This is a genomic window from Brevundimonas sp. P7753 (genome assembly GCF_013386595.1).
Classification (GTDB): Bacteria; Pseudomonadota; Alphaproteobacteria; order Caulobacterales; family Caulobacteraceae; genus Brevundimonas; species Brevundimonas bullata.
On record NZ_JACARP010000024.1, the window covers coordinates 1 to 56379 of the forward strand.

General features: G+C 66.9%; 54 protein-coding genes, 1 tRNA gene and 1 pseudogene (1 of these 56 only partly in view). 24 read left to right on the forward strand and 32 right to left on the reverse strand.

Annotated features, from left to right (window positions below):
- On the forward strand, positions 1–460 hold a 460-nt coding region (locus HX774_RS05585; RefSeq protein ID WP_178824996.1), incomplete at its 5' end, for a DUF3883 domain-containing protein.
- Between the two features lie 22 nt (positions 461–482).
- Here the strand turns inward: HX774_RS05585 and dinD are convergent.
- On the reverse strand, positions 483–1328 hold the full coding sequence (dinD, locus tag HX774_RS05590; RefSeq protein ID WP_178824998.1) for a DNA damage-inducible protein D: 846 nt from the start codon (positions 1326–1328) through the stop codon (positions 483–485).
- Between the two features lie 373 nt (positions 1329–1701).
- On the opposite strand from dinD, the gene HX774_RS05595 reads away from it, so the two are divergent.
- Positions 1702–2736 carry a hypothetical protein gene (locus HX774_RS05595; protein WP_178825000.1) on the forward strand — a complete coding sequence of 345 codons (1035 nt, stop codon included), beginning with the start codon at positions 1702–1704 and terminating at the stop codon, positions 2734–2736.
- 94 nt (positions 2737–2830) lie between these two features.
- Here HX774_RS05595 and lepA read toward each other — a convergent pair whose 3' ends face one another.
- Positions 2831–4639 carry a translation elongation factor 4 gene (gene lepA, locus HX774_RS05600; protein ID WP_178825002.1) on the reverse strand — a complete coding sequence of 603 codons (1809 nt, stop codon included), beginning with the start codon at positions 4637–4639 and terminating at the stop codon, positions 2831–2833.
- Between the two features lie 453 nt (positions 4640–5092).
- Between lepA and HX774_RS05605 the strand changes: the two genes are divergently transcribed.
- Both HX774_RS05605 and HX774_RS05610 read left to right on the forward strand, forming a co-directional pair.
- Positions 5093–6205: an NAD(P)-dependent oxidoreductase gene (locus HX774_RS05605; protein WP_178825004.1), complete on the forward strand. Its 1113-nt coding sequence runs from the start codon at positions 5093–5095 to the stop codon at positions 6203–6205.
- 77 nt (positions 6206–6282) lie between these two features.
- Entirely contained in the window at positions 6283–7284 is a 1002-nt protein-coding gene (locus HX774_RS05610; RefSeq protein ID WP_370523352.1) for a UDP-glucuronic acid decarboxylase family protein, read from the forward strand.
- Between the two features lie 84 nt (positions 7285–7368).
- Here the strand turns inward: HX774_RS05610 and bcsS are convergent, their stop codons facing one another.
- Entirely contained in the window at positions 7369–8043 is a 675-nt protein-coding gene (gene bcsS / locus HX774_RS05615) for a cellulose biosynthesis protein BcsS (protein ID WP_178825008.1), read from the reverse strand.
- A gap of 298 nt (positions 8044–8341) precedes the next feature.
- On the opposite strand from bcsS, the gene HX774_RS05620 reads away from it, so the two are divergent.
- The gene (locus HX774_RS05620; RefSeq protein WP_178825010.1) at positions 8342–9391 is read left to right on the forward strand and encodes an endo-1,4-beta-xylanase; all 1050 of its coding nucleotides are present in this window, start codon (positions 8342–8344) and stop codon (positions 9389–9391) included.
- On the opposite strand, the gene HX774_RS05625 is transcribed toward HX774_RS05620, so the two are convergent.
- Positions 9378–10808: a glycosyltransferase family 2 protein gene (locus tag HX774_RS05625; RefSeq protein ID WP_370523347.1), complete on the reverse strand. Its 1431-nt coding sequence runs from the start codon at positions 10806–10808 to the stop codon at positions 9378–9380. The genes HX774_RS05620 and HX774_RS05625 overlap by 14 nt on opposite strands.
- A gap of 452 nt (positions 10809–11260) precedes the next feature.
- On the opposite strand from HX774_RS05625, the gene HX774_RS05630 reads away from it, so the two are divergent.
- The 6 genes from HX774_RS05630 to HX774_RS05655 all read left to right on the forward strand — a co-directional run bounded on the left by HX774_RS05630 (position 11261) and on the right by HX774_RS05655 (position 16134).
- Positions 11261–11944 (forward strand): hypothetical protein, encoded by a 684-nt coding sequence (locus HX774_RS05630; protein WP_178825014.1) that lies wholly within the window; start codon positions 11261–11263, stop codon positions 11942–11944.
- A 73-nt stretch (positions 11945–12017) separates the two neighbouring features.
- On the forward strand, positions 12018–12434 hold the full coding sequence (locus HX774_RS05635) for a hypothetical protein (RefSeq protein WP_178825016.1): 417 nt from the start codon (positions 12018–12020) through the stop codon (positions 12432–12434).
- 2 nt (positions 12435–12436) lie between these two features.
- Positions 12437–13150 carry a C39 family peptidase gene (locus HX774_RS05640; protein ID WP_178825017.1) on the forward strand — a complete coding sequence of 238 codons (714 nt, stop codon included), beginning with the start codon at positions 12437–12439 and terminating at the stop codon, positions 13148–13150.
- A gap of 5 nt (positions 13151–13155) precedes the next feature.
- Positions 13156–13755 (forward strand): hypothetical protein, encoded by a 600-nt coding sequence (locus HX774_RS05645; RefSeq protein ID WP_178825019.1) that lies wholly within the window; start codon positions 13156–13158, stop codon positions 13753–13755.
- Positions 13756–13888: 133 nt separating this feature from the next.
- Entirely contained in the window at positions 13889–14713 is an 825-nt protein-coding gene (locus HX774_RS05650) for a Crp/Fnr family transcriptional regulator (protein ID WP_178825021.1), read from the forward strand.
- A gap of 131 nt (positions 14714–14844) precedes the next feature.
- Complete coding sequence (locus HX774_RS05655) at positions 14845–16134, forward strand: transporter (RefSeq protein WP_370523349.1); 1290 nt, start codon at positions 14845–14847, stop codon at positions 16132–16134.
- Positions 16135–16258: 124 nt separating this feature from the next.
- On the opposite strand, the gene HX774_RS05660 is transcribed toward HX774_RS05655, so the two are convergent.
- Positions 16259–16333 (reverse strand) — tRNA-Val (locus tag HX774_RS05660).
- 113 nt (positions 16334–16446) lie between these two features.
- Positions 16447–16803, reverse strand: a complete 357-nt coding sequence (gene cpdR / locus HX774_RS05665) for a cell cycle two-component system response regulator CpdR (RefSeq protein ID WP_105562479.1) — start codon at positions 16801–16803, stop codon at positions 16447–16449.
- Between the two features lie 144 nt (positions 16804–16947).
- On the opposite strand from cpdR, the gene HX774_RS05670 reads away from it, so the two are divergent.
- Positions 16948–17787, forward strand: coding sequence for an N-formylglutamate amidohydrolase (locus HX774_RS05670; protein ID WP_178825140.1), 840 nt, complete (start codon positions 16948–16950; stop codon positions 17785–17787).
- A gap of 250 nt (positions 17788–18037) precedes the next feature.
- Here the strand turns inward: HX774_RS05670 and HX774_RS05675 are convergent, their stop codons facing one another.
- Positions 18038–18724: a DUF599 domain-containing protein gene (locus HX774_RS05675; RefSeq protein ID WP_178825025.1), complete on the reverse strand. Its 687-nt coding sequence runs from the start codon at positions 18722–18724 to the stop codon at positions 18038–18040.
- Between the two features lie 139 nt (positions 18725–18863).
- Here HX774_RS05675 and ppa point away from each other — a divergent pair, with 139 nt between their 5' ends.
- Positions 18864–19421 (forward strand): inorganic diphosphatase, encoded by a 558-nt coding sequence (ppa, locus tag HX774_RS05680; protein ID WP_114817315.1) that lies wholly within the window; start codon positions 18864–18866, stop codon positions 19419–19421.
- A gap of 211 nt (positions 19422–19632) precedes the next feature.
- Here ppa and HX774_RS05685 read toward each other — a convergent pair whose 3' ends face one another.
- Together HX774_RS05685 and HX774_RS05690 are read right to left on the reverse strand one after the other, a co-directional pair.
- Positions 19633–20304, reverse strand: coding sequence for a bifunctional 4-hydroxy-2-oxoglutarate aldolase/2-dehydro-3-deoxy-phosphogluconate aldolase (locus HX774_RS05685; protein ID WP_178825027.1), 672 nt, complete (start codon positions 20302–20304; stop codon positions 19633–19635).
- An 88-nt stretch (positions 20305–20392) separates the two neighbouring features.
- Entirely contained in the window at positions 20393–21223 is an 831-nt protein-coding gene (locus HX774_RS05690) for an alpha/beta hydrolase (RefSeq protein WP_178825029.1), read from the reverse strand.
- A gap of 48 nt (positions 21224–21271) precedes the next feature.
- On the opposite strand from HX774_RS05690, the gene HX774_RS05695 reads away from it, so the two are divergent.
- Positions 21272–21529 (forward strand): Lrp/AsnC ligand binding domain-containing protein, encoded by a 258-nt coding sequence (locus HX774_RS05695; RefSeq protein ID WP_040347054.1) that lies wholly within the window; start codon positions 21272–21274, stop codon positions 21527–21529.
- 18 nt (positions 21530–21547) lie between these two features.
- On the opposite strand, the gene HX774_RS05700 is transcribed toward HX774_RS05695, so the two are convergent.
- Complete coding sequence (locus HX774_RS05700; RefSeq protein WP_178825031.1) at positions 21548–22078, reverse strand: GNAT family acetyltransferase; 531 nt, start codon at positions 22076–22078, stop codon at positions 21548–21550.
- A 131-nt stretch (positions 22079–22209) separates the two neighbouring features.
- Here HX774_RS05700 and HX774_RS05705 point away from each other — a divergent pair, with 131 nt between their 5' ends.
- From HX774_RS05705 to HX774_RS05730, 6 genes are all read left to right on the forward strand, one after another.
- A complete protein-coding gene (locus HX774_RS05705; RefSeq protein WP_178825033.1) occupies positions 22210–23394 on the forward strand; it encodes an acyl-CoA dehydrogenase family protein in 1185 nt (394 codons plus the stop codon).
- Positions 23395–23523: 129 nt separating this feature from the next.
- The gene (locus HX774_RS05710) at positions 23524–24642 is read left to right on the forward strand and encodes an acyl-CoA dehydrogenase family protein (protein ID WP_178825035.1); all 1119 of its coding nucleotides are present in this window, start codon (positions 23524–23526) and stop codon (positions 24640–24642) included.
- 74 nt (positions 24643–24716) lie between these two features.
- Positions 24717–25127, forward strand: a complete 411-nt coding sequence (locus HX774_RS05715) for an endonuclease domain-containing protein (RefSeq protein ID WP_178825037.1) — start codon at positions 24717–24719, stop codon at positions 25125–25127.
- A 45-nt stretch (positions 25128–25172) separates the two neighbouring features.
- Positions 25173–26468, forward strand: coding sequence for a homogentisate 1,2-dioxygenase (hmgA, locus tag HX774_RS05720; RefSeq protein ID WP_178825039.1), 1296 nt, complete (start codon positions 25173–25175; stop codon positions 26466–26468).
- Complete coding sequence (locus HX774_RS05725; protein ID WP_178825040.1) at positions 26465–26854, forward strand: hypothetical protein; 390 nt, start codon at positions 26465–26467, stop codon at positions 26852–26854. The genes hmgA and HX774_RS05725 overlap by 4 nt, the downstream gene beginning before the upstream one ends.
- Positions 26855–26894: 40 nt before the next feature.
- On the forward strand, positions 26895–27698 hold the full coding sequence (locus HX774_RS05730; RefSeq protein ID WP_178825042.1) for a DUF1295 domain-containing protein: 804 nt from the start codon (positions 26895–26897) through the stop codon (positions 27696–27698).
- Positions 27699–27763: 65 nt separating this feature from the next.
- Here HX774_RS05730 and HX774_RS05735 read toward each other — a convergent pair whose 3' ends face one another.
- From HX774_RS05735 to HX774_RS05795, 14 genes and pseudogenes are all read right to left on the reverse strand, one after another.
- The gene (locus HX774_RS05735; RefSeq protein ID WP_114817306.1) at positions 27764–28021 is read right to left on the reverse strand and encodes a hypothetical protein; all 258 of its coding nucleotides are present in this window, start codon (positions 28019–28021) and stop codon (positions 27764–27766) included.
- A gap of 74 nt (positions 28022–28095) precedes the next feature.
- Entirely contained in the window at positions 28096–29064 is a 969-nt protein-coding gene (gene glk, locus HX774_RS05740) for a glucokinase (protein WP_178825044.1), read from the reverse strand.
- Positions 29064–30959: a phosphogluconate dehydratase gene (edd, locus tag HX774_RS05745; RefSeq protein WP_178825046.1), complete on the reverse strand. Its 1896-nt coding sequence runs from the start codon at positions 30957–30959 to the stop codon at positions 29064–29066. Before edd ends, glk begins: the two co-directional genes overlap by 1 nt.
- Complete coding sequence (pgl, locus tag HX774_RS05750; protein WP_178825049.1) at positions 30959–31666, reverse strand: 6-phosphogluconolactonase; 708 nt, start codon at positions 31664–31666, stop codon at positions 30959–30961. The genes edd and pgl overlap by 1 nt, the downstream gene beginning before the upstream one ends.
- Positions 31667–31810: 144 nt before the next feature.
- Entirely contained in the window at positions 31811–33271 is a 1461-nt protein-coding gene (gene zwf / locus HX774_RS05755) for a glucose-6-phosphate dehydrogenase (protein ID WP_178825051.1), read from the reverse strand.
- Positions 33272–33318: 47 nt separating this feature from the next.
- Positions 33319–33960, reverse strand: coding sequence for a bifunctional phosphoribosyl-AMP cyclohydrolase/phosphoribosyl-ATP diphosphatase HisIE (gene hisIE / locus HX774_RS05760; RefSeq protein ID WP_178825053.1), 642 nt, complete (start codon positions 33958–33960; stop codon positions 33319–33321).
- A gap of 166 nt (positions 33961–34126) precedes the next feature.
- Positions 34127–34894 carry an imidazole glycerol phosphate synthase subunit HisF gene (gene hisF, locus HX774_RS05765; protein ID WP_178825055.1) on the reverse strand — a complete coding sequence of 256 codons (768 nt, stop codon included), beginning with the start codon at positions 34892–34894 and terminating at the stop codon, positions 34127–34129.
- Positions 34884–35642 (reverse strand): 1-(5-phosphoribosyl)-5-[(5-phosphoribosylamino)methylideneamino]imidazole-4-carboxamide isomerase, encoded by a 759-nt coding sequence (gene hisA, locus HX774_RS05770; RefSeq protein WP_178825057.1) that lies wholly within the window; start codon positions 35640–35642, stop codon positions 34884–34886. The genes hisF and hisA overlap by 11 nt, the downstream gene beginning before the upstream one ends.
- Complete coding sequence (hisH, locus tag HX774_RS05775; protein ID WP_178825059.1) at positions 35639–36238, reverse strand: imidazole glycerol phosphate synthase subunit HisH; 600 nt, start codon at positions 36236–36238, stop codon at positions 35639–35641. Before hisH ends, hisA begins: the two co-directional genes overlap by 4 nt.
- 169 nt (positions 36239–36407) lie before the next feature.
- A complete protein-coding gene (hisB, locus tag HX774_RS20005; RefSeq protein WP_370523353.1) occupies positions 36408–36989 on the reverse strand; it encodes an imidazoleglycerol-phosphate dehydratase HisB in 582 nt (193 codons plus the stop codon).
- A gap of 201 nt (positions 36990–37190) precedes the next feature.
- A pseudogene (locus HX774_RS20010) lies at positions 37191–37841 on the reverse strand (aminotransferase class I/II-fold pyridoxal phosphate-dependent enzyme); the annotation flags it as partial.
- Positions 37838–39145 carry a histidinol dehydrogenase gene (gene hisD / locus HX774_RS05785; protein ID WP_178825063.1) on the reverse strand — a complete coding sequence of 436 codons (1308 nt, stop codon included), beginning with the start codon at positions 39143–39145 and terminating at the stop codon, positions 37838–37840. The pseudogene HX774_RS20010 and the gene hisD, both read right to left, overlap by 4 nt.
- On the reverse strand, positions 39145–40026 hold the full coding sequence (hisG, locus tag HX774_RS05790; RefSeq protein ID WP_178825065.1) for an ATP phosphoribosyltransferase: 882 nt from the start codon (positions 40024–40026) through the stop codon (positions 39145–39147). Before hisG ends, hisD begins: the two co-directional genes overlap by 1 nt.
- A 9-nt stretch (positions 40027–40035) precedes the next feature.
- A complete protein-coding gene (locus HX774_RS05795) occupies positions 40036–40326 on the reverse strand; it encodes a YerC/YecD family TrpR-related protein (protein WP_255500129.1) in 291 nt (96 codons plus the stop codon).
- Between the two features lie 184 nt (positions 40327–40510).
- Between HX774_RS05795 and HX774_RS05800 the strand changes: the two genes are divergently transcribed.
- The 4 genes from HX774_RS05800 (at position 40511) to HX774_RS05815 (ending at position 48826) form a co-directional block, all read left to right on the forward strand.
- Positions 40511–44329, forward strand: a complete 3819-nt coding sequence (locus HX774_RS05800) for an autotransporter domain-containing protein (RefSeq protein WP_178825069.1) — start codon at positions 40511–40513, stop codon at positions 44327–44329.
- A 100-nt stretch (positions 44330–44429) separates the two neighbouring features.
- On the forward strand, positions 44430–45641 hold the full coding sequence (locus HX774_RS05805; protein ID WP_178825142.1) for an NAD(P)/FAD-dependent oxidoreductase: 1212 nt from the start codon (positions 44430–44432) through the stop codon (positions 45639–45641).
- Positions 45642–45770: 129 nt separating this feature from the next.
- The gene (locus HX774_RS05810) at positions 45771–48068 is read left to right on the forward strand and encodes a TonB-dependent siderophore receptor (protein WP_178825071.1); all 2298 of its coding nucleotides are present in this window, start codon (positions 45771–45773) and stop codon (positions 48066–48068) included.
- An 80-nt stretch (positions 48069–48148) separates the two neighbouring features.
- A complete protein-coding gene (locus HX774_RS05815) occupies positions 48149–48826 on the forward strand; it encodes a Fe2+-dependent dioxygenase (protein WP_178825073.1) in 678 nt (225 codons plus the stop codon).
- A 211-nt stretch (positions 48827–49037) separates the two neighbouring features.
- Here HX774_RS05815 and HX774_RS05820 read toward each other — a convergent pair whose 3' ends face one another.
- The 8 genes from HX774_RS05820 to HX774_RS05855 all read right to left on the reverse strand — a co-directional run.
- Positions 49038–50405, reverse strand: coding sequence for a sulfite reductase subunit alpha (locus HX774_RS05820; protein ID WP_178825144.1), 1368 nt, complete (start codon positions 50403–50405; stop codon positions 49038–49040).
- 8 nt (positions 50406–50413) lie between these two features.
- Positions 50414–51532 (reverse strand): FAD:protein FMN transferase, encoded by a 1119-nt coding sequence (locus tag HX774_RS05825; RefSeq protein WP_370523350.1) that lies wholly within the window; start codon positions 51530–51532, stop codon positions 50414–50416.
- A complete protein-coding gene (locus HX774_RS05830; RefSeq protein WP_178825075.1) occupies positions 51502–52296 on the reverse strand; it encodes a DUF4198 domain-containing protein in 795 nt (264 codons plus the stop codon). The genes HX774_RS05825 and HX774_RS05830 overlap by 31 nt, the downstream gene beginning before the upstream one ends.
- A 12-nt stretch (positions 52297–52308) precedes the next feature.
- The gene (locus HX774_RS05835) at positions 52309–52824 is read right to left on the reverse strand and encodes a DUF2271 domain-containing protein (protein WP_178825077.1); all 516 of its coding nucleotides are present in this window, start codon (positions 52822–52824) and stop codon (positions 52309–52311) included.
- A gap of 12 nt (positions 52825–52836) precedes the next feature.
- Positions 52837–53502: a PepSY-associated TM helix domain-containing protein gene (locus HX774_RS05840; protein ID WP_178825079.1), complete on the reverse strand. Its 666-nt coding sequence runs from the start codon at positions 53500–53502 to the stop codon at positions 52837–52839.
- Between the two features lie 69 nt (positions 53503–53571).
- Positions 53572–54549, reverse strand: a complete 978-nt coding sequence (locus HX774_RS05845; RefSeq protein ID WP_178825081.1) for a hypothetical protein — start codon at positions 54547–54549, stop codon at positions 53572–53574.
- Complete coding sequence (locus HX774_RS05850; protein WP_255500131.1) at positions 54546–55973, reverse strand: glycosyltransferase; 1428 nt, start codon at positions 55971–55973, stop codon at positions 54546–54548. The genes HX774_RS05845 and HX774_RS05850 overlap by 4 nt, the downstream gene beginning before the upstream one ends.
- Positions 55974–56185: 212 nt before the next feature.
- Positions 56186–56379 carry the 3' end of an ATP-binding protein gene (locus tag HX774_RS05855; RefSeq protein ID WP_178825083.1) on the reverse strand. Its footprint extends 1408 nt past the window's final position, so the window shows 194 of its 1602 coding nt (coding positions 1409–1602); its start codon lies off the right edge, out of view; it ends in the stop codon at positions 56186–56188.

Genomic DNA, 56379 nt, shown 5'->3' on the forward strand with positions numbered 1-56379 from the left:
CCTCGGCCCGGCCCGCAAGCCCCGGCCACAGGGCCTCGCCTGCATCGTCCGCAAATACGACCCCGCCGCCCGCGACCACCGCAACCGCGCCCTCGGCCAGTGGGGCGAGGAACACGTCCTCCGCCACGAACACGCCTACCTGCGCGCCCACGACCGCCCTGATCTGGCGCGCAAGATCGAATGGACGTCGCAAGAACGCGGCGACGGCGCCGGCTACGACATCCGCAGCTTCGACCCAGCGGGCCGCGAACGCCTGATCGAGGTCAAGGCCACGCGCGGCGGCCCCGCCACCGACTTCTTCCTGACCCGCACCGAGCGCGAGGTCTCCGCCGAACGCCCCGACGCCTGGCGCCTCTACCGCCTCCACGACCTCGCCGCCACCCCCGCCCTGTTCCAGCTCAAGCCCCCGCTCGAAGCGGCGGTGACGCTAACGGCGGAGATGTGGCGAGCGGGGTTTTAGGATGGGCCCTCGCTCCCAGGGCTTAGTCGCCGGACTGGTCTTTCAGCGCCTTCGCCTTAGCTCTTTCCAACTGCCCAATGCTCGTTTCCGGCGTAGGCAGATGCTCAGGCATGGCGCCGCCGAGTTCCGCGATCGTGCTGCGAACCTTCTTGCCCACGGCGTGGTGGATGTCGTTCGCCTGCGTCTTGGTGCGTGCGCCATCGCGTTTCAGCTTGTCTTCGGCCTGGGTGGCGCGAAACAGGTTGGCCGCCAACTCGGTCGAACCCATGTGGTCCAGAATCTTCTGGCTCTTCTTCAACCCCTTGATTGCGTGAATGTCCCGCATGGTCCGGCCGCCATAGAGGCCGCGATAGCCGTGATCCTGAAAGATCGCATAGTCCAGACCGCTTTCGACCCCCGCCTGCCGTGCCGCTGAAGCTAGGGCGGTATTGTGCTGGGCCATCTCGCGACGGAGCATCAGCCGCCGCTCGTCTTCCGACAGGGCGCCGAACGTGGGGTCGTCCTGGATTTCCTGACGCCGGGTTTGGACGGCGAAATAGGTCTGGCCTGCAGCGATCACCGGCTTGGACGGATCGCCGTTTTGGACGATCAGGTAGCAGGCGTAGCGCGACAGGCGAACGTCGGCGACCTCTCGCTGAGCGCCTTTTCCTAGATCGATCATTCTGGTGACGTCACCGAAATGATCCGCGGGATCGAGTCCCACCCCCGACGCCGAGACCCGAGCCTTCTCAATTACGGCCAGGAAATTTCGGTAATCCTGATAGCCGAGCGCCGGGGCCAGCTGGCGCGCCAGCCAGTACTCGACACCCTCGTCTTTGTGACGGATAGACTCGAACAACTGGCGATGGGGCGGAGTGATGTCGGTCATAGATGGATCATCGCTCGCGCGGAACGAATTGGCAACACGTCGTTATGGGCTGGGTGTCGGCGTGAGGTTAGGGCCGCCCGTGGCGGCCCCGCCGCCATCTTCTTCCTAACCCGCACCGAGCGCGAGGTCTCCACTGAACGCGCCGATGCCTGGCGCCTCTACCGCCTCCACGACCTCGCCGCCGCCCCCGCCCTGTTCCAGCTCAAGCCCCCGCTCGAGGCGGCGGTGACGCTAACGGCGGAGACATGGCGGGCGGGGTTTGGATGAGGCCGCGCACCAGAAGCTGCTTAGGAGCGTTGCTGGAAAGAAGTCCTGCCGCTGCCAGCGCCTCTTCGACGTCGATTACGTAGTGCAGGCCTGATAGCGTTTCGAAATGTCTGCCATCGGCTCCATCCCCCGTAACCGCCTCGCTTGGATTCCAAGGGAGTGTCAGCTCGCGCATAACTACTGCTACTTCCTGCATGATCAAGCCGTTCATCTGCTGAAGCAGTACGAAGAAGCGCAGGCCCACCACGTCACGGTGAAGTTCCGGAGCAAGGTAGAATCGGCCCGCTTCGCTGAGATCGCAAAGGACAGCGGGCTGGAGGCGCTGCGCGCCACTGGCTATCCTGCCGAAGCCCGCCGTGTCGTCCTCAATGCCATCACTATGGCAATGGTCTCGGACACTCTGCATCACGTGTTCGAGGCGCTGAAGTGCCTAGAGAAGCGCAAATCGGTAGTTGCGCTGAACCTCCTTCGCAAGCCGCTGTTGGATAGCCTGATTTACCTCGCATGGATGCTCGGCGACGAGGACGGGTTCTACGCCGCATTCACCTCCGGCGATCCGACCAAGCTGTCACCCAAGGTACTCGGTAACAATCGGGCGGACATCATTGCTCAGGCATTGGCTCAAACGGAGGTGGCTGACGTCCTGACTACGGATTTTATCGTCGCGAACCTGTTCAGCTCCAAGAACCCGTCAGGGCTTTACGGCCTGTTTCAGAAGGCAGTGCACCTAGTCACGGTCGATCGGGTGGAGCTCAAAACGGAGGCGGAAAACTTCAACTTCATTTTTAAGAACTACGCCGACGACGACATCTATCACGGCATCTATTACATCCTGCCGCACGCGCTGCTGTTCCTCACCCACGTCATACTGGAGCTGTTCGACCGGATCGCGCCGATGGACATGGGAGCCAAGAAAGCCTTCGAGGTACGTTCGATCCTGGGCCTCTATCTGGTGGAGGGCGAGGATAATGAGGCCGTGGCGATAAAACGCCTGTCGGCGCTGGGTGAACATTTCTCGTGCGACTGTGGCACGCCCTTAAAAGTCACTCCACACAACGCGGCCCGCATTACTCTGTCGGAATCCTATCGCTGCACGGGCTGTCGGCGAGTCAGTGGTTTCCCACTCGCTTGGATGTTCTGATCCGCGCTGAGTTCGGCGCGGGCCAACCTCCGCACAGCGCCACAAAAAAGGTCTTGCTAAGGTCTGCTTGGGTTCATGAGCAGATACTCCAACCTCAATCCTCATCCATCTTGAGCGCCGCGATAAACGCTTCCTGCGGGATCTCGACCTTGCCGAACTGGCGCATGCGCTTCTTGCCGGCCTTCTGCTTCTCCAGCAGCTTCTTCTTACGGGTGGCGTCGCCGCCGTAGCACTTGCTGGTCACGTCCTTGCGCAGGGCGCGGACGGTTTCGCGGGCGATGATCTTGCCGCCGATGGCCGCCTGGATGGGGATGACGAACATGTGGGGCGGGATCAGCTCCTTCATCTTCTCGACCATGCCGCGGCCGCGCGTCTCGGCGCGGGCGCGGTGGACCAGCATGGAAAGGGCGTCGACCGGCTCGGCGTTGACCAGGATGCTCATCTTGACCAGATCGCCGACCTTGTAGTCGGTGATCTCGTAGTCGAACGAGGCATAGCCCTTCGAGATCGACTTCAGGCGGTCGTAGAAGTCGAAGACCACTTCGTTCAGCGGCAGCTCATAGACCACCAGGGCGCGGCTGCCGACGTAGGACAGCTCGACCTGGGTGCCGCGGCGGTCCTGACACAGCTTGATGACGCCGCCCAGGTATTCGTCGGGGGTCAGGATGGTGGCCTTGATCCACGGCTCGCTGATGGTCTCGATCTGCATCACGTCGGGCAGGTCGGCCGGGTTGTGCAGGTCGATCTCGCGCCCGTCGCGCAGGCCGATCTTGTAGACGACCGAGGGGGCCGTCGCGATCAGGTCCAGGTTGAACTCGCGGCTCAGGCGCTCCTGGATGATCTCCAGGTGCAGCAGGCCCAGGAAGCCGCAGCGGAAGCCGAAGCCGAGCGCCGCGCTGGATTCCATCTCGAAGGTGAAGGAGGCGTCGTTCAGGCGCAGCTTGCCGATGGCGGCGCGCAGGTCCTCGAAGTCGGCGGCGTCGACCGGGAACAGACCGCAGAAGACCACCGACTGGACCTCCTTGAAGCCCTTCAGCGGTTCGGCGGTCGGCTTCTTCTCGTCGGTGATGGTGTCGCCGACGGCGGCGTGGGCGACTTCCTTGATCTGGGCGGTGATGAAGCCGACCTCGCCGGGGCCCAGCTGGTCCACAGGCGTGTTCTTGGGCAGGAAGACGCCGACGCGGTCGACCAGGTGGGTCGTGCCGTGCTGCATCATCTTGACCCGCATCCCGGTCTTCAGCACGCCGTCGAAGACCCGCACCAGCAGGACCACGCCCAGGTAGGGGTCGTACCAGGCGTCGACCAGCATGGCCTTCAGCGGGGCGTCGACGTCGCCCTTGGGCGCCGGCAGGCGGGCGACGATGGCTTCCAGCACGTCCTCGATGCCGATGCCCGACTTGGCCGAGCACAGGACCGCGTCCGAGGCGTCGATGCCGATGACGTCCTCGATCTGGGTGCGCACGCGCTCGGGCTCGGCGGCGGGCAGGTCGATCTTGTTCAGGACCGGCACGATCTCGTGGTTGTTGTCGATCGCCTGATAGACATTGGCCAGGGTCTGCGCCTCGACCCCCTGCGACGCATCGACCACCAGGATCGAGCCCTCGCATGCGGCCAGCGAACGCGACACCTCATAGGCGAAGTCGACGTGCCCCGGCGTGTCCATCAGGTTCAGAACATACTCCAGCCCGTCCTTGGCCTTGTAGTTCAGGCGCACGGTCTGCGCCTTGATGGTGATCCCGCGCTCTTTCTCGATGTCCATATTATCAAGGACCTGTTCCGACATTTCCCGCGCGGTCAGCCCGCCGGTGTGCTGGATCAGCCGGTCCGAGAGCGTGGACTTGCCGTGGTCGATGTGGGCGACCACAGAGAAATTACGGATGCGTTCGATAGGGGGCGTCGTCATGGTCTGGCGCGCTTAGCATCCGCCGGGCGGGAACGCTACGGAAACGGCGATCAGCGTGTGGGCGACAGCGCCGCAGAGCGCGGGGCGGGGCGCGTGACCCCTGCGACCGTCCCTTTGCATCATAAGTATCGTTCGCAAGTTGCGGGTGAAGATGACGGGTTCGGTTGCTGATTTCGTCACAGAAATCGCGATTGTCTTATCTTTTGATTTTCTCAAACGTAAATTGTTAATTGTCGATTAACTATGCCGGAACTGTTCTCCGCAAATCGACGTTGCCGCCATGGAGTTTGGGCTGTGTCCGGGATGGGAGTGGGCGGTCATGAGCGGTCAAAGACATATCTTTGAATGTAGTGTCGACATGGGGCGTTCTTGTTCTGAGAACGAGAAAGTCCCTGTGACGCCGGGCGCCAGCGTATCCACATTTTTCACCTATAGCTGACGCTGGGAATAGAGATGGGTGACACTGTTCTTATTACCGGCGGCGCCGGTTTCGTGGGCCGACATGTCGCCAGCGCCTTGTTGGCCCAGGGCCACAGGGTTCGGGCGCTGGACGCCTTGATCGAGCAAGTCCATCCCACGGGCGTTCGCCCCCCGGACCTGGACCCTGAGGTCGAACTTCTGGTTGGCGATATTCGCGACGAGACCATGGTTCGTCGGGCCGTGGCGGGGGTCGACAAGGTGGTTCACCTTGCCGCCGAGGTCGGCGTGGGCCAGAGCATGTATGCGGTGGACCGCTACACCTCGGTCAATGATTACGGCACCGCCGTCCTGTTCCAGCAGCTGATCGACCAGCCGGTGCAGAGAGTGGTCGTCGCCTCGTCCATGAGCATCTATGGCGAAGGTCTCTATCGGACGGTCGACGGCGATCTGATGCAGGATGTCGTGCGCGGGCGTCGCAACGCCGACGGATCATGGGACCCGATGGATGCGCAGAGCCGGGCCTTGATCCCCGTCCCGACGCCGGAAACCAAGACGCCGACGCTGAAGAGCGTCTATGCGATCAACAAATACGTGCAGGAACTGCTGACGCTGACGCTGACGGCTCAGTACGGCATGGAGGCGGTGGCGCTTCGTCTGTGGAACATCTACGGGCCGGGCCAGGCGCTGTCGAACCCCTATACCGGCGTGCTGGCGATCTTCGCCTCGCGTATCGCCAACGGCCATCCGCCGATGGTGTTCGAGGACGGACGGCAGAGGCGGGACTTCGTCCATGTCTCGGATGTCGCGCGGGCCTTCCTGCTGGCCCTGGACACTCCGGCTGCGAACGGCGAGGCGTTCAACATCGGCTCTGGCGAGGATCGCTCCGTAGAGCAGGTGGCGCGCCTTCAGGCCGCGTCTATGGGGCGGGCCGATCTGGAGCCCCTGATCACCCAACAGGCCCGCGCCGGAGATATTCGTCACAATATTCCGGATTTGACCAAGGCGCGCACCGTTTTGGGCTATGCAGCCCGCCAGGACTTTTCGGAGGGGTTGGCGGAGCTTGCCGAGTGGGTGGCGCGCCAGGAGGCCGAGGACCGCGTCGTCGAGGCGCGGCAGGAACTCGAGATGCGGGGGCTGGTCCTGTGACCCCCGTCGTCGATGACATGATGGGCGGTCGCGCTGTCCATTTTCGCGGAGCGTATGAAGTGCCCATGACGTCCAGAATTCGCAATCAGCACGTCCTGGTCGCCGGCGGTGCGGGCTTCCTGGGGTCGCATCTGTGCGATCGGCTTCTGGCCGAGGGGGCGCGGGTGGTCTGCCTCGACAATCTGCTGACGGGCGGTCTGGGCAATCTGGAGGGCGCGCTGGGCCATCCTCACTTCGAATTCGTTCAGGCCGATGTCGTCAGTCCCTTGCCGGCGGCGGTGACGCGGCGGCGGTTCGACCGAATCTATAATCTGGCCTGCGCGGCGTCGCCGCCCCTGTACCAGGCCAACCCCGAGCACACGCTGATGACCAGCGTGCTGGGCACCAAGCATCTGCTTGATCTGGCGCAGGAAAAGGGCGCGCGCTTCCTGCTCAGCTCGACCAGCGAGGTCTATGGCGACCCTCATGTCCATCCGCAGCCCGAGACCTATTGGGGCAACGTCAACCCAACGGGGCCGCGCGCCTGTTACGACGAAGGCAAGCGTTGCGCCGAGACGTTGAGTTTCGATTTCGACCGCGCGGGGCGCGGTGAGGTGCGCGTGGCGCGCATCTTCAACACCTATGGGCCGCGCCTGTCGGCCGAGGACGGCCGGGTGGTGTCCAACCTGGTCAGTCAGGCCCTGTCGCAGGCCGATATCACGGTCTTCGGCGACGGCAGCCAGACCCGTTCCTTCTGCTATGTCGACGATCTGGTCGGCGGCTTGATGGCGCTTATGGAGCATGACGGGCCGCAACCGGGGCCGATCAATCTGGGCAATCCCATCGAACTGACGGTGCGCGAGCTGGTCGATGTGGTTCTGGAGCTGACGGGATCGTCGTCCGAGGTGATCTATCGCCCCTTGCCGACCGATGATCCCAAGCGGCGTCGGCCCGATATCTCCAAGGCGGCGACCGTGCTGGACTGGCGTCCGACGACGTCGCTGATCCAGGGGCTGAACGCCACCATCGACTGGTTCGACGTCCAGGCCCGTTCGCGATCAGTCAAGACGCTGGCGGACGTCGTCGCCCTGACGGCCTGACCGGCCCGCCGCGAGGCCCCCGTGTCGATCTCGGTTTGAATGTAAGGCGCTCGCCTCTGGCTGAAACAGTCAGAGGCGAGCGCCTTAGAAGCTTCGGCTGAGGCCGATCGCCAGATAGGGCTCGGTGTCGTCATCGCCTTTGCGAGCGCCCACGGACACGCGCACCTCGGTCCCTGTCATGGGCTGGAAGGCCACGAGGGCGCCCAGGGATTGCCGATCATAGCTGGGGTCTCCCTCGATGATGGTTTCCAGGCCCAGGCGCAGTCCATTGGGACTGACGGCGTGGGTGACTTCGCCGCGGATGTAGTAGTCCTCGATGCTGAAGGCGTAGGAGGCGTAGCCGCCCACGCGCCAGGCGCCGGCGTATCGGGCGCCGTCGATTGAGACCATGCCGTCCCACTGGCCGCCCTCCCTGCGGTTTTGCGGGTCGGGCTGGGACAGGTCGGTGTTGGAGTAGCGCGCGCCGGCGGCCAGGTTCAGATAGCCCCAGTCGCCCGAGCGCCGGTTCACCAGCGACAGCTCGAGATTGATAAAGTCCGCCTCGATGTCCGCACTGTTGCGTCTGTAGTCATAGGCGCCGGCCGAGGCGACGGGCCGAACGGCCCAGCCCTGATCGGGCTGCGCGCCGGGCAGGGGGATCAGGGCGCCCGCATAGGCGAAATGATCATCGGCGATAAAGCCGCCGCCAAAGACGACAGGTTCGTCCTGGGCCAGGGCCGGCCCGGCCAGGCAGCAACTGATCAGGGTCATGGCAAGCATGAGTTTCGGCCGGCTGTGACGCAGTGCGACTGACATAGGCTGTATTCCTCCCATTAAGCTTGGCCGTAAGCAGAACGCTTTGTCGTGAGCCGCGGTTCCGCCTTATCAAATGACATCAAATGAACAGAGTGACCTGGTTTGTGCAGTGAATGCTGAAGCCCGTGCACCAATCATTAAGCTTGGTTCGGCAGTTTGGCTTCAATATTAATGATGGATCTGGTCGATGCGTCTCTTTACGACACGTCGAAGCTTTCTGGGCGGCGTATTCGTCGCGCCCCTTCTTATGGGCGCCGCGCGTTTGAGCGACGCGCGTGGCGGGATGGATGCGACGAAAAGCCGGCGCCCTGGACCCTATCTGGGGGCTGCGGTTCGGATCGATCAGATCGAGGCGGATGCCCGATTGGCGGAGGCGGTGCTGCGCGACTGCGCCTCTCTGACGCCCGAAATCGACATGAAGTGGGACGCCTTGCAGCCGGGGCCGGGCGACTGGCGCACGGGTCCGGCGGATGGTCTGGTCGCCTTTGCGCGTCGCCACGGTCTTGAGGTGCGCGGCCATACGCTGCTCTGGGATCAGAGCACGCCGGCCTGGGCCAAGGCGCGACTGGAACGCGCGCCGGGCGACTGGAAGATCGTCGCCGACTATTTCCAGGCGGTCCTGGGCCGGTATGGCGATGCTGTCAGCGAATGGGACGTGGTCAACGAGCCGATCGACAGCGAGGCCCCCGACGGCCTGCGCGCCACGGTGTTCCAGAAGGCCTATGGCCCGACCTATATCGAGCGCGCCCTGCACGAGGCGCGGGCCCATGCGCCCAACGCGCGCCTGGTCCTCAACGACTACGGCTTTGACTATGACAACCCGGTCGAGCATCAGCGTCGCGCGGCCTTTCTCAGGCTTCTGGAACAGTTGAAGACTAGCGGGGCGCCGCTGGACGGGGTGGGGGTTCAGGCGCATCTGGACCTCAGCAAGGGGCCGTTGAAGCGCGAGATTCTGGCGCCCTTCTTTACGCGGATCGCCGACCTGGGCCTGAGCATCGCCATCACCGAACTGGACGTGAAGGAAGACGGTCGCCGGGGCGGCGTGGCCGAACGTGATCGGAAGGTGGCTGACCATGTTCAGGCCTATCTGGACATTGCTCTGGACCAGCCCTCGGTGACGGGATTGACCACCTGGGGGCTGAGCGATCGCCATTCCTGGTTGCAAAAGCAGCCCCTGCATCCATCGGCCAATCCGACGGGCATGAATCGCGGCCTTCCCTACGACGGCGCCCTGGAGCCGAAGCCGGTCTACTGGACGATTCAGCAGGCCGTTTCCGGCGCCAAGGGTCCATCGACGCTTACGAGCCGCTGACGGCGGGGGTTCGTTCGGATCGGATCAGCGCCTCGTTGGCGTTGATCTTCTCCGTCCGCTCCCACACCAGGCCGCCGCTGCGCATGTACATCCAGAAGCCCAGCCAGATCGGGATCAGCCAGACGACCCACCAGATCATCAGGAAGAGCGGGTTGATCTTCAGCATGTAGAAAAGTCGGTCCGAGGTGCGGGTCAGGACCAGGGCGGTGCGGCGCCACGTGCTGATATAGAGACCGATCATCGTGAGCACGAAGGCGGTGATGTTGATCAGCGACAGCCAGAACAGCCAGGGCGGTATGGCGGCGTTATTCGCCCCATAGGTCAGGGCCCATATCCCGGTGGGGAAGCCCAGGGCGTTGACCCACAGCGAGGCGCACGGCAGGAAATTCATCCAGGCCTTCATGGTCTGGCTCATTGAAAACTTGAGTTCGGTCAGCGGCAGGCTGAGGCTTTGAAGGAAGCCGCAGACCCACCGTTTCCGTTGCGTGATGCCGCGCCCGAAGGTCAGCGGCACTTCTTCGATCAGGGGCGCCTCGACGACGGCCAGTTTCTTGCCGGCGGCCCAGAAGCGCATGCCCACCTCGGGGTCCTCGATCGCCATCCAGGGATGGAAGCCGCCGAGCCTCTGCAGGTCACGGGCGCGGAAGAAGACGCCCTTGCCCAGAATCCAGTAGGGGTGTTTGCCGTCGGCGGTCAGGTGCCGGTATTTGCGACCGTCCCAGGCCATGTGGTCGAAGGCGTGCCAGCTGGCCGCAAGACTGGCGTTGAGGTTGCCGGCGACGTTTTCCGCCTGAATGACGTCGTGGGTCAGCATCCCCGCCGCGCCGGCGCGGAAGTGATCCCGCGGGGGGCAGCTGTCGGCGTCAATATAGTCGATCAGGAAGTCTTCGCCCTGAGGGGCGTCTTCGAGAGCGTGATAGAGGGCGTAGATCAGCTGCCGCGTCTTCTTGGGCGGCAGGTTGCGGTCGTGGGCGAACTTGCCCTCCCGCCACCAATAGGCATGGGGGTTTTGGTCCCAGTCCTTCCAGACGATGTCCCACGACGCATGGCTGGTCGGCGGGATCTTCGTGATGGTCAGGAAGTCGAACTCGGTCTGCAGGCGTTCCAGGCTGGCGATCGTGGCGTGGTCGTCGGCGTTCGGGATGGCGGTGACGCTCCAGCGGTCCTTGGGATAGTCCAGCCGGGACAGGGCCGTGAAGGTCGTGCGCATCGTCTCCTCCATCTCGTGAAGCACGGGATAGAGCAGCAGAATCTGCGGCGTTTCATCGTCGGGCGGCGCGGTGGCCGAGCTCACCAGATTCACCGGGCGCGTAAACAGGTACAGGTCCACCAGGAAGGTCAGGCCGTACAGCAGCTGTGCGATGGCGAAGAGCGTCAGCCAGATGGCCGGGCCCGATATGGGATCGATGGCGTTCACCTTGAAAGTCCCCTCCAGACCGCAAGCCTTATGCGGCGCCAAACATATATGGTTGGTCAGGCCCCCCAGCGGGGCGATCACAAGATGCCCAACGCGCATCCTCTCATCTAGATGCATCCGTAGTTGCAAAGGTTCTCTTGTTTGGAGAATTTTACTGTCACGTCGTGGTTGTTAGCGGTGTTAACCTGGAATGAATACGGTCACGATCCTGTGACTGTGCTTGAAAATAAACGTTTTATCGTCCCGTCCGTGTGCTCATTTCATGGATGAAGAACGGGTGGCCTATTCAATAAAAAAACAAATGATCAGTCTGAGCAGATTTTCGCCCGTTTCTGGGTCGTTTCGGCCGGTTTTGAGCCTTGGGAGGGCCAGGGAACGTCCTCCTGTGTCTCTGATTTGTGGTGTCGGAGGCCGAGGGGCCTTCCTTTAACCAAGCTATCGGAGGGTTCATCGTGACTAGAAAACTCATGACTTCGGCCTTTGCGCTGACAGCCGTTCTGGCCTTGGGCGTCGTGCCTGCAGCCGCCCTGACCAGCCCCGGCGGCGGCTGGGGGGGAGGCGGCCCTGGCAATGATGCGGGCACCAATGTCGAAGATTCGTACAACGATAACTCGTCAGTCGATTACGATGACTCGTTCAACGACAATCGGGAAAATAAATCAGAAGTCGATGTTGATGACTCGTACAACGACAATTCGAAGATCGAAGATTCGAACAACGACAATTCGAAGATCGAAGATTCCAATAACGATAACCGTGAGTGGAAATCTGAGACCGATGTCGATGATTCCTACAACGACAACTCAAAAATCGAAGACTCGTACAACAGCGATTCTTCGACGGATGACTCGAACAACGACAACTCGGATAATTCCACGACCAATATGCGGGTCGCCATGTCGCTTCAGCACCTTGAAGCGAGCGTGAGCGGCTTCGAGTTCGATATCGGCGGCGGCGGCCATCGTGACGACGACGGCGGTTCGCTGAGGACCGGCGACATCAGCAACTCGGGCGGCGCCTTCGCAGGCTTCGCCGGCATCCAGACCGCGACCTACAATACGGGCTTCGCGTCCACGAACCAGGCGGCGACGGCGATCAGCGCCAACGCCAACGTCACCTTCGGCAACGGCGGCTGACGCAAGGATCGGGGCCGGCCAGGCGTAACGCCTGGCCGGCTTTGTTCTCGTCTGGTTCAGGGAGGCTGCAGCCATGTTGCGATATCTGACGAGCGCCTTTATCGGCGCGCCTGCACTTTTGTTCGCCTGCGCCGCCGTCGCTCAGACCGCGCCGGGTGTCTCGACGCCTGATGCGGCCGCGTCGGCTATCGTTACGGCGGTCCCTGTTCCGGTTCCGCCGCCCGCCTCGCCGCCCCCGGTAGCGCTAAGTTCCGATGAGCTGGAGCATGAAAGCGGCTGGCAGGGGGTGGTTGTCCATGCGGGCGTCAACCAGAACCTGACCGCGACCAATTCGGGCAACAGCATCCACGCCGGGACGGTCGGCTCGGGCAATATCAATCTGACCGAGGGCGCCTTCGCCGGCTTCTCCGGCATCGGCAACTTCGTCGTCAACAGCGGCCACAACAACAATCTGCAAGGGTCGCTCAGCATCATTGTCGTGTCACCGTGAAGGTGTCCGGCCTTACTGGGCTTGCTGCGGCCGCCGTCCTGACGGTGGTCGGTCTTGCCGCGCCGGCGGCGGCCCAGGTCGCCTTCAGTCAGGGCGGCGGCAACTACTCGGTTCAGGTCATCAGCTACCGTGACATTCCCTTCAGGACGGTGGTTCGTCAGGAGTATGACTACAGCTGCGGCTCGGCCGCCCTGGCGACCCTGTTGCGCTACCACTACGGACGGGACGTCGCCGAGCGCGAAGTCTTTGTCTACATGTACGAAAATGGAAACCGCGAGGCCATTGAGCGCGTCGGTTTTTCACTGCTGGATATGAAGCGCTACCTTGAGACCCACGGTTTCGAGTCCGATGGTTTCCGCATGGGCCTCGACGCGCTGGAGGAGGCGGGGGCGCCGGCCATCGTCGTGATCAATCAGCAGGGCTACCGGCACTTCGTGGTGCTGAAGGGCATGGCGAACGGCCGCGTTCTGGTCGGTGATCCGGCGCTGGGGTTGAAGACCTACAGCCGCGAAGAATTTACGTCGATGTGGAACGGGATCGCCTTCCTGATCCGGGATTCCGCTGATCACTACAACCTGGCTGACGATTGGCGTCCATTCGCCAAGGCGCCGATGGATCGCGCCTTGCCCACGGATTCTCTGGCTGAGCTGACGCGTGAGCTGCCGCCCCTCTACCAGATCACGACGACCTTCTCGCTAGATCCCTATCTGCGGTGATGACGATGTTTCGTATTCGAATCTTCGATCTGAGTGTCTGTTTCGCCGCCCTGCTGCTGGCGCAACCGGCGCGCGCCCAGGCGGCGCCTGAGCCCTCGACGCCTGTCTCTTCCGCATGGGTCCCGATGACCGACGCAGAACTGGCGGATATGCGCGGCGGGTATCTGACGGCGGGGGGCGTGGTCTTCGACTTCGGCGCCATCGTGCGCACCTATGTCGACGGGGCTCTGGCGCTGGAAACGCGGCTGACCTGGACGCCGACCGGGCCGATCACCGAGCAGGTGACGGGCGACCTGCCGGGCTGGACGACCTTGATCCCGGGGCAGTTCGGCGGCCTGGATCTGACGGGACTGCCGGCCGGCGCCAACGGCCTGGTGCTGACGGACGAGAACGGTTCGACGGCCCTGGTTCACAACGTCCTGAACGGCCAGTTGCAGAATATGGTGCTCAATGCGGCCAATGGTCGAGACATCCGGCAGGATATGCAGGTGATGCTGACTCTGCCCAATTTCGAGGCCATGCAGAGGGACTATTCGTTGGACCGGCTGGGCGCCCAGATCGGTCAAGATCTCGATTGGGGCAGTATCCAGGGCTATGGGCGCTGAATGCGCGCCCGGTCTGTTCATGGTTCGGAAGATGAGGATTTGTCTTGATGCGAGCTGATCTGGAACTGGATTCGACTCGCGGTAGTTTTACCTTTCGTTAACGAAATGCGTTCGGGCCCGGGGAGGGGTGACAATGCATATGGGCGTTCCCTACGCGGGCTATCCAGAGCCCGTGCGTCACGGCCTACGCGCGGCGCCGTCGGCGCGCGCCGCCTTGCGTCGACCCTTGCGTCCCCCCGCCGATGTCGCGGCTCTGAGGGTGCTGGGCGCCATCGCCACCCTGACTGAGGATGAGCGCGGCCTGATCCGCAAGCTCTGCCTCTATCGTGAGTCCATCCCCGCCGGCGCCGAGTTCGCACGCGAAGGGGAGCCGGCGCCGGCGCGCCTGATCGTCAGCGGTTGGGCTTGCCGTCAGCAGTCTCTGCCTGACGGCAGGCGTCAGATTTTCGGGTTCCTGATGGCGGGGGACACCATCGGCATCGGCCTCAAACCCAGGCCCCTAGACGAGGTTTCGACGGTTGCGGTGACGCGCGTCGAATGCGTGGACGCCTTGATGCTGCGTGAGATCCTGGCGGTTCAGGATGGTCGTCACGCCGGGCTTCAGAACGCCTTGGCCGCCGTCCGTCGCTACGAGGAGGCCTGCCTGCTTGACCATGTGGTGCGGCTGGGGCGGCAATCCGCGCACGAACGCACGGCGCATTTCCTGCTGGAGTGGCGCCAGCGCTGCCGGATCGCCGGCCTTGCCGAGGGCGAGCGCTTCCCCATGCCGCTGACGCAGGAGGTGCTGTCGGACGCGCTGGGCCTGAGCATTGTTCATCTCAATCGCACGCTTCAGCACATGAAGAGAGAGGGCTTGATCGAGGTGAAACGTGGGTGGATCGCCTTGCTTGATGTCGCCCGGCTGAAATTCATTTGCGATTATCAGGCGCGGTATCCTGTCCATGAAGTGATGGAATGACAATTTCAGACGAAATTTGAGTTCCTTTTCTTATCAATAAGCAATGCGCATGGTGGTTGCGCGTGTTTGTCTTCTCGTTGTCGGCAAGGGAGGCTGGTGTGTATTTTCGAAAAGCCATTCATCTGTTGAGCGTGTCTTCTCTTGCCATCGTCTTCGTCTGCGCCCCTGAGGGGATCGCGTGGGCCCAGGATGAGGACCCCGCCGCGCGTCTGGCGCGGCTGGAGGCTCTGGTGGCCGAGCAGAGCCGTCGTCTGAACGAACAGGAAGCCTTGCTGGCGCGGCAGACGGAGTTGTTGGAGGCGCAGTCGCGCCGGATCGACGACCGTTGGCGCGTGGCGGATCGTTTCACCGAAACGACGGCGCTGGAACAGGGCGGCGTCGGCGCCCCTGTCGCCCTGCCAGGTGCGACGGTGCTGGGCGCGGAGGGTCTGGAGGCGTGGCGCGCGGGTCAGGACCCCGGTCCGCGGTCGCCGATCCAGGCGCCGCCGCCGCCGTCCTTGAACGAGCGCCGTCTGCAACTGGCCGCCGTTCCCGAAGAGGTGGCGGTGCTCAGCCCGGCGGGGCGGGCGAGCTTTGACATCTCAGCCGAATATACGCGCTCTTCCGCCAATCGACTGGTGTTCCGGGGCGTCGAGATCGTGCCGGGATTGCAGATCGGGGTGATCGAGGCCAGCGAGGCGGATCGCGACACTCTCGGCGCCACGATCGCCGGGCGCTACGGCATCACGGACCGGCTCGAGGTGGACGCGCGCATTCCCTACCTGAAGCGCAGCGACACGGTCACTACGGTGCAGCAGCGCGACGAGGCTGTGTCGCGCACCATTGATCTGAAGGGCGCGGGCATCGGCGATGTCGAGGCGGGCGTCCGTTATCAGCTCAATGGCGGCGAAAAGGGGCGTCCGATCTTCGTGGTGGGCCTGCGGGCCAAGAGCGATACGGGCGAAGGCCCGTTCGATATCCCGCGCGACGAATTCGGCGTGGCGTCGCGTCTGGCCACCGGATCAGGCTTCTGGGGCGTCGAGCCGAGCATCAGCATGCTCTATCCCAGCGACCCTGCGGTCATCTTCGCCAATCTGAGCTATTTTGCTCACCTGCCCAAGGACATCGACAAGACCGAGGGGGATATCCTGATCGGACGCGTCGATCCGGGAGATTCCATCGGCATGGGCATCGGCTTCGCCTTCGCCCTGAACCCGCGCTTCTCCTATTCGCTCGGCTACAAGCACAACTACATCCGCCCGACGTCGACCGAGCTGAATGACGTCACCGAAAAATCCAAGAGTCTGCAGGTCGGCGCGCTGACCTTCGGCCTGTCCTATCGCGTGACCAATCGCTTTTCGCTGAACGGCAATTTCGAGTTCGGCGTCACCGAGGATGCGCCCGATATGCGCTTCGTGCTGCGGGTGCCGGTGGTCTTCTAGGGCCGAGGGCCAGATCAAGACTGGGGCTCTGTGCCGCGCGCGGACCGGCGTTGAAAAACTGTGCGCCCGACGCTGTCGATTCCGCGATGGCGGGTCGTTTAGCGTGATGATTTCAAGAAGAAGATGGTGGACACGACAGGGATTGAACCTGTGACCCCCTCGATGTCAACGAGGTGCTCTCCCGCTGAGCTACGCGTCCGCCGGGTTTGCTTGGCTCCGACTGATGTGTCGGTGCGCGGCAAGGCGGCGTCTATAACCCGCAGATCGCGGCCGCCGCAAGAGGCTTGCGCCTTCTTTTTTCGTATTTTTCCGTTAGGCGGCGATCATCCGTTCGACCTCGTTCACCAGGTCGCGCAGGTGGACGGGTTTGGACAGAACCTTGGCCTGAGGCGTGGCTTGAGCCGCTGACAAGGCGACGGCGGCGAAGCCCGTGATGAACATGATGCGGATGCCCGGCTGGCGCACGGCGGCGACGCGGGCGACCTCGATCCCGTCGGCGCCCGGCATGACGATGTCGGTGAGCAGCAGATCATAGGGACCCTGTTCCAGGGCGTCGATGGCGTCGTCGCCGTTCTCGCAATCCACCACGGCGTGACCGGCGCGTTCCAGCGCACGGGTCAGGAAACCTCGAAGCGAGCCGTCGTCTTCGGCCAGCAGAATACGCGCCATGTGGGGATCAGGTCCTTGGAATATCAACGCGGAACCTAGGCCCTCATCTGTAAACTCGCAGTGAAAATCACCGTGGGGGCGAGTGCGTAGAGGGGCGAAGTCGGGGATAAATCAGGCTATGGCCAAGCCATGAGCCCCCAGCCCATGAAACCAGCGCCGACCGACGCGACCTTCAGCATCACCCCCGCGCCGTCCGGGCAGGCGACGCCGCTGGTGTTCGCCTCGCCCCATTCGGGGACGCTCTATCCTGAGGACATGGGCGCGGCCGAGGGCTTGTCCCAGGCGTCGTTGCGCAGCGCCGAGGACGCGGCGGTGGACCGGCTGCTGGCGGCCAGCGGGGCGGCGGGGGCGGTGCTGATCGCCGGGCGGATCGGTCGGGCCTATGTCGATCTGAACCGCGCGCCGGACGACCTAGACCCGGTGTTGATCGTCGACTGCCCCGACGGGCCGCCGCCGGGGTTGAAAACCCTGGCCGGTTACGGCGTCGTGCCGCGTCTGGCGGGCGACGGGACGCCGCTCTATGGCCGCAGCCTGACGCTGGAGGAGGCCAGGGGGCGAATCGCGCGGGTCCATGCGCCCTATCACGCGGCCCTGGCCGAACAGATGCAGGCAGCGCGGGAGGGGCGGGGCCGGGCGGTTCTGATCGACTGGCATTCCATGCCGGCGCGCGCCACGGGTCCGAACGGGCCGGACGTGGTGCTGGGCGATCGCTATGGGACCAGCTGCGCGGTGGGGCTGACGCGGCGTCTGAGGGCGCTGTTCGAGGCTCTGGGCTGGCGCGTGGCGCTGAACCGGCCCTATGCAGGCGGTTACGCCACCCAGTCCTGGGGGCGGCCTGACGAGGGCTTCGAGGCCGTCCAGATCGAACTGAACCGACGACTTTATTGGGACGAGACGGCGAACGCGCCCTCGGTCGGCTGGGGCCGCTGTCAGTCGGGGCTGAACCGGGTGATCGCGGCCTTGGGCGAGGACTTCGCCGCCTGATCGCGCCTGCGGATCAAAAAAAAGCCGCGCCCGGAGGCGCGGCATAAAAGTCTATAGGGAGGAAACGCCCAGGAAGGGCATGACGCCCGGAGGCGTCGAAAGCCAAGTTAGGTTGCAGCGCACAAAATTTCAAGCGCCGATTATCCTTGTGCGATCACAGGCTGTTACGAAAATCCGTTTCATTGTTACCCGTCGCCGGGCGCGCGATCCGCACAAATCGTTCGCGGCTGCAATATGGCTAAAGTCAGGCTTAGCTGCGTTCCAGCAGCCGTCGAGCTGCACGTACGGCGCGCGCCGCCGGGGAGCCGGCCTGACGCCAGACCAGCAGTCCGAAGGCCGAAATCACCCCGAGCGACAGCCACATCGGTCCGAACAGCCAGGCCGCCGCCGCTAGGGCGAAGTAGTAGCCGCGCACCCCCTGGCTGAACCCGCCCAGGGCCGGGTTCAGCACCCGCGCCACGGCGTGACCATAGGCGACCTTGTCGGTCTCTGAATGGATCTCGGGCGCCGCGCCGATCAGGGCCAGGGCGTAGTTCATCTGTCGCAGCGACCAGATGAAGTCGAGGAAGCCGCGGGCCAGACAGACCAGGACCAGGGCCAGCTTGGCCTCCAGGATCCTCACCGGCACCGCCTCGGCACCGACGGCCGCGAATCCGCGTAGGGCGTTCTCGCCCCCGAACAGGATGCCGGCCACGGCGGCGATCAGCAGCAGGTTGGTCGAGGCGAAGAAGGAGGCCGAGTTGATCGAATGCCCCATCAACTGGCTGTCGATCAGCCGAATTTCGCGATGGGTCATGGCCGTCATCCAGCTATCGCGGACGACCAGCATGTCGTCGTTCAGCGAGCCGCTGCGCCGGGCGATCATCCCCAGGATCGGGCCGTAGCCGAGCCAGGCGATGAAGAAGAGGAAGAGGGCGATCCAGTCGAACAGGGTCATGCCCTGTTGATGCCTTCAGTCGGGCCTAGGGAGCAAGGGCGAACGCCGCAGAAAGCCCGCCCTGAAGCTTGCTGTTCGGCGACGCAAAGCTTATCACGCGCCCCAAACTCCCCGTTCGCACCTGCAACAAGAGCGTAACATGAACATCGAAGCCATTCCGGTCGGCCCGAATGCGCCGTGGGACATCAACGTCATCATCGAGATCCCGCAAGGCGGTCTGCCGGTGAAGTACGAGATGGACAAGGAATCCGGCGCCCTGTTCGTCGATCGCTTCCTGCACACCGCCATGTACTATCCGGGCAACTACGGCTTCGTGCCGCACACCCTGTCGGACGACGGCGACCCCTGCGACGTCATCGTGCTGAACCCGACCCCGGTCGTGCCGGGCTGCGTCATCCGCTCGCGCCCCATCGGCGTGCTGAAGATGGTCGACGAAGCCGGCGGCGACGAAAAGATCCTGGCCGTGCCGGTCGACAAGCTGAACCCCTACTACACCGAGGTTTCCAGCTACCGTCAGCTGCCCGCCATCCTGATCGAGCAGATCGAGCACTTCTTCACCCGCTACAAGGATCTGGAGAAGGGCAAGTCGGTCACCGTCCACGGTTGGGGCGACGCCGGCGAAGCCGCTGAACTGATCGCCGCCGGCATGGCCGCCCACCAGGCCAAGCTGGCCAAGGCCGCCGCCGAAGCCGCCTGAGGCGACTGAGCGTCTGATATAGAAGAGGCCCCGCTGGTCGAACCGGCGGGGCCTTTTTCTTTGCCTTTCCTCCCTGTCGCGCAGCGATGGGGAGGTGGCGCGGCGCCGAAGGCGACGTGACGGAGGGGGCGTCTCGACGTCAGCCTCTGTGTCGCCCCCTCCACCGCTACGCGGTCCCCCTCCCCACAGAGTGGGGAGGAAAGAGGCAGTGCTACTTGTTTCGGAACGCCGCAATCGCCTCGACCGTATGGCGCACCTTGGCCTCGATGCCGGCCCAGTCCTTCGCCTGAATGGCCGCGTCGGTGATCAACTTGGACCCCATGCCTGCCGCCACGATGCCCGAGCCGAACCATTTGGCGATGGAGGCCTCGTCGGGATCGACGCCGCCGGTCGGCATGATCTTGGTCCAGGGCATGGGGCCCAGCACCGCCTTGACGAAGTCCGGCCCGCCGACCGAGGCGCCGGGGAAGAGCTTGACGATTTCGCAGCCCAGGCTCTGAGCCTCCGAAATGTCGCGCACGGAGCCGCAGCCGGGCGAATAGGCCACCTGACGGCGGTTGCAGACCTGGGCCACTTCGGGAACCAGGCAGGGGCTGATGACGAAGCGCGCGCCCGAGGCCAGGTAAAGCGCCGCCGTCGGCGCATCCAGGATCGAGCCGACGCCCATGATGATGTCGGGATCGGTCTGGGCGAACTGCTTCGACAGGGCGGTGAAGGTCTCCCAGGCGAAATCGCCGCGGTTGGTGAACTCGACCGCCTTGGCCCCGCCGCGCGCACAGGCGCGGATCACCTCGGCGCAGACCTCCGGGTCGGCGTGATAGAAGACCGGGACCACGCCCTGGCTTTCGAGGGCGGTCAGCACGCTGAGGCGGTCGTGTCGCATGGGGTCTCCTTCAGGCCTTGCAGCCCGCAGATCGGCGGTTCACGGCGCCCCCGTCAAGGGAGCGCCGATCAATCCTGGTAAGCGGCGCCTATTCGGCGGTCGCCAGCGTCACCAGCCGCCTGACCATGCCGCTGTCCTTGTCGGCCAGCGGGTCCAGGATGGTGAAGTGATCCAGCCCGTCCAGCACCTCGACATGGGTGTCGGCGCCCTTGCCGCCCCACTCGGCGGCCATGCTGCGGCTCTGGCGAATGAACTCGTTGCTCTCCGCTCCGCCGACCCAGCAGTCCAGCGCCCGTCCACCCGGCGCGCCGCCGTTGGGGGCAGGCCAGTGGATGGGCGACAACGCCCGCGCCGTGACTGCGTCCAACCCCAGGGCCTGGTTCAGCGAGGTGTGAATCAGCGGCTCGATGTCGAACACGCCGGAAATCGCCAGCGCCGCCCGTGCCCGTCCTTCGGACAGCATGGCCGCCGCCATATGCCCGCCGACCGAATGGCCAAAGACCAGAGGCCGCTTGCCGGTGCGGTCGCGGACCAGTTCGGTGGCGCGGCGCATCTGGCCGATGATGGCGCCGACCTTGACCGCCGGGGCCAGGTCATAGCCGGGGATGACCACGCTGATCCCGTGCTCCAGAAGGGCCGGCGCCACCCAGGCGAACCAGGCCCGGTCCAGGGCCTGCCAATAGCCGCCGTGCATGAAGATGGCGGTCGGCGCGCCCGAACCGGCGTCGAACCATTCCATCTTCTGACGCTCGCCGGGGCCGTATTCGACGGTTTCCGGCCGCCGCGCGTCGATGACGCGGGCCGAATCCTCTCGCCATCGTTTCAGGATTTCCGGGTGTCCCGGCACCCGTTCCCGATTGTTATACGCCGCCTCGTAATCGACTGGAGGGGCCGTCAGTGTCGCCGGAGCCTTACCCATGCCGTTTCCATCCGCTATGCACCTCCGCTTGAACGGGAGGTTCCGACCATGATGACCGCCATTTTCGTCTTCATCAAATGCGAGTTGGGCTACGCCAACGATGTCGCCGCCGATCTGGTCGACAATGTTGAAAACGTGTCGGAAGTTTACTCGACCTCGGGTCAGCACGACCTGCTGGCCAAGTTTCAGCTGCCGAAAGACGCCGACATCGGCACCTTCGTGACCAAGCAGGTGCAGACGCGCCCGCACATCCGCGACACCTTCACCGTCATCACCTTCTCGCCCTTCCTGCCCTCGAAGAAGTAGGCGGCGGGGACGGCGCGGCTAGACCTTCTTGCGGGCGGGGGTGCGGCGGGTCGGCGTCTTCGCCTGCTGCTCGTCGAGCCGCTCCTCCGCTGCGTCGTCATCGCCGACCTTCTCCTCGACGGTGGCCGAGAAGCGTTGGTAGGCGCCCAGGCCGACCAGAACCACGACAGCGGCGATCAGCAGGGCCGTCGGATAGACCAGCAGGGCCACGTCCTCGCGCGCCGTCTTGAACACCACCACCAGGGCCTCAAGGAAGACGGCGATGATGATGGTCGACAGGAACTTGGTCAGGCTGCGCCGGGCCTCCGCCGCGCTGCGCCGCTCGCTGCCGCGCCTTACCTCGTCTTCAAACAAGTATTTGGCCACGTCGAAGACGGCGATGGCGACGATGACATAGCCCAGCACGTCCAGGATGGCGTCGGCCCCGGACTGATCGGGGCTGCGAATGGCCTCCCACGCGTCGCCGAGCCCCAGCCAGACCAGCCCCAGGGCCAGCAGAAGCAGCAGCAGACTGGCCGCGCCGAACACCAGACGATTGAGAATGATCATGCCAAGGCCCCTCTGTGCGGGCTCAAAACGCGCCACAGGCGCGGCGGTTCAGAACCTTGGCTGGAGACCGTAGCCAATCGCAACGGATTGCTGTTAGCGTGGACTCAGGGAAACGCAGCAAGGGCACGAAGATGACCGATCTGGAGACGTTCCGCGCCGAGACGCGCGCCTGGCTGGAGGCCAACTGCCCGCCCGAGGTGCGCGGGCCGCGCGACGGCGACGAGGACTATGTCTGGGGCGGCCGCAAGGCTGTGTTCAAGACGCCCGCCCACAAGCTGTGGATGGAGCGCATGGCCGCGCGCGGCTGGACCGCGCCGGAATGGCCCAGCGCCTATGGCGGCGGCGGCCTGTCCCGCGAGGAGGCCAAGGTGCTGGCGTCGGAGATGCGCCGCATCCAGGCCCAGATGCCCCTGGCCAGCTTCGGCATCTGGATGCTGGGCCCGGCCCTGCTGGCCTTTGGCACCGAGGAACAGAAGCAGCGCTTCCTGCCGCCCATCGTGCGCGGCGAGATCCGCTGGTGTCAGGGCTATTCCGAGCCCGGCTCCGGCTCCGACCTGGCCTCGATCCAGACGCGGGCGGAGGATCGCGGCGACCACTGGATCGTCAACGGCCAGAAGGTCTGGACCTCCTACGCCGATCAGGCCGACTGGATCTTCTGTCTGGTCCGCACCGACCCCGAGGCGCCCAAGCACCTGGGCATCAGCTTCGTCCTGTTCGACATGACGACGCCGGGCGTCAGCACCCGCCCCATCACGCTCATTTCCGGCAAGTCGCCCTTCTGCGAGACCTTCTTCGACGACGTGCGGGTCGAGAAGGAAAACCTGATCGGGACCCTGAACCGCGGCTGGGACGTGGCCAAGGCCCTGCTGGCGCATGAGCGCACCATGATCGGCGCCATGGGCGACACCGGGGTCGGCCGCCCCCTGGGACAGGTCGCGACGGATGCCCTGGGCGTGGACGAGGCCGGGCGGCTGGACGAGCCGTCCTTGCGCGCCCGCATCGCCGACTACGACATCGACGCCGCCGCCTTCCGTCTGGCGATGGAGCGGGTGGGGGATCAGGTGAAGGCCAAGCAGGCGCACCCGGCCATCGCCTCCATGCTCAAATACTATGGGTCCGAACTGAACAAGCGCCGCCACGAACTGGCCATGGCGGCGGGCGGCTCGGACGCTCTGGAATGGGAGGGCGAACGCTCAAAGGACGGCGCCGTCGCCCGCGACTGGCTGCGCACCAAGGCCAACTCCATCGAAGGCGGGACCAGCGAAATCCAGCTGAACATCATCGCCAAACACCTGCTGCAACTGCCGGGGGCGTGACGCCCCGCCCGCCGTCATCCTCGGGCTTGACCCGAGGATCGAGGGTGGCGCCGGACTGGACGCCGCCCGCTCGCCCCAACGCACGATGCTCGGATCAAGTCCGAGCATGACGAAGAGAAAGTAGGATTGATGCCTCTGATCCTGACCGAAGAGCAGACCATGCTTCAGGACGCCGCCGACGGCTTCCTGAACGAACACGCCCCCATCGCTCACCTGCGGAAACTGCGCGACAGCCGCGACCCCGACGGCGTCTCGCGCGACCTGTGGCGGGCCTTCGGCGAGATGGGCTTTGCGGGCGTCATCATCCCCGAAGAAGACGGCGGCTCCGGCCTCGGCGCGGTCGAGGCGGGCGTCATCGCCGAGAGCCTGGGCCGCACCTTGACGCCCTCGCCCTTCATGGGTTCGTCCGTTCTGGCCGCGACCGTGCTGAAGGCGGCGGGTTCAGACGCGCAGAAGGCCTGGCTGGCCAAGATCGCGGCGGGCGAGGCCATCCTCAGCCTCGCTGTGGATGAAAGTCCCAAGCACGCGCCCGCCAGGATCACGACACGCGCCGAACGCGCCGGCAACGGTTTCAAGCTGAACGGCGCCAAGGGCTTCGTGCTGGACGGCCACGTCGCCGACGCCCTGATCGTCGCCGCGCAAACGGATGAAGGCCTGACCCTCTTCCTGATCGACCCGCAGACCCCCGGCGTCGTGGTCGAGCGCACCATCATGGTCGACGCCCACAACGCCGCGCGCGTGACCCTGACCGAGGTGATGGTGGACGCCGACGCCGTCATCGGCGCCGCGGGCGAGGGGCAGGGGCCGCTGGACGCCGCGCTTGTGCTGGGCCGGGCCTGCGCCGCCGCGTCTCTGGTCGGGGCGGGGGATCAGGCCTTCAAGGTGACGCTTGAATACCTGCGCACGCGCAAGCAGTTCGGCAAGCTGATCGGCGAGTTCCAGGCCCTGCAACACCGCGCCGCCCACCTGTTCACTGAGCTGGAGCTGGCCAAGGCCGCGACGCTCGCCGCCCTGCAAGCCATCGACGCGGGCCGTCCCGACGCCGAGCAAGCCGCCGGCGTCGCCAAGGCCAAGGCCGGCCGCGTCGCCGAACTCGCGGTGCAGGAGGCGGTGCAGATGCACGGCGGCGTCGGCATGACCGACGAGTTTGACGTCGGCCTGTTCATGAAGCGCGTCCGCGTCCTCAACGAACTGCTCGGCGACGCCGGCTTCCACGCCGAACGCCTGGCGCGCGCTCAGGGGTTCTAAATCCCTTCTCCCCTTGAGGGAGAAGGTGGCCTGCGGAGCAGGTCGGATGAGGGGTGTCAGCGCCGAGGCTCGCCATGGAAAAGCCGTCCGACCGCAACCGCGCCTTCGCCCGCCGATCACGCGGCGCGATGACCGACACCGAAAACGCGCTCTGGACCCTGCTGCGTGACCGGCGACTTCATGGCGTCAAGTTTCGAAGACAGGTTCCTATCGGCCCCTACGTCGCCGACTTCGCCTGTCATGCGCTGAAGCTGGTTATCGAGGCTGACGGCGGCGTCCATCGTCTTCGTGAGGAGGCGGACGCGAACCGGGATGCCTGGCTGGCGGAAGCGGGCTATACTGTGCTGCGTTTCGATAATTCGGTGATCCTGAGAAATCCGAACCTCGTGTTTGAGGCGATAGGCGAACACATCCAACGGCGGCGCTCACACCCCTCATCCGTCTCGCTGCGCGAGCCACCTTCTCCCTCAAGGGGAGAAGGATGACTGTGGGCGCTTCCCCGGCTAAACCTTCCGCAAGGGAGACACCACATGACGCGATCCAACGCGCCCGCCTATCAGACCGGCTTCGCCAATCATTTCGCCACCGAGGCCGTCGAGGGCGCTCTGCCGGTCGGCCGCAACTCGCCGCAGCGCCCGGCCCTGGGCCTCTATGCCGAGCAGCTGTCGGGCGCCGCCTTCACCGCCCCGCGCGACCATAACCTGCGTAGCTGGCTCTATCGTCTGCGGCCCTCGGCCCAGCACGGGCCGTATCAGCCGTTCGATCAGGGCCGGGTGCGCTCCGGCCCCTTCACCGAGACCCCGCCCAATCCCAACCGGATGCGCTGGGACCCGCTGCCCATGCCGGAGGCGCCGACCGACTGGGTCGAGGGTCTGACCACCTACGGCGGCAACGGCGACGCCGACTCCGGCGCGGGCGTGGGCGTCCACCTCTATGTCGCCAACCGCTCGATGACCGACCGGGTCTTCTATTCCGCCGACGGCGAGCTGCTGATCGTGCCGCAGCAGGGGAGCCACCGCTTCGTCACCGAGATGGGCGTGATCGAGGCCGCGCCGGGCCATGTGGTCGTCATCCCTCGCGGCGTGCGCTTCCGCGTCGAGGTCGACGGAGAAGTGCGCGGCTATGTCTGCGAGAACTACGGTTCGCCCTTCCGCCTGCCGGACCTTGGCCCCATCGGCTCCAACGGCCTGGCCAATCCACGCGACTTCGAGACCCCCGTCGCCTGGTTCGAGGACGTGGATCGTCCGACCCAGTGCGTGCAGAAATACGGCGGCCTGCTGTGGGCCACGACCTTTGGCCACAGCCCGCTGGACGTCGTCGGCTGGCACGGCAACTACGCTCCCTATCGCTATGACACGGCGCGGTTCAACACCATCGGCACGGTCTCTTACGACCACCCCGACCCGTCGATCTTCACTGTCCTGACCTCGCCGTCGGACACGCCCGGCACCGCCAACTGCGACTTCGTCATCTTCCCGCCGCGCTGGATGGTGGCCGAGGACACCTTCCGCCCGCCCTGGTTCCACCGCAACGTCATGAGCGAGTTCATGGGGCTGATCTTCGGCGAGTACGACGCCAAGGCGGGCGGCTTCGCCCCCGGCGGCGCGAGCCTGCACAACCGCATGAGCGGCCACGGCCCGGATCAGGCCAGCTGGAACGGCGCTACGAAGGCCGAGCTGAAACCGCACAAGATCGAGAACACCCTGGCCTTCATGTTCGAGACGCGGATGCCGATCCGCACCACGGCCTGGGCCGAACAGACGCCGCTGATGCAGCTCGACTACGACGACTGCTGGACCGGCTTCGAAAAAGGAAATGTCGGATGAAGCTGAAAGCTCTTCTCTTGGCTGCGGGTCTGGCCCTGGCGGCCTGTTCGCCGACGCCCGCGCCTGCGCCCGAGCCCGTGGTCCCAACCGCCGAGGCCCCCGAACCGCCGCAAATGACCGTCTCCTCCAGCGCCTGCACCGCGCGCGGCGGCCAGATGCAGCAGGTCGGTCGCGCCCAGACCTGGCAGTGCGTGGTCAAGTACGCCGACGCCGGCAAGCGCTGCACCGACGCCGCGCAATGCGAAGGCGACTGCGAGATCGCGGGCAACAGCGGCATCGCCGCCGGGGCCGCCGCGACCGGCGTCTGTCAGGCCGACAGCAACCGTTTCGGCTGCCGCACCACGGTCAAGGACGGCAAGGCCCAAGGCACCCTCTGCATCGACTGAGCCCTGTCATCCGCACGGCGCTGAAGGACGTATCTGAGCCATGACCCTGTCCGAGATCGCCCTGCTTCTGTTCCTCAATCTGGTCCTGATCCTGGTGGTCATGACGGCGCTGTGGCGTGTGGCCGTGCGGCTGGGGGATGTCAGTTTTATCGACGGGGTCTGGCCCCTGGGCATGTTGATGCTGGCTCTGGCGACCTGGCCGCGTGCGGAGGGCGACCCCACGCGGTCGATCCTGCTGGTGGGACTGTGCGGGATCTGGGCGCTGCGCCTGGCCTGGCACCTGCTGCGGCGCTGGCGGGCGCACGGGGCGGACGGGCGCTATGTCGCCATCCTCCAGGCGCAGGAGCGTAAAAAAGGCTGGGGCTTCTCGCGGACGGCCCTGCTGATGGTCTTCCTGCCGCAGGGCGTCCTGGCCTGGCTGACCGCTCTGCCGGTGCAGTTGGGCCAGGTCGCGGCCCAGCCTGCTGTGGGCGTGATCGGCTGGATCGGCGCGGCGCTGGCGCTGATCGGCATTGTGTTCGAGACGGTGGGCGACGCCCAGCTGACGGCCTTCCGCAATGATCCGGCGCGCAAGGGTCAGGTGCTGGACACCGGCCTGTGGCGCTACACCCGCCATCCCAACTATTTCGGGGACGCCTGCGTCTGGTGGGGTCTGTATCTGATCGCGGCCGAGACGGGGCCGGGTCTTTGGTCGATCGCGGGGCCGCTGTTCCTGACTTTCACGCTGACGCGCTGGTCCGGCATCGGCCTGACCGAAAAGGCCATTCACAAGTCGCGGCCCGGCTACGCCGACTATGTAAAGCGCACCAGCGCCTTCATCCCCTGGCCGCCGAAGCGCGTCTGAAACTTCCATGAAAAAGCCCCCGCTGCTTTCGCGGCGGGGGCCTTGTCGGTTCGGATCAGACCGCCTTAGTTGGCGGGCGTGCTCGGCGAGGTGTTCGGCGTGTTCGAGGTGGTCATGCCGCCGTCGGCGTTGCCGGCCTGTTGCTCGATGCGGTCGGCTTCGGCGTTCAGAGCCTGTTCCTGAGCTTCGTTCGGGGTCGCGGCGGCCTGGGCCTCCAGGGCGTCAGCCTTTTGTTCAGCGGCCTTGTCGGCGGCGCTTTCACCGCAGGCGGCCAGACCGGCGACGGCGACGATGGAAGCGGCGGCGAGAACGAGTTTACGCATGGTGTTCCTCCAAAGGATTGAGCCTGAACAACGCGCCTGCCTCACGTTCGGTTCACGCCGCCGTGACTTTTGTGTCATCCGGCCTCGACGAAGGCCACCCGCGCGGCCCCCAGCAGGGCCGCGTGCTTGTGCAGGATCACCTTGGTCGGGATGGCCTGCATATAGGGCTGGAACCGGCCCTTGCGCTCGAACCGCTCGCGGAAGGGGCTGGCCTTGAGGAAGGGCAGGATGCGCGGCGCTATGCCACCGGCGATATAGACCCCGCCGCGCGCCCCGGTGGTCAGGGCGATATCCCCGGCCACGGCGCCCAGGATGGCGCAGAAGCGCGCCAAGGTCGCGCCGCAGGGCGTATTCGGGTCCTTCAGCGCGGTTTCCGTGATCTCGGCCGGGTCGTCGATGTGGGTTTCGCGCCCGTCGATCTCGGCCAGAGCCCGGTGCATGTTCAGCAGGCCCGGCCCGCAGATCAGGCGCTCGATCGACACCCGGTCATAGCGACGGCGCAGGATGCGCAGGATCTCGTCCTCCACCGCGTCGCCGGGCGGGAAGCAGGCGTGGCCGCCCTCGGACGGCATGGCCATCTCGCGCCCATGGGCGTCGCGGACCAGGGCCGAGACGCCGAAGCCGGTGCCGGGGCCGAGCACCGCCACCGTGGCGTGCGGATCGCCGTCCAACGGCCCGCCCAGCGAGGCCAGCTCGGCCTCCGGCACGATGGGCGCGCCCCAGGCCAGGGCCTCGAAGTCGTTGATCAGCTTGACCGGGTTCAGCCCCAGGGTCTGAAGCTCGCCTTCCGACACTCGCCACGGCGAGTTGGTCAGGTCGATCTCGCCGTCCGTGACCGGCCCGGCCACGGCGATGACGCCGCCCGTCGGCTTGACCGCGCAGCCGTCGATGAAGGCCTTCACTCCGCCGAGGAAGGTCGGATAGGTCTCGGCGGGGAAGCTCTCGTGATGCTCCAGCACCGGACGGCCGTCGACCATGCGGGTCAGGGCGAAGCGGGCGTTGGTGCCGCCGACATCGCCGACGAGAAGAATCTGATCAGCCATCAGGCGTCCACCGTGCGATCAACGACATTAGGATTGGGGAGCGTGTCCGTATGACCGCCGACCCCGGCGGGCACGGCGAAGCAGACGGTGGCGCCCTGTTCGGCCGTGGTCACGACATGACGGAAGGCCCCGAACAGTTCACGGCCATAGCCCCAGGCCGAACCCTCGGCGTTGGCGGTCGAGCGGACAGCCAGAGGGCGCGCGGTCAGGTCCGCCACCCCGACCGTGGTCAGCACCCCGGCCTCGGCGTCCAGGCGGATGATGTCGCCGTCCTTGACGTGGGCCAGCGGACCGCCGGCCAGGGCCTCAGGGCTGACGTGGATGGCGGCGGGGGTCTTGCCGCTGGCGCCCGACATGCGGCCGTCGGTGACGAAGGCGACCTTGAAGCCCTTGTCCTGAATCACCGACAGGGCGGGCGACAGGGAGTGCAGCTCCGGCATGCCGTTGGCCTTGGGGCCTTGGAAGCGCAGCACCACGACCACGTCGCGGAACAGCTGGCCGTCCTTGAAGGCTTGCAGGGCGTCTTCCTGGGTCTCGAACACGGCGGCAGGGGCCTCGACGATGCGGTTCTCGGGTTTGACCGCCGAGACCTTGATCACCGCCCGGCCCAGATCTCCCTGCACCAGCCGCAGCCCCCCCTCCTTGTCGAAGGGATCAGAGGCGGGGCGCAGGATGTCGCGGTCCAGGCTCTCCAACACCCCGTCGCGCCAGACCAGTTCGCCGTCCACCAGCGACGGCTCCTTGAAATAGGCCTCGATCCCCTGACCCATGATGGTCGTGACGTCTGAGTGGATGTGGCCCGCCTGCGCCAGTTCGCGCGTGACGAAGGCCACCCCGCCCGCCGCCTGGAAGGCGTTCACGTCCGCCGACCCGTTGGGATAGACCCGCGCCAGCAGCGGCGTCACTGACGACAGCTGATCCATGTCGGTCCAGTCGATCAGCACCCCCGCCGCCCGCGCCATGGCCACCAGATGAATGGCGTGGTTGGTCGAGCCGCCGGTGGCCAGCAGGGCCACGATCATGTTGACGATGGTCTTTTCCGACACGACGTCGGCCATGCGGCCCTGACCCGAGCGCGCCAGCTCCACCGCCCGCTTGGCCGCCGCCGCCGTCAGGGCGTCGCGCAGGCCGGTGTCAGGGTGGACGAAGGCGGTCGAGGGCATGTGCAGGCCCGCGATCTCCATCATCATCTGGTTGGAGTTGGCCGTGCCGTAGAAGGTGCAGGTGCCCGGCGAATGATAGCTGCCGATCTCGCTGGCCAGTAGGGTGGCGCGGTCCACCTGGTTCTGGGCGTAAAGCGCCCGAACGCGGGCCTTCTCGGCGTTGGGAATGCCCGACGGCATCGGCCCGGCGGGCGCGAACACGACCGGCAAGTGCCCGAACGCCAGCGCTCCCATGAACAGGCCCGGCACGATCTTGTCGCAGACGCCCAGCATCATGGCGGCGTCGAACGCATCGTGGGTCAGGGCCACGCCCGTCGCCATGGCGATGGCGTCGCGGCTGAACAGCGACAGCTCCATGCCGGGGCGCCCCTGAGTGACGCCGTCGCACATGGCCGGGGTTCCGCCGGCTACCTGGGCCGTGGCGCCGACTTCGCGCACCGCCTGGCGGATCACTTCGGGAAAGCGCTCGAACGGCTGATGCGCCGACAGCATGTCGTTGTAGGCGGTGACGACGCCGACATTGGGCTTGGACCCGTCCATGGCTGTCAGCTTGTCGGCGATGGTCTGGCCGGCGAATGCGTGGGCCCAGTTGGCGCAGGACAGCTTGGCGCGTCCGGCCCCGCTGTCGCGGGCGGCGTCCATGCGGCGCAGATAGTCGGCGCGTGTCGCCTTGCTGCGTTCGACGATGCGGGCGGTGACTTCCGCCACGACAGGATTCAGGGGGGGAGCCATCAGACGGCCTCCGTCCAAAGCACTTCGAGGGGAACCTTGGCCGCGATCAGGGCGGCGATGGGATGGATGCGCGGATCGCCCGCCGCCTCCCGCTCGAACACGGCGCGCTTGGCGCTGCCTGTCAGGGCCAGCACCACGCGCCGCGCGCCGATCAGATAGGGCAGGTTGATCGACAGTCGTTCCTGCGACGGCGCCGTGCCGTCCCGACCGGCGGGGACGCCATAGACGGCGGGTTTCAGGCCGGGCGTCAGCAGGGTCTTCAGCGTCGGGCTTTCGGGGAACATCGAGCAGATATGTCCGTCCTCGCCCATGCCCAGCAGGACGGCGTCGAGATGTGCGGCTTCTGCGGCCAGGGCCTTCGACGCCTCAGCGGCGGCGCGGTCCACCGTCACTGACGGCGCATACAGCGGCAGGAACCGCGCGGCGGCGGCCCGCCCAGTCAGCAGGGTGCGCTTCATCAGCGCGGCGTTCGACTCCGGCGAAGTCTCCGGCACATAGCGCTCGTCCACCAGGGTCGCCGTTACCTTGGACCAGTCCAGATCGGCCTTGGCCAACCGAGCATAGATGGGTGACGGGGTCGAACCCCCCGCGCCCGCGAAGACGGCGCGGCCTTCGGCGGCGATACCTTCGCTCAGCGCCGTTGCCAGCCTTGCGGCGGCGGCGGCGGCCCAGGCGGCGGGGGAGGAAAGAACTTGGATCGCGGTCATCAAATCCTCCCGCTCATCCCCGCGGAAGCGGGGACCCAAGGTTGAGCCATCTGACGGACGGCGGCCCTGTCTGCGCCACCCAGAACGCGGCGCTTGTCGCCAAAGCGCTGGGTCCCCGCTTCCGCGGGGATGAGCGGATAGTTGTCACTCATCGCGCGTGTTCCACTTCCGTCCGGTGCGCGACAGCAGCAGGTCCGCCGCCTCCGGGCCCCAGGTCCCAGCCCTGTAATCCAGCGGTTTGAACCCGGCGCCCGCCCAGGCGTCGGCCACCTCGTCCACCCATTTCCACGCCTGTTCGGCCTCGTCGCGGCGCACGAACAGGGTGCTGTCGCCCTTGAGCGCATCCAGCAGCAGGCGCTCATAGGCGATGCGGCGGCGCGGCGGGGCGGCGTCCTTGTCGTTCTGCCCCCAGGACAGGCTCATCCTGATCGGCTGCAGCTGCATCCGCTGATCCAGCCCCGGCTTCTTGTTCATCACCGACAGCGAGATGTCCTCGTCGGGCTGCAGCTCAATGACCAGGCGGTTGTCATAGATGTCCCCGCGCTCGCCGTGGCCGAAGATGGAATGGGGCACCGGCTTGAACTGGATGACGATCTCGGTGCGCTTCTCGGGCAGGCGCTTGCCGGTGCGCATGAAGAAGGGCACGCCCGCCCAGCGCCAGTTGTCGATGTCGGCGCGGATGGCGACGAAGGTCTCGGTGTCGGACGGCTGGCCGCGTTCTTCTTCATAGGCCTTGGCCGGCTGGCCCTCGACCGCGCCGGCGACATACTGGCCGCGCACGGTGACGCGCTCGGCCTCCTCCGGCGTGATGGCGCGAAGGGACCGCAGCACCTTGACCTTCTCGTTGCGCACCGAGTCCGGGTCGAGGTCGCTCGGCGGCTCCATCGCCACCAGGCACAGCAGTTGCAACATGTGGTTCTGCAGCATGTCCCGCAGGGCGCCGTATTCGTCGTAATAGGGCCAGCGGTCGCCGACCCCTACCGTTTCGCCCACCGTGATCTGGACGTGATCGACCGTCAGATTGTTCCACAAGGGCTCGAAGATGGTGTTGCCGAACCGCAGGGCGATCAGGTTCTGGACCGTCTCCTTGCCCAGGTAGTGGTCGATGCGGAACACCTGACGCTCGTCAAAGGCCTGGGCCACGGCGTCGTCGATTTCGAGGAAGCTTTCCAGATCCCGCCCGACCGGCTTCTCCAGCACGATGCGGCAGTTCTTCTCGGCCAGGCCCGCCGCCTTCATCGCCGTGACGATGCGCCCGTAGAGAGAGGGCGACACCGCCAGGAAGGAGGTCGTCTCCCCGTCGCCGGCCTTGGCCTTCAGCGCCTTCAGGCTCTCGGGATCGGTGGCGTCCACGGGCAGATAGTCGAGGCGGGCGGCCAGGCGCGCCCAGCTGGCCTCGTCCCAGCCGCCGTCAGCCTCGGTGCGCAGCTTCACCGCCGCATGGACCTTGGCGATGTATTCCTCGGCGCTTTCTTCCGAACGGGCCGCGCCGATGATCTTCAGGTCGTCCGGCAGCAGGCCGTCGTGATCGAGGAAATAGAGCGACGGCAGCAGCATCCGCATGGCGAGGTCGCCGCCTCCGCCGAACAGAATGAGAGCCGCCATTCGCGCTTTCCTCCATGACCCCGACCTGCGGGGTTGCGTCTTAAGGTCTAGCTATCGTCCTTGGCCGGTTGCGCGCGGCGGGCCAAGACGTCCAGCACGTCCTGAAACACCATGTTACGCGCATGGAGCAGGACCAGCAGGTGATAGATCAAATCCGCCGACTCGCTGGCGAGTTCCGCCTCATCGCCCGCAGCCCCCGCCAAAGCGGTCTCCACGCCCTCCTCGCCGACCTTCTGCGCGGCGCGTTTCGGCCCCTGCGCCATCAGGCGCGCGGTCCAGCTGTCGTTGGGATCGGCCTGGGCGCGGACGTGGATGGTGCGCTCCAGTCGCGCGATGCGGCCCACGCCCGGCGCGTCCTCGTCGCCAAAGCAGCTGATCCGGTTCAGGTGACAGGCGTTGCCGACCGGGCGCACCTTCACCACCACGGCGTCGCCGTCGCAGTCAGGCGTCACCGAGACGACATTGAGGAAGTCGCCGGAGGTCTCGCCCTTGCGCCAGCGCCCGCCGCGTGACCGCGAGAAGAAGGTGGCCTGGCCGCTGTCCAGGGTCTCGCGCAGCGCCGCCTCGTCCATATAGGCCAGGGTCAGCACCTGAAGCGTGTCGGCGTCCTGCACCACGGCGGGGATCAGCCCGCCGCCCTTGGCGAAGTCGATCTGGGAGATGTCGATCTTGGTGATGTCGAACGTCATGATCCTTCTCCCCTCGGGGGAGAAGGTGGGCGCCGGAGGCGCTCGGATGAGGGGGAGGGGCCAGCGCGCATCACGGCCAAGGATGAGCTTGAGGCCAACCGCCCCCTCATCCGTCTCGCTGCGCGAGCCACCTTCTCCCCCGAGGGGAGAAGGAAATCGAAAGTGGTCATATCCTCACCTCCACGCCTTGCGTGTCCAGGTAACGCTTGAGATCGGGAATCGCGATCGCGCCCGAGTGAAACACGCTGGCGGCCAGGGCGCCTGACACGTCAGCCTCGACAAACACGTCGCGGAAATGCTCGACCGCCCCGGCCCCGCCCGAGGCCACCAGCGGGATGGTCAACCGCCGCCGCGCCTCGGCCAGTTGGGCGAGGTCATAGCCGCGCCGCACCCCGTCCTGATCGATGCAGTTCAGCACGATCTCGCCGGCGCCGAGGTTCTGCGCCTCGACGATCCAGTCCATGGTCAGCTTGCCGGCGCCCCGCCGGGCGTTGGGATCGCCGGTGTATTTGTGGACGCGCCATTCGCCGTCCTGAAAGGCGCTGTCGACGCCGACGACAACGCATTGCCGGCCGAGTCGCTGGGCCATCTCTCCGATCAGGTCGGGGCGTTCCAGGGCGGGCGAGTTGATCGACACCTTGTCGGCCCCGTGATCGAGGCAGCGCGCCGCCTGCTCCACCGTGCGGATGCCGCCGGCGACGCAGAAGGGGATGTCCAGCAGCCGGGCGATGTCCTGCACCCAGCCATAGTCCAGCGTCCGCCCCTCGGGACTGGCGGTGATGTCGTAGAAGACCAGTTCGTCGGCGCCCTGATCGCGATAGCGCGCGGCCAGTTCGGCGGCGTCGCCCATGTCCACGTGACCCTCGAACCGCACGCCCTTGACCACCCGCCCGTCCTTGACGTCGAGGCAGGGGATGACGCGCCTAGCGGTCATTGGCCGAAACCGGGGCCATGTTCACGGTCTCGATGGCCTCAGCCACGGTGAAGCGACCGGCATAGATAGCGCGGCCGGTAATGGCTCCGGCGCAGCCGATGGCCTTGGCCGTGATCAGGTCGTCCAGACTGGCGATCCCGCCCGAGGCCTGGATCTCCAGCTCGGGGCGACGCGCGATGGCCTCGGACAGAAGCGCCCGGTTCAGACCCGTCAGGGCGCCGTCGCGCTCGACGTCCGTGATCAGGATATGACGCAGCATCCCGACCGGATAGCGATCCAGCACGCTCCACAGATCCACGCCCGACGACTGTGTCCAGCCCTTCAGGGCGGGCACGGGCAGGCCGTTCTCGTTTCTGACGTCCAGGGCCAGAGCGATGGCCTCGGGGCCGAACTGCTCCAGCCATTTCAGCACCTGATCCGTGTCGGTGACGGCCAGAGAGCCGATGACGACGCGACTGATCCCGGCCCCCAGCAGGTGTTCGATATCCTTCTCCGAGCGCACGCCGCCGCCGGACTGGACCTTGATGTCCACGGCCCGGGCCATGTCGCCGATCAGCGCATACTGGCGCGCCTCGCCCGCCTTGGCCCCGTCCAGATCGATGACGTGGATCCATTCGGCCCCCTCGGCTGTGAAGGCCGCCATCCGGTTGGCCGGGTGGGCGTCGTAGCGGGTCACGTGATTGAAATCACCGTGCAACAGGCGAACCGCATGGCCGTCGATCAGGTCAATGGCGGGATAGATGATCACGCGGGAATCTCCAGGAAGTTCTTCAGGATACGCGCCCCTGCGGCGGCCGACCGTTCCGGGTGGAACTGACAGCCCCAGCGGGCGCCCATGTTGACCACGGCCGGCACAGCCAGGCCATAGTCGGCGGCGGCGATGGTCGCCGGGCCGTCAGGGCAGACGAAGCCGTGGACGAAATAGGCCCAGTCGCCGTCTTTGATCCCCTCCAGCAGCGGATCGGGACGGCGGATGTTCAGTCTGCTCCAGCCCATATGCGGCGAGGGCCGCGACGGCGCGGGCGCAATGGCCTCGACCCGGCCGGGGATCAGGCCCAGCAGGTCGACGCCCCCATCTTCATCACTGGTCTCGAACAGCAGCTGCTGACCCAGGCAGACGCCGAGAAGAGGGCGTTTGAACCGCCGCAAGGCCTCGACCAGACCAAGCGCGTTCAGCCGCTGCATGGCGTAGCCCGCCGCCCCGACGCCAGGCAGGATGACCCGCTCGGCCTCGTCGAGATCGGCAGGATCGGCGGTGATCCGCACCCGCGCCCCCAGCCGCTCCAGCGCGAACCGCACCGAGGCCACATTGCCCGAGCCGTAACCGATCAGGGTGACGTTCATCGTCCTTCTCCCCTCGTGGGAGAAGGTGGGCGGCGGAGCCGCTCGGATGAGGGGGAGGGTTCAACGCGCGCGACGGCCGATGTCGAGAACGCAGCCGGCGTCCCCCTCATCCGTCTCGCAGCGCGAGCCACCTTCTCCCACGAGGGGAGAAGGAAATTAAGGGCGCTCATCACAACACCCCCTTGGTGCTCGGCACGACATCGCCCTCGACGCGGATGGCCTGACGCAGCGCCCGACCCAGGGCCTTGAACACGGCCTCGGTCTTGTGGTGGTCGTCGTCGCCCGTGACCGTGACATGAATGGCCGCGCCCAGGTTCTCGGCCAGCGAGCGGATGACGTGGGCCGTCAGGTCGGTGCGGTAGTCGCCGACGAAGGGGGTCGCGAACGTCCCTTCGAACACCGGATAGGGTCGGCCCGACAGGTCGATGGACACCGCTGCATTGGCCTCGTCCATTGGCAGGACGAAGCCGTAGCGTTGAATGCCCTTGCGCTCGCCCAGCGCCTGTTTCAGCGCCTGGCCTAGGGCGATAGCGCTGTCCTCGATGGTGTGGTGCGGATCGGTGTGCAGGTCGCCCTCGCACGACAGGCGGATCGAGAACCCGCCGTGCGCCGCCACCTGTTCGATCATATGGTCGAAGAAGCCGACGCCCGTGTGGATCGTCACGGGCCCGGCGCTGTCCAGATCGACGGCGCAGACGATGCGCGTCTCTTTCGTATCGCGCACGGCCTGTCCGACGCGCGTCTGACGCACCTTGGGCGCGGCGGCGCCCAGGGCGACCAGCAGCCGGTCGTTGACCTCGGGCTTCAGCGAGACCGGCAGGCGCACGCGCTCGCCCGCCGCGTCGGCGCTCAGGCCGAACCGGCGCAAGCTCTCGATGACGGCGACGGGATCAGACGGTCGGGCGATGATCACCGGCCCGACCCCGGCCTCCAGCGGCATCAGCCGCGACAGGGCCTCGGCGACGCGGGCGCGTTCGCGGCGCACGCCGTCGATGCGCTCGGCGGTCTCGATCATCCGCGACGGGTCCAGCGCCTGCAGCGCCAGCCGCACCGAGACCTCGGGCAGGGCGTAGGGCTCCCGCACGCCGGCCAGCCGCGCCAGCGTCTGCGCTTGCGCCACCGCCGCCCCGACCCGCGCCCCGGCCAGGCCATAGGCCAGCGACAGGCTGCGCAGCACGATCAGGTTGGCGTGGTCTTTCACCACGCTCGCGGCGGACGGCGCGTCGGCGAACTCGACCAGCCCCTCGTCCACCACCAGCAGGGCGGGGGCGACGCGCTCGGCCATCTCGGCCACCGCCTCGGGCGAGCCCAGGGCGCGAATGACCACGGCGGCGACCTCGGCGCCTTCCGCCGGACGGGCGTAGAGCGCCGCCAGACCCCGATAGGGCTCAGCCTCCGGCGCCTGCACCACCTGTCCCTCGCGCGCGGCCAGACGCCAGACCAGCTCCAACCCGTGCGTCAGGCCGCGCACCGGCAGCACCTGATCGGCGGCGACGCCGTAGAGCTCGGCCAGTCGCGCGGCGAGCGCAGTCGGCTCGGCCGGATAGCGGTCCAGACCTTCGCCGCCGGACACCAGCGGCGGATAGGGGGCGGGCAAACTCATCCTTGCGTCCTCAGATCCGCCGCCCGCGCGTGAGCCTCCAGCCCCTCCATTCGCGCCAGCCGCGCGGCGACGGGAGCCAGGGCGGCGGCCCCGGCTTGCGTCACCGTCTGCACCGACATTGTGGTCATGAAGCTGGCGGTGGTGATGCCGCCCAGGGTCCGCGCCCCGCCGTCGGTCGGCAGGACGTGGCTGGGGCCGGCGGCGTAGTCGCCCAGCGTCTCGGCCGCCCAACGACCGACGAAGACCGCCCCGGCGGCAGTGATCTTCTCGACCAGACGTTCCGCCTCTTCGGCCTGGATCGACAGGTGTTCGGAGCCATAGAGGTTGGCCACTTCACAAGCCTGAGCCATGTCGGCCACGCGGATGGCGCGAGCCTGCTCCAGGGAGGCGCGGGCGATCGCCGCGCGGGGCAGGGTCTCCACCTGACGTTCAACCTCGGCGACGATCTCGTTCAGGGCGGTGCCGCTGTCGGACACCAGCAGAACCTGGGCGTCGGCGTCGTGTTCGGCCTGGCTCAACAGGTCGGCGGCGACGATCTCGAAGTCCGCGTCGCGGTCGGCGATGACCAGCAGCTCCGACGGCCCCGCCGGCATGTCCTGGGCCGGTCCGCCCGGCAGGGACGACGCGTAGCGCTTGGCCTCGGCCACATAGGCGTTGCCGGGGCCGAACAGCTTGTCCACGGGTGCGATGACGCCCTCGTCCAGTTCAACGCCAAACGTCAACGCCGCAATCGCCTGCGCCCCGCCCAGCAGCCACAGCTCATCCAGCCCCGCTTCGGCGGCGGCGACGATCATGGCCGGGTGAACCGAGCCGTCCTTCGACGGCGGCGTCACGGCCACGCGCCGCCCGACCCCGGCCACGCCCGCCGGAATGGCCAGCATCAGCAGCGACGAAAACAGGGGCGCCGTGCCGCCGGGCACATAGAGGCCCGCCGAACCGATGGGCCGCCAGACCAGCTTGGACTTCACGCCCGGCGTGGTCTCGATGAAGGGCGTGTCCTCGGGCCGCGTCGCGGCGTGGAAGACCCGCACATTGTCGGCGGCGACCCGCAAGGCCCGTGCGGCGGCGGGCGGCAGGTCGGCGCGCGCCTCGGCTGCCGCCTTCTCGGTGATGGCCACCCGGCGCGGCGCGGCGCCGTCCAGCTTGATGGCCCAGTCGGTCACGGCCTGCCCGCCGCGCGCCTGCACGTCGTCGAAGATCTCGCGCACCACGCCGGTGACGAAACCCTCGGTGCGTTGCTGCGGGCGGGCAAGCGCCGCCTTGCGCTCGCCTGCGTCCAGTTTGTTCCAGTCGATCCGCTTCATCACATCATCTTCTCGATCGGCAGGACCAGGATGGCCGAGGCCCCCGCCGCCTTCAGCTTCTCCAGCGTCTCCCAGAAGACGGCCTCCTGACAGACGGCGTGGACGGCCACGGCGTCGTCGCGGCCCGACAGGGGCATGACGGTCGGCGACCCGGCGCCGGGCAGGATGGCGGTGATCTGATCCAACGCCGAGCGCGGCGCGTTCAGCATGACGTACTTGGCCCCCTGCGACGACACCACGCCGGCCATGCGTTCGATGATGCTGTCCAGCAGGTGTTGCAGCCCGGCCTCGGGCGCGGTCGGCGCCTTGATCAGCACCGCCTGGCTGTCCAGCACGGTCTCCTTGGCCATCAGGCCGTTGGCCTCCAGCGTGGCGCCGGTCGAGACCAGATCACAGATGGCCGAGGCCAGCTTCAACCGCGGCGCCACCTCGACCGCGCCGCGCATGGTGACGATGTCGGCGCCGACGCCGTTCTCATCCAGGAAACGACGCAGGATCTTGGGATAGGAGGTGGCGATGCGCAGGCCCTCCAGCGAGGCCGGCCCGGCGTAGTCCAGGCTCGGCGGCACGGCGATCTTCAGCGTGCAGCGGCCAAAGCCCAGGGGCATGACCACCTCGGCGTTCGGCCCGCCGTTCCGGACCTCTTCCAACACGTTCTCGCCGACGATCCCCAGGTCGCAGACCCCGTCCGCCACGAAGGTCGGAATGTCGTCGTCACGCACGCGCAGCAGATCGATCGGATAGTTCTCGATGCGGTAAAGCAGGTCGTTGTTGCCCTTGACGACCCGCAGACCCGCGTCGCGGACCAGGTCCAGGCTGCGTTCGGCCAGACGGCCGGATTTCTGGACGGCGATGCGAAGCCGCCCTTGCACGGTGCTCATGATCTCAACTCAGGCTTTCTGATTCAGGCGGTCCAGCACCAGGCGATAACCCTGGTGCGGCATGTCTTTGAGGGAGCGGGCGACGCGCACCACAGTGGTCGGGCTGGCCGAGGCCTCCACCGCGATCTCGCGATAGGTCTTGTCTCCGCCGTCCAGCAGCCGCGCCACCTGCCACCGCTCGGCAAAGGCGCGTAGCTCGGCGGGCGTGCACAGGTCGGACAAAAAGGCCTCGGCCTCCGCCCGCGTCTGCAGCGAAAGCAGGGCGTCCAGCAGGGCGATCTTGGCGGCGTCGGTGCTCATGGTGCGTTCCATTATGCTGTAACAATGAAACGGTCAACCCCTGGTCGGGACAGCTAGACGACGCGCTTTCTGCCCGTTTACCATTCGTCTCACCTGACAGCGGTTTTGAAGTGTGCGAGGGGAACCGCCGTATTTGTTGAGACTCGCGCGATCCCTGCGGCGTCTCGGCCTCGGGGATTTCAGAATGTTCAATGTCGTGACGGCCGCTGTCGGCTGGACGAAGCGCGCCGCTGTTTTCGCAGGCGCGGGCCTGGCGGTTCTGGGCGCGGCCAGCGCCGCCGCCGCCTCGCCCGGCTGCGACGCCATCAACGACACCTGGGGCGGCGGTCTGGCGCTAAGCAACCTCAATGAGATCTATCAAACCCCGTTGTCGATGCAGGCGGGGGACCGGATTTCCTATTCGGCGACGACGACGGGCAGCACCAACGCCGCCAATGATCGGTATTCGGGCGCAGGCTTCGCCCTTTATCGCGAACTGCCGAACTTTCAGTATGATGTCCTGCTCGAAGAGTACGCGACGGCCGACGCCGAACTGGCGCTGAGCGGCGACTATGTCGTGCCCGCCGATTTCCCTGCCTATATCGTCTACGGATGGAGCAACGCGGCCGGCGCGACATTGCAAGCTCGCGTCACCTGCACCCCGGCGCCGGCCGCGCCGACCATCACCGCCCTGACGCCGAGCAGCGGGCCGACCGAGGGCGGCGAAAGCGTCGTCATCACCGGAACCGACTTCACCGGCGCGACCGCCGTCAGCTTCGGCGGCGTGGCCGCGTCGTCGTTCACGGTGAACAGCGCGACCCGGATCACGGCGACCACGCCCGCGAGCCCTGCGGGTTCCGTGCCGGTGTCGATCGTCAATCCCCAGGGGACGAACACCCCGTCCGGCGCCGCGACCTACACCTATGTCCAGCGCCCAGCCACGCCGGGGCTCATCTCTGCGCCTCCGCTGATTTCGAAGAGTTCGACGGCGACCTTTGGTTTCAGCCTCTCGCCGGGCGCCGGCCTTCAGGTGTCGCTGGACGGCGCCGCGTTCACATCGGCGTCTAGTCCGCTGAGCTTCGCTGAGCTGCCCGAGGGAACCCATGTGCTGCGCTACAAGGCCGTGGCGTTGAACGTCGAGAGCGCTCCGGCCTCCTACACTTGGACGGTCGATACGGTCCCGCCGCCGGCGCCTGTGGTCACGGCGCCGACCTCGGGGGCGACGATAGCTAACCCCGTGACCTTCAGCGGCACGGCCGAGGCGGGCGGTTCAGTCAATCTGTTCCTCAACGGCGCCCCGCTTGGCGCGACGTCGGTCAGCCCCGCGGGCGACTGGAGCTTCACTCATGTCAGTCCTCTGGCTTCCGGGACGTATGTGCTGACGGTTCAGGCGATGGACGCGGCGGGCTATCTTTCGCCGATGTCGTCGGGCGTCCCCTTCACCATCCCGGCTCCAGCCTTGCCGCCGACGGCTGGTCCTGTGGCGGGCGTGGCGCCCTATGGACAGGCCGTCAGCATCGACCTGGCGACCGGCATCGGCGGAGATTACGACAGCGTTCAACTGGTGACGGCGCCGAGCCATGGCGCGGTCAGCCTTGCCGGCGCCGTGGCGGTTTACACGCCGAACAGCGGTTATTGGGGTCAGGACAGCTTCTCTTATAGCGCCACGGGACCGGGCGGGACCTCGGCTCCGGCCATCGTCACCGTGAGCGTTCAGGCGCCGGCCGCCCCGGTGGCGTCGTCGGTCAATATCACGGCGCCTTTTGACAGTTCGGGCCACGCCATCGACCTGTCGACGTCGATCACCGGCGTTCACGCCAGCCTGGCGGTTGTCACGCTTCCGGCCCACGGCGCGGTCAGCGTTTCGGGCGACGTGGTCACCTATACGCCCGCGACCGGCTATTTCGGCGCGGACAGCTTCACCTATACGGCGACGGGACCGGGCGGAACCTCGGCCCCGGCGACGGTCAGCCTGACGGTGGTCGCACCGACCGCGCCGGACATTGATCCGCCCGCGCCGGTCGTGGTGCAGCCGGGTCCTGACGGAACCTCCACCGTCGCCCTGCCGCCCGCCGTGTCGGGCGTAGTGACCGGCTATCGCGTGGACAGTGCGCCCGCGCACGGCCAGGTCGTCGTTCAGGCGCCCAGCGGCGGCTCCGGCTGGAGCCTGGCCTATACGCCCGCGCCCGGTTTCATGGGCGAGGACACCCTCGCCGTGGTGGCTCAGGGGCCGGGCGGCGAGTCCGCGCCCGCCACCATGACCTTCCGCGTGCTGGGCCAGGCGCCGGATCTGCAAGGCTTGTCGCTGGGCGGCCAGGATGTCGTGTTCGAGCCGACGACCCGTCTGACCGGCGGCCCCTTCCAGGGCCTGGTGATCACGCGTCAGCCGACCTCCGGCACGGCGCGGGTGGTCGGCCTGACCATCATCTATACGCCGGCTGCGCCTTCGGCAGGGCCGGCGGCGCGCCGCATGGCCGTGGCGGCTTCGCCGTCGGCCGCCCCGGCGTCACTGGACTACGCCGTCATCCTGCCCTTCGGTCAGTCCCTGCCGGGCACGATCGAGGTTCAGGCCGTGGCCACCCCGACCCTGACCGCCTTGACCGCCACCACCCTGGCCGGGCGTCCGGTGACGGTGTCGCTGACGGATACGGCGACAGGCGGCCCCTTCGTCGGCGCGACCGTGGTCGGCGTTTCCAACCAGGCCGGAACCGCGGCCCTGATCGAGGGCGGCGTCGCCGGGAACCGGACCTATGATGTGACCTTCACCCCCGAGGGCGACTTCACCGGAACGGCCAGCGTCACCTACACCCTGTCCAATGCGGGCGGTCCGACCACGGGCGTGCTGACGGTCACGGTCGAGGCGCGCTCCGACCCCTCGCTGGACCCGGAAGTGCGCGGCCTCGTCTCGGCCCAGGCCGACACGGCGCGTCGCTTCGCCCGCTCGCAGGCCGACAACTTCCACCGCCGCCTCGAACAGGTGCGGCGCGGCGGCGGCGCGGGCCTCAGCAACCAGATGCGCCTTAACCTGGGCGACGGCGGCCTGAACCAGGACCCGCGCGAAGCCCTGCGCCAGCAACTGGGCCAGTCGCCCAGCGACCGCGACGACGCCTTCGACCGTCTGCCGTCGGCCCGGACGCCTGCGGACGAGGCCTCGACTCGACAGGCCGACGCGGGTGAAACCGCTCAGCCGGCCAAGGGCGGCCTCGGCGTCTGGACGGCGGGCGCGGTCGACTGGGGCCGTCGCGACGCCCAGGGCCAGCGGGACTATCGCTTCAGCACCTCGGGCGTCAGCGCCGGCGTGGACATGGCGATGTCGGATCGCTGGGTCGCGGGCGTCGGCCTCGGCTACGGCCATGACCGCACCAAGGTCGGCGACAACGGCACCCTGTCCGAGGCCGACAGCTATGTCGGCGCGCTCTACGGCAGCTGGCGCGCGACCGACGACCTGATCGTCGACGGCGTGCTGGGGTACGGCTCTCTGGCGTTCGACAGCCGCCGCTGGTCGGCGGATGCGGGCGAGTTCGCCTTCGGCGAGCGTTCAGGCTCGGTGCTGTTCGGCTCGGCCTCGGTCGCGCTGGAACGTTCCGCCGCCGGTCTGGCCTGGGCGCCCTATGCCCGCGTTCAGTTCGGCAAGGTCGATCTGGACGGCTTCACCGAAAACGGCGCGGGCGTCTTAGCCCTGAAGTACGACTCCATGACGGTCGACACCCTGGCGACCGCGCTTGGCGCCAGCTTCGACTGGACCCTGCAACGTCGCTCCGGCCTGCTGACGCCCAGCCTGCGCGTCGAATGGCGTCATGAGTTCGAGGGCGCGGACGATCAGACCGTCTCCTACGCCGACTGGCTGGCCAGCCCCGACTACATGGTCGGTCTGGAGCACTGGGCGCGCGACAGCCTCAGCCTGAGCCTCGGCGTTGAGTGGCAGGCCGTCTCGGGCTGGAGCTACGGCGCGGACTACAACGGTCAGGCCGGTTCGGACCTGATCAGTCACGGGCTGAAGCTGCGGCTGTCCAAGGCCTTCTGACGAACAGGACCGCGGGGCTCGCCTCGCGGTCCTTTTTTCTGGCGGGCCTGCCTTGCAAAGACGGCTCGCCACGCGCTGCGGCGCGCACTATCTCTCGGCCATGACCAAGGTTCTGATTATCGGCGCGGGACACGCGGGGGGCTCGGCGGCGGCGCTGCTGAGACAATATGGCTTCGAAGGCGAGATCGTCCTGGCGGGCGAGGAGGCGGCGGCCCCCTATCAGCGGCCGCCCCTGTCCAAGGCCTGGCTGAAGGGGGAGGCGGGTCTGGAGGACCTGCTGCTGCGCCCTGAAAGCTTCTACGCCGAACAGAAGATCGACCTGCGCACCGGCGTCACCGCGACCGCCATCGACGCGGACGCCAAGTCTGTCACCTTCGCTGACGGCGCGGTCGAGGCCTACGACGTGCTGATCCTCGCCACCGGCTCGATGGCGCGACGGCTCGCCATTCCCGGCGCGGATCGGCCCGGTCTGCTGGAGCTGCGCACGCTCGACGACGCAGAGCGGCTGAAGGCCGCGCTCGCTCCCGGCAAGCGTCTGGCCGTCGTCGGCGGCGGCTATGTGGGGCTGGAGGCGGCGGCTTCGGCCCGCGCTCTGGGCGCGGAAGCCGTAGTCATCGAGCGTATGGACCGGGTGTTGGCCCGCGTGGCGTCGGAAACCCTGTCGACTTTCTTCACCGACCTGCATCGCCGCCACGGCGTCGAGATCCTGACCGGGGCCGAGGTTGCGGGCTTCGAGGACGGCGGCGTGCGTCTCGCCGACGGCGGCCTGATCGCGGCCGACGCCATCCTGGTCGGCGTCGGCGCCCTGGCGCGCGAGGCCCTGGCGCGCACCGCCGGTCTGGCGTGCGAAAACGGCGTAGTCGTGGACGAAACCGCCCGCACCAGCGATCCCGTCATCTACGCCATCGGCGACGTGACCCATCGGCCCATCCCGGTCCACGGCGGGCGGATGCACCGTCTGGAAAGCGTGCCCAACGCCCTGGAGCAAGCCAAGCAGGCCGCCGCCGCCATCGTCGGCCGAGCGGCGCCCGCGCCCGAGGTGCCGTGGTTCTGGTCCGACCAATACGACGTCAAGCTTCAGATCGCCGGTCTGCCCTTCGACGCCGACCGTCAGGTGGTGCGCGGCGATCCGGCGACGGGCGGTTTCGCCGTCTTCCACCTGAACGGCGACCGCATCGTCTGCGTCGAGGCGGTCAATGCGCCCGCCGAATTCATGGGCGGGCGCCTGCTGATCGGCAAGGCGACGCCGGTGGATGCGGCCCTGCTGGCCGACCCCGCGACCTCGATCAAGGCGGTGGCGAAACCGAGCTGAGGGCGCCCTCATGACGACGGTGTGACATCCCTGCCGCAATTGCGATTTAGTCGCAGGAGTCAGATTGTCGCAGGCGGAAAAGGTGATATTGCGAGCCGGTCTCAAAACTAACCGACGGGTTCCTCCCCCATGTCCGACGCTCGTTCCTCCGCCCTTAAGGCGCTCCTGTTCGCTTCCAGCGCCGCCGGCATGCTGTGCGCCTCGCCCGTTGTGGCGGCGAACGACGCCCCGGTAGCCGCCGCCCCGAGCGAAGCCACGGACATCACCCAGGACGCCACGACCCTGAGCGCGGTCGACGTGCACGGCCAGCGCATCAAGCGCGAGCCCAAGGACCCGACCTTCGTCGCCCCCCTGGTCGACACGCCGCGCGCGGTCACGGTGATCCCGCAACAGATCATCGAGCAGACCGCCGCCACCTCGCTGCAAGATATCCTGCGCACCTCGCCGGGCATCACCTTCGGCGCCGGCGAAGGCGGGCAACCGCTGGCCGACCGTCCCTTCATCCGCGGCCAGGCCTCGGGCAACAACATCTTCGTCGACGGCATCCGGGACACCGGCGGCCAGCAGCGCGAGGTCTTCAACCTGGAGCAGGTCGAGGTCATCAAGGGGCCGGACTCGGTCTATTCGGGTCGCGGCTCGGGCGGCGGCAGCATCAACCTGGGCTCCAAGGCCCCGCGCCTGCAGAACTTCGTCCACGGCTCGGCCGGCGTCGGCACTGATTCCTATGCGCGCGGCACGGTGGACGCCAACTGGCAGGTCAGCCCCACCGCCGCGATGCGCCTGAATGTCATGGCCTCGCAGGGCGACGTCGCCGGCCGTAACGCCGTCGACTTCGACAAGTGGGGCGTCGCCGCCGCCGTCGCCGCCGGCCTCGGCACGCCGACCACGATCACCGCCAGCTACTACCACCTCGACAGCAATCAGATGCCTGACTACGGCATCCCGCTGTTCAACAAGATCTTCTCGGTCGCTGATCGTCCGACCGACAGCGGCGTTCTGGATGTGCCTTACGACAGCTTCTACGGGCTGAAGGCGCGCGACTATCTGAACAACACCGTCGACACCCTGACCCTGGATGTCGAGCACCGTTTCAGCGACACGCTCGCCCTGCGTAACGTCACCCGCTATTCGCAGACGCTGAACGACTACATCGTCACCAACCCCGGCGACGGCGGTCGCTTCGACACGACGCCGACCCCCGGCGCCGCCCTCATTGATGGCGTCTGGTGGATGAAGCGGGGCCTGAAGTCTCGCTGGAACCCGACCGAGACCCTGGCCAACGTCACCGACCTGCACGGCGCCTTCCTGACCGGCAGCGTCAAGCACAACTTCGACCTGGGTCTGGAGCTGTCGCGCGAGAAGAACCGCAACGCAGGCTATACCGTCACCACCCTGACCGGCACGGCCTGCCCGGCGCCCCTGACGGGCCTCGACTGCACCCCGGTCTATAATCCCAATCCGAACGACCCCTGGACCGGCACGGTCACGCGCGGCAACGTCAGCCACAACACGACCGACACCCTGGGTCTCTACGCCTTCGACTCGATGGCGTTCGGCGAAAAGTGGATTCTCAACCTCGGCCTGCGCTGGGATGACTATTCGGTCGAGGGCGCGGACTGGGTGGGGACACCCGCTGTCCTGACCCCGCGCAGCGGCGACTGGGACTTCGTCAACTATCAGGTCGGCCTGGTCTATAAGCCGACGGCCAACAGCAGCCTCTACGCCTCCTGGGCCACCTCCTCGACGCCGCCGACCATCTCGGCCGGCGACCAGAACAACGGCAACGGCCTGGGCACGGGCAATCTGGCGACAGAACTTCTGGACCCGGAAGAGACCGAGAGCTTCGAGATCGGCGCCAAGGCCAACCTGTTCAACGACCGCCTGGCCCTCAGCGGCGCCCTGTTCAAGACCGTGCGCAAGAACGCTCAGATCCAGGTGTCCGCAGGCGTCTATGAGCAGGCCGGCGAGGCCGAGGTTCAAGGCCTGGAACTGGGCGTCTCGGGCAATGTCACCGACAAGTGGCAGGTCTTCGGCGGCTACACCTGGATGGATTCCGAGCTGACCAAGGGCGCCTACAACAACGTCAACGTCGGCGAGGCCCTGGCCAATACGCCGGAGCACAGCGCCAGCCTGTTCACCACCTACCGCCTCATGCCCCAGCTCAGCCTGGGCGGCGGCGTCTATTATGTGTCTAAGTCGTTCGGCGGCAATCAGGGCGGCGCCGGCGGCGGCGGCAACCGCATCTACGCCCCCGAATACACCCGCGTGGACCTGTTCGCTTCCTACGACATCAATGATCGCGCCTCGCTGCAGCTGAACGTCCAGAACGCGGGCGACGAAGAATACATCATCCGCACCAACGGCGTTCACCACGCCGACGTGGCCCCGGCCCGTTCGGCCATCCTGACGCTGAACCTGCGCTACTAAGAGACGGCGTTTCGCGCCATTCTGTCGGCCCCGTCGTTCACTTGAGCGGCGGGGCCGATGCGCATCTGATCGAGGCTCCCATGCTGCTGCACATCCCCGACGTCTTCACCAAGGCCGAGGTCGCCGCCCTGCGCCGGACCCTGGACGCCGGCCCCTGGGCCGACGGCAATATGACCTCGGGCCACCAGTCGGCGACCGCCAAGAAGAACCAGCAACTGCCCGAGGACTGCGACACTGCACGGGAAGTCTCGGCGCTGATCGTCCAGGCCCTGAACGCCAACCCGATGTTCGTTTCGGCGGCCCTGCCGCATACGATCTTTCCGCCCCTGTTCAATCGCTACGAGGGCGGCGGCGAGTTCGGCCTCCACGTCGACAACGCCATCCGCCAGCGCGGAGACCTGCGCATCCGCAGCGACCTCTCGGCCACCCTCTTCCTATCCGAGCCCGAGGACTATGACGGCGGCGAACTGATCATCGAGGAGCTGTACGGCGCCCAGTCGGTCAAGCTGCCGGCCGGCGATCTGGTCCTCTATCCGTCCAAGAGCCTGCACCGCGTCACCCCCGTCACGCGCGGCGCCCGCGTCTCAAGCTTCATGTGGCTGCAAAGCCTGGTCCGCGACGACGCCGACCGTGAAAGCCTCTTCCGCCTCGACGTCGCCACCCAGCGGGTCAACCTCGACAAGGGACCGAAGGATCAGGCCGTCATCGAACTGACCGGCCTCTATCACAACCTGCTGCGCCGCTGGTCGGAGGTCTAGCTAGCCCTCTCCCGGCGGGAGAGGGCTTGAGCGCACGAGAGCGCCAGCGAGCGTTCTTGCGCGAAAGGGTGAGGGGCTATGCTTTCAGTCGGCGTGAGCCGCAGCGCGACGGCTTTTAGCCGATGTCAGCCGGCGACCCTCACCCTTTCGCCTTGCCAATCGCTTCGCTCCTGGAGGCTCAAGCCCTCTCCCATTGGGAGAGGGAAGCGTTTCAGTAAACGTCGCGCCTATACCGCCCGGCTTCCGTCAGCCCCATCAGCCGCTCCTCGCCCAGCGCCGCCTCCAGCGCCGCATGCACGCCCTTCGACATGCCTTCCAGACTGCCGCAGACATAGACATAGGCCCCGCGATCAACCCAGTCGGCCATCGGCCGCGCGTGTTCCGCCACCAGCGACTGCACATAGCGATGCTCGCCCCCGTCGCGCGAGAAGGCGCGGTCCAGACGGGTCAGGACGCCCGAGGCCAGCCAGGCCTGCAGGTCAGCGTCATAGAGGGCGTCATGCGCCCGCGTCCGCTCGCCGAACAGCAGCCAGGCGCCGCCGGTCTTCGCGAGCTGCGCCCGCGCCTTCAGGTGCCCGCGCAGCCCCGCGATCCCGGTGCCGTTGCCGATCAGGATGATGGGGGCCTCGGGCGGGGGCGCATGGAAGCTGCGGTTGGCGCGCACCCGCATGGCGACCTCGTCGCCGATCTGCACGGCCTGCGTCAGCCAGCCTGAAGCCAGACCCGGCGTCCCGTCCGGGCGCGTCATCAGGCGGATGCAGAACTCGACCCGCCTGTCCGAGGGCAGGGAGGCGACCGAATACTCACGACTGGCCGGCTGCTCGCCGTCGCGGACGGGCAGGCCGACCTCGGCGATGTCGCCCGCCGCCCAGTCAGGCGCATGGTCGATGGGCGCAAACGCCAGATGCCAGGCCTCGCCGCCGGGGCTGCCGGCGTTCAGCAAAGAGCGCTCCACCAGGCGCCAGCGGTCATAGGCGGGCGGGGTCCAGTCGGGGGCTGAGGTGGCGCCCGTGATCTGGTTCAACTGATGCTGCCAGTGGCGGATGGCGCCCGCGTCGCCGTTGTCCACCTCGACCCGGTCGAACAGGGTCTGGGCGCCGCTGCGGTCCAGCCAGTCGCCGACCGCGTGGCCGAAACTGCAATAGGCGTCATAGGAGCGGTCGCCCAAGGCCAGCAGGCCATAGGACAGGTGCGACAGGTCCACGTCCGCCTTCATCACCTGTCGCACAAAGCGGGCGGCGCTGTCGGGCGCATCGCCTTCGCCGGTGGTCGAGGCGATGACCAGCAGGCGCCACGCGCCTTCCAGCGCCTTCAGATTCAGATCACTGAAAGCGACGATCCGCGCGCCGACGCCGCCGTCGCCCAGCGACCGCGCCGTCATCCAGGCCAGTTCCTCGCCGAAGCCGGTCTGGCTGGCGAAGGCGATCAGCACGGCGTCCTCGCCCGCCGCCTCGGCCAGCAGTCGGGTCTGCTCGGCGGCCTTTCTCGCGGCGGCGCGCACGCGCCAGACCGTCAGGCCGATCAGGCCCAGCCACAGGGCGACGGCCAGCCCCGTCCACAGCCAGCGCGTCGCATCCATCGTCACGATCAGGCTTCTTCTTCGTCCATCATGGCGGCGAAGGCGGGGCTCATCCGCTCGACCAGACCGCGCGGCGTCCGCTCGACGAAGTGGGCCGCGATCTGCATCGCCTCGGCGAACTCCGGCCCGTCGAACGGCCCCAGCACGGTCAGGGCCGTGGCCCAGGCGTCGGCGCGCATGGCCGAGGCGTCAAAGACAGTGACCTGCGCCAGGCCATTGTCCACCGGCCGTCCGGTCGCGCCGTCTAGGGTGTGCGGATAGAGGCGCTCCTCATGCACAAAGGCGCGGCGCCAGTCGCCGGATGTGGCCACCGCCATGTCGAACAGAGCCGCGACCGTATGCGGCGCGGGCGACCCCGGCACTGCCTCGATCTCGACCCACCAGGGTTGCGCGTCCGGCTTGACCCCGCGTCCCAGCAACTCGCCGCCGATCTCCACCAGATGCGAGGTCGCGCCCATCTCGGTCAGACGCGCCGAAACCCGGTCCACGGCGTGACCCTTGGCGATGCCCGAGAAGTCGAGCTTCATGCCGCCATTGGGGCCGCCGGCCTGCACCGCCGCCTGCGCGTCGCGGTTCAGCCTCAGCTTCTGCCAGCCGGACACGGCCAGGGCCGCCTCGACCTCTTCAGCAGATGGCAAGGGATTGAGCGGATCGCGCGGCCCCGGCGGACCGAACCCCCACAGGTCGACCAGCGCCCCCAGGGTCGGATCGACCGCGCCGTTGACGTCGTCGGCCAGATCCAGGGCCGCGTTCAGCAGGCTCCAGAAGTCGTCCGACAGCTTCCACGTCCCGGCGGGGGCGTTGTTGAACCGACTGATCTCGCTGCTCGGCGTCCACGGGCTGAACAGGGCGATGATGCGCGCCAGTTCTTCCTCGATGGCCGCCTGAAACGCGTCCTGGCCCACACCGGGCGGCGGAACCAGACGCACCGACCAGGTGGTGCCCATGCTTTCCCCTGCCAGCGACCAGATCAGATCGCTGGGCGGCCGTTCGGGCGCGCGGGTGGTCGGCGGGATCAGGACGCGGCTGTCCTGACGGCCTTCCACCGCCGCACCGATCTGGAGCGGCGGCGGCGCCGAGCTGGGGCGTTTCGAGGTCAGGGCAGGACTTCCAGCGCACCGTTCCACGAGGCGTTCGAGCCGGGCTGGCCGTTCACGCCCGCCGTCCGCACCGAGGCGCCCAGCCAGTAGAGCCCGGCTTCCGGCCAGGTCACGGAGAAGGCGCCGTCAGCGCCGGTCTTGACCGTGATCTCTTCGGGGTTGTTGCGGTAACGGGTGCCGCCGCGCGCGATGGTCACGTCCACATTGGCGGCTGGCTGGCCGTCCTTCAGCAGCTTGAAGGTCGCGGCCTCGCCGGCGGCCAGATCGTTCGGATGGGTGACGGGCGCCAGTTCCAGGCCCTTGCCGACCGTTTTCAGGTCGGTCGGCTCGCCCAGGGTCACGAAGGTCTCGGTGCGGCTGTCGGTGCGCACGGCCTCGACGTCGGTGGCGTCAGCGGGCAGGGCGCCGTGGAAGTCGGCCTCGGCCCCGCGCCAACGCTTCTGCTCGCCGCCCTGCTTGTAGCTGGCCATGAAGCCCGAGCCGACGTTGGCGACGCGATAGGTGCCGGGCTGCGACAGGTGCAGGTCGAAGCTGGAGCGGTACTTGGCCTGATGGACGTTCTCGGCCTGGGCGGTCGAACCGTCCGGGGCGGTGATGGTCAGCCCGGCCAGACGCATGGCGGCGTGGTCGGGGATGAAGACCCCGTTCGACATGCCGGCGTCGAAACCGACCCAGGCGTCGTTGCCCGACAGGACGGTCGAGGTCGGGGCCAGCCAGGCGCGGTGCGCCTGAGCCGACAGCGGCGCGGCCAGGACGGCGGCCAGGGACAGGAAGGCGAGGGTCTTCTTCATGGTCAGGTCCTCTTAGCGGGTCACGGCGACGCGAACGGCGCCCAGTTCGGTGGCGCCGGTTCCGGCGGCGGTGTTGGCGGCGCCCCAGCGGAAGGGCACGCGGACGACCTCGCGGCCGCCCAGTTCGCGGGCCGCCTCGACGACGATGTTGTACTGACCCGCAGGCAGGCTGCGCAGGCGGGCGCCCGGCACGGTCACTGAATGACGGCCGGGGGCCTTGGTCGGGCCGGAGACCCCGTCGGCGGGCATGGCCATGGCGCGACCGCCCTTGCGCCACCAGGTGCGCAGGTCCTTCAGCCAGTCCTTGCCGTCGCCCTCGTTGTTGCGGGTCTGCTGGTACCAGACGGCCAGGGTCTGGGCCGTCGACTGGTCCGGCTTCTCGATCCACACGGCCACATAGGGGCGGTGATAGGAGGCGCTGGAAATGCGCGGCAGCTCGACGCTGACGGTCAGGTCAGCGGCGGTTGCGACGGCGGGGGCGGCGGCCGCGAGGCCCGCAGTGGTCAGGACGAGAGGAAGCTTACGCATGGGGAGAACTCGTCAATGAATGAACAGGAGGGCGATGACGACAGGGATGAGCAGACCAAGCGCCACGATGGGCCAGGTCGAGGGACGGCCGCGCGCGTGCAGCCACAGCAGGGCCAGACCCGTGACGGAAAAGACCACGCAGGCCACGGCGAAGACGTCGATGAACCAGTACCAGACCACCCCGGCGTTGCGACCCTTGTGCAGGTCGTTGAGATAGGCGACCCAGCCGCGCGTGGTCTTTTCGTGCAGGGCCTCGCCGGTTGAACGGTCGATGGTCAGCCATCCGTCGCCGCCGGGCGTAGGCAGGGCGACATAGATCTCGTCCGCCGTGGTCTCGGTGGCGCGGCCCTCGAGCTGGACCTTGAAGGCCTCGGCGGCCCAGCGCGCCACGGGGGCGGGGACCGGGTCGGTGGTGTCTTCCGGGAAGTCGGCCAGACGCGCCAGCAGGGGCGCGGGCAGGGTCGCCGTCGCCTCCCTGACCACCGGCTCGGCCGGAATCTGCGCCGCGTGGTTCAGGGTGATGCCGGTGATCGCGAACAGGATCATCCCGACCAGGCTGACCGCCGCCGAGATCCAGTGCCAGCTGTGCAATTGCTTCAGCCAGAACGACCGCTTGGCGTTCAGCGCCGCCTTCGGTTTCGCGGCGGTCTTGGCGGGATGGGCTGCGGTTTCGGTCACACCATGGCTGTGCCATACCCTGCGAACGATTTGCAATACCGTTTAGGCGTCGGAATGTCGCGGCTGAGCCTAGAAGGCGCGGACGATGCCGAAATTCACCTGGCTGTAATCGTAGGTATAGCCGCTGGCGACGGGGGTGTTGCTGTAGGTGAAGCTGGCGTTGATCGCCCATTCGCGGATGGGCGGGCTGACGACCTGGGCGTTGAAGTAGCGGGCGCTGCGCCAGTCGCCGCCGGTTTCCTTCTGCCCGCCGACGCCGCCAGCCACGACATAGCGCCACCCGCCGTAGTAGCGGCGCACCTGCAGCACCGGCATGATCTCGAGGTAGTTCTCGGGCGAGAAATAGTCGTACTCGCCGGGGTCGCTGCTGTGGAAATAGCGGGTGCGGACCTGGGCCGACAGCCCCCATTCCGGCTTGACCACATGGATGTAGTTCAGGCGCAGATGGGTGCGGACATTGTCGCCGGTGAAGTCCTGAAGTCCCGCCACCACGGTGAAGTTGTTGCGGTCATTGACCGGCAGGTCGAAGGCCCCGCCGACGAAGGTGTAGTAGAGGCCCTCGTCCAGGCCGCGCGGCGTCTCCAGAATCTCGCGCTCGACGAAGTATTCCTGACGCAAGCGGGCCTCGTTGTGGACGCTGGCCGAGCCCAGGACGGTCTCGCCGTCGGTCCCGACCTGGCCCTTCCACGACCAGTCGCCGGTCTTGTCGGCGAAACGCAGATAGAGGCGCTGATCCTCGGTCGCGTCGCCGCCCAGGGGCTTGAAGCGGGCGGTCTCGACCCGCAGACCCAGATAGTCGTCGGGCCCGCGATAGCGCCAGTCGAGGTTGATCCCGGCCTTGACGACGTCCGTGTCGTCGGCGTCGGTAGAGGCGAAGACGTCCAGGCCCACGGCGTGGGCCGGCAGGAAGCCTGCGGCGGCGCTGTCCGGGTGTTCGACGCGGGCGGTCTGCTGCGCGGTCTCGACGGTCTGGGCCCAGGCGACGCCGGGCAGGACGAAAGCGAGCGAAGCGGCGGCTCCGACGACGACGGCGGGCAGGCGGTTCATTTGGTGCCCCATTTCTTGCTCATGCCCAACATTTCGGCGCCATAGCCCCAGACGCAGACCGGCTGCATCACCAGACTGTATCCCAGGGCGTAGAAGAGGAAGCCCCCGAAGTTGCGGCGGACCTTCAGCCCTTCGCGCCGGAACATCTGACGCTGGATGCGGAAGATGAACATGTTCCACAAGGCGGCCAGCGGCAATACGGCCAGGGTCAGGGGGCCGGCGATCCAGAAGATCCCGAACAGGGCCAGCACCAGACCGGGGATGAAGATGAAGGTGTAGACCAGGTCCAGCGGCAGGAAGCACAGGTTCCACCAGATGAAGATGGTGGTCAGGCGCGGCTTGAACAGCAGGGAGCCGTGGGCCTTGAAGGCCTCGACCAGACCGCGCGACCAGCGTTTGCGCTGCTGTGCGAACTGCTTGAACTTCGTGGGCACATTGGTGAAGGCCAGGGCGTCCTCGGCGTAGCCGATGCGGTGGCCCTTCTCGAGCAGGGCCCAGGAGACGACGATGTCTTCCCCGACGCATTCCGGCCAGCCGCCGACCTCTTCCAGGGCGGCGCGGGTGTAGAGGGAGAAGGCGCCCTGGGCCACCAGGCAGCCGTGATACATGGACTGCATCCGCTTCACGGCGGCGATGCCGTGGAAATAGTCCCACTCCTGGGCGCGGGTCAGGAAGTTTTCGCGCGAGTTGCGCACCATGACGGCGCCGGCGACGGCGACGGTGTTGGCCGGGTCCGTCAGCAGACGCTCGACGATCTGGGCCAGGCCGTCGTGGCGCACCCAGGAATCGCCGTCGATGGTGATGATCAGGTCGTGTTTCGCCGCCTTCAGTCCCCGGTTCAGCACGGCGGCCTTGCCCGCATTGACGGGGTAGTCGAGCACGCGGACCGTGGCGTTGGCGGGGAAGCTCAACTCGCGAATGGCCTGTTGCGCCAGGGCGACCGTGGCGTCGGTCGAGCCGTCGTTGAGGACCAGAATCTCGTAATCGCCGGGATAGGTCTGGGCCGCGAGACTGGTCAGGGTGTCGCGAATGGCGGCGGCTTCGTTATAGGCCGCGACCAGGATGCTGATCGCTGGATAGGAGGGCGGGCGGATGCGGGGCAGCCGCCGATCAAACAGCAGGGTGCCCAGCAGGAAGGCGTTCATGAAGCCCGGCACATAGGCGATGAAGCCGATGGCGATCAGGGCGAAGGCCCAACTCGTCACCGCCGCCAGGTCGTTGAGCCACCGCTGCGACAGCCAGATGCTCAGGGCAGTCCAGGCAAAGGCCAGCACCAGGGCCAGGGTGAACTTGGCGGGCACCGACAGATAGAGGCGGCGATAGGGCCGCGTGGGCACGACCTCGACCGGGCCGGACGTCGGTGACGGCGTCAGCCGCGGCGCGGGGCGGTTCCGAACGGGGTCTGGCGACAGGGAGGAGGTCAAGGGCGGGGGAACCTTGTTGAGGAGGTTCCATCCTAAAAGAAGCCGGCGCGGACAATTGTAAAACCATGCCTCCCAGCTTCAGCATAAGCTTGGCTTTAATGAAGGCTTTGCCCGCGACAGAGATGTCGTCTGGCGCTTGGACCGCTGAAATCTGACGACGCTGAGTAATTCTTGGTCAAAACAGCGTTTGATATTGTTTCGTAAGACGAACTTTAAGCCGCCGCGGGCACCGCGTGGCGCGACAGGGCCAGCCGGATGGCGTTCAGCAGGGCGTCTGGCTGGATCGGTTTCTGCGCCACCCCGTCCATGCCGGCGGCCAGATACTCGGCCTCGTCGCGCGGGTCGGCGTTGGCGGTCAGGGCCAGGATGGGCACGGCGGACGCGGGGCCGGGCAGGGCGCGGATGG

What these genes read in the sequence shown, in the direction of transcription:
- dinD (WP_178824998.1), bottom strand. Translation starts at nt 1,328, where the DNA reads ATGACCGACATCACTCCGCCCCATCGCCAGTTGTTCGAGTCTATCCGT.
- HX774_RS05595 (WP_178825000.1), top strand. Translation starts at nt 1,702, where the DNA reads ATGTCTGCCATCGGCTCCATCCCCCGTAACCGCCTCGCTTGGATTCCA.
- lepA (WP_178825002.1), bottom strand. Translation starts at nt 4,639, where the DNA reads ATGACGACGCCCCCTATCGAACGCATCCGTAATTTCTCTGTGGTCGCC.
- HX774_RS05605 (WP_178825004.1), top strand. Translation starts at nt 5,093, where the DNA reads ATGGGTGACACTGTTCTTATTACCGGCGGCGCCGGTTTCGTGGGCCGA.
- bcsS (WP_178825008.1), bottom strand. Translation starts at nt 8,043, where the DNA reads ATGCTTGCCATGACCCTGATCAGTTGCTGCCTGGCCGGGCCGGCCCTG.
- HX774_RS05635 (WP_178825016.1), top strand. Translation starts at nt 12,018, where the DNA reads ATGTTGCGATATCTGACGAGCGCCTTTATCGGCGCGCCTGCACTTTTG.
- HX774_RS05645 (WP_178825019.1), top strand. Translation starts at nt 13,156, where the DNA reads ATGTTTCGTATTCGAATCTTCGATCTGAGTGTCTGTTTCGCCGCCCTG.
- HX774_RS05650 (WP_178825021.1), top strand. Translation starts at nt 13,889, where the DNA reads ATGCATATGGGCGTTCCCTACGCGGGCTATCCAGAGCCCGTGCGTCAC.
- cpdR (WP_105562479.1), bottom strand. Translation starts at nt 16,803, where the DNA reads ATGGCGCGTATTCTGCTGGCCGAAGACGACGGCTCGCTTCGAGGTTTC.
- HX774_RS05670 (WP_178825140.1), top strand. Translation starts at nt 16,948, where the DNA reads ATGAAACCAGCGCCGACCGACGCGACCTTCAGCATCACCCCCGCGCCG.
- HX774_RS05675 (WP_178825025.1), bottom strand. Translation starts at nt 18,724, where the DNA reads ATGACCCTGTTCGACTGGATCGCCCTCTTCCTCTTCTTCATCGCCTGG.
- ppa (WP_114817315.1), top strand. Translation starts at nt 18,864, where the DNA reads ATGAACATCGAAGCCATTCCGGTCGGCCCGAATGCGCCGTGGGACATC.
- HX774_RS05685 (WP_178825027.1), bottom strand. Translation starts at nt 20,304, where the DNA reads ATGCGACACGACCGCCTCAGCGTGCTGACCGCCCTCGAAAGCCAGGGC.
- HX774_RS05690 (WP_178825029.1), bottom strand. Translation starts at nt 21,223, where the DNA reads ATGGGTAAGGCTCCGGCGACACTGACGGCCCCTCCAGTCGATTACGAG.
- HX774_RS05695 (WP_040347054.1), top strand. Translation starts at nt 21,272, where the DNA reads ATGATGACCGCCATTTTCGTCTTCATCAAATGCGAGTTGGGCTACGCC.
- HX774_RS05700 (WP_178825031.1), bottom strand. Translation starts at nt 22,078, where the DNA reads ATGATCATTCTCAATCGTCTGGTGTTCGGCGCGGCCAGTCTGCTGCTG.
- HX774_RS05705 (WP_178825033.1), top strand. Translation starts at nt 22,210, where the DNA reads ATGACCGATCTGGAGACGTTCCGCGCCGAGACGCGCGCCTGGCTGGAG.
- HX774_RS05710 (WP_178825035.1), top strand. Translation starts at nt 23,524, where the DNA reads ATGCCTCTGATCCTGACCGAAGAGCAGACCATGCTTCAGGACGCCGCC.
- HX774_RS05715 (WP_178825037.1), top strand. Translation starts at nt 24,717, where the DNA reads ATGGAAAAGCCGTCCGACCGCAACCGCGCCTTCGCCCGCCGATCACGC.
- hmgA (WP_178825039.1), top strand. Translation starts at nt 25,173, where the DNA reads ATGACGCGATCCAACGCGCCCGCCTATCAGACCGGCTTCGCCAATCAT.
- HX774_RS05725 (WP_178825040.1), top strand. Translation starts at nt 26,465, where the DNA reads ATGAAGCTGAAAGCTCTTCTCTTGGCTGCGGGTCTGGCCCTGGCGGCC.
- HX774_RS05730 (WP_178825042.1), top strand. Translation starts at nt 26,895, where the DNA reads ATGACCCTGTCCGAGATCGCCCTGCTTCTGTTCCTCAATCTGGTCCTG.
- HX774_RS05735 (WP_114817306.1), bottom strand. Translation starts at nt 28,021, where the DNA reads ATGCGTAAACTCGTTCTCGCCGCCGCTTCCATCGTCGCCGTCGCCGGT.
- glk (WP_178825044.1), bottom strand. Translation starts at nt 29,064, where the DNA reads ATGGCTGATCAGATTCTTCTCGTCGGCGATGTCGGCGGCACCAACGCC.
- edd (WP_178825046.1), bottom strand. Translation starts at nt 30,959, where the DNA reads ATGGCTCCCCCCCTGAATCCTGTCGTGGCGGAAGTCACCGCCCGCATC.
- pgl (WP_178825049.1), bottom strand. Translation starts at nt 31,666, where the DNA reads ATGACCGCGATCCAAGTTCTTTCCTCCCCCGCCGCCTGGGCCGCCGCC.
- zwf (WP_178825051.1), bottom strand. Translation starts at nt 33,271, where the DNA reads ATGGCGGCTCTCATTCTGTTCGGCGGAGGCGGCGACCTCGCCATGCGG.
- hisIE (WP_178825053.1), bottom strand. Translation starts at nt 33,960, where the DNA reads ATGACGTTCGACATCACCAAGATCGACATCTCCCAGATCGACTTCGCC.
- hisF (WP_178825055.1), bottom strand. Translation starts at nt 34,894, where the DNA reads ATGACCGCTAGGCGCGTCATCCCCTGCCTCGACGTCAAGGACGGGCGG.
- hisH (WP_178825059.1), bottom strand. Translation starts at nt 36,238, where the DNA reads ATGAACGTCACCCTGATCGGTTACGGCTCGGGCAATGTGGCCTCGGTG.
- hisD (WP_178825063.1), bottom strand. Translation starts at nt 39,145, where the DNA reads ATGAAGCGGATCGACTGGAACAAACTGGACGCAGGCGAGCGCAAGGCG.
- hisG (WP_178825065.1), bottom strand. Translation starts at nt 40,026, where the DNA reads ATGAGCACCGTGCAAGGGCGGCTTCGCATCGCCGTCCAGAAATCCGGC.
- HX774_RS05795 (WP_255500129.1), bottom strand. Translation starts at nt 40,326, where the DNA reads ATGAGCACCGACGCCGCCAAGATCGCCCTGCTGGACGCCCTGCTTTCG.
- HX774_RS05800 (WP_178825069.1), top strand. Translation starts at nt 40,511, where the DNA reads ATGTTCAATGTCGTGACGGCCGCTGTCGGCTGGACGAAGCGCGCCGCT.
- HX774_RS05805 (WP_178825142.1), top strand. Translation starts at nt 44,430, where the DNA reads ATGACCAAGGTTCTGATTATCGGCGCGGGACACGCGGGGGGCTCGGCG.
- HX774_RS05810 (WP_178825071.1), top strand. Translation starts at nt 45,771, where the DNA reads ATGTCCGACGCTCGTTCCTCCGCCCTTAAGGCGCTCCTGTTCGCTTCC.
- HX774_RS05815 (WP_178825073.1), top strand. Translation starts at nt 48,149, where the DNA reads ATGCTGCTGCACATCCCCGACGTCTTCACCAAGGCCGAGGTCGCCGCC.
- HX774_RS05820 (WP_178825144.1), bottom strand. Translation starts at nt 50,405, where the DNA reads ATGGATGCGACGCGCTGGCTGTGGACGGGGCTGGCCGTCGCCCTGTGG.
- HX774_RS05830 (WP_178825075.1), bottom strand. Translation starts at nt 52,296, where the DNA reads ATGAAGAAGACCCTCGCCTTCCTGTCCCTGGCCGCCGTCCTGGCCGCG.
- HX774_RS05835 (WP_178825077.1), bottom strand. Translation starts at nt 52,824, where the DNA reads ATGCGTAAGCTTCCTCTCGTCCTGACCACTGCGGGCCTCGCGGCCGCC.
- HX774_RS05845 (WP_178825081.1), bottom strand. Translation starts at nt 54,549, where the DNA reads ATGAACCGCCTGCCCGCCGTCGTCGTCGGAGCCGCCGCTTCGCTCGCT.